The sequence below is a fragment of the Ligilactobacillus agilis genome, assembly GCF_025311475.1.
GTDB classification, from domain to species: Bacteria; Bacillota; Bacilli; order Lactobacillales; family Lactobacillaceae; genus Ligilactobacillus; species Ligilactobacillus agilis.
Window position 1 is genome coordinate 353,626 of sequence record NZ_CP104397.1, and the last position, 51,375, is coordinate 405,000.

42 protein-coding genes, 1 tRNA gene, 2 rRNA genes and 1 other annotated feature (1 of these 46 only partly in view) are annotated in these 51,375 nt (G+C 43.1%); of the genes, 33 read left to right on the plus strand and 12 right to left on the minus strand.

Annotated elements, in window-relative coordinates; translation table 11 throughout:
- The first annotated feature begins 41 nt into the window (after positions 1–41).
- Positions 42–2,117, plus strand: coding sequence for a DNA topoisomerase III (locus N4597_RS01655; protein WP_260904293.1), 2,076 nt, complete (start codon positions 42–44; stop codon positions 2,115–2,117).
- Between the two features lie 87 nt (positions 2,118–2,204).
- Here the strand turns inward: N4597_RS01655 and N4597_RS01660 are convergent, their stop codons facing one another.
- Complete coding sequence (locus N4597_RS01660; RefSeq protein WP_260904294.1) at positions 2,205–3,065, minus strand: helix-turn-helix domain-containing protein; 861 nt, start codon at positions 3,063–3,065, stop codon at positions 2,205–2,207.
- A 166-nt stretch (positions 3,066–3,231) separates the two neighbouring features.
- Here N4597_RS01660 and N4597_RS01665 point away from each other — a divergent pair, with 166 nt between their 5' ends.
- Positions 3,232–3,975, plus strand: a complete 744-nt coding sequence (locus N4597_RS01665) for an ABC transporter ATP-binding protein (protein WP_260904295.1) — start codon at positions 3,232–3,234, stop codon at positions 3,973–3,975.
- 1 nt (position 3,976) lies between these two features.
- On the plus strand, positions 3,977–5,920 hold the full coding sequence (locus N4597_RS01670; protein ID WP_260904296.1) for an FtsX-like permease family protein: 1,944 nt from the start codon (positions 3,977–3,979) through the stop codon (positions 5,918–5,920).
- Positions 5,921–5,986: 66 nt separating this feature from the next.
- Here the strand turns inward: N4597_RS01670 and N4597_RS01675 are convergent, their stop codons facing one another.
- Positions 5,987–6,289 (minus strand): DUF454 family protein, encoded by a 303-nt coding sequence (locus N4597_RS01675; RefSeq protein WP_050611017.1) that lies wholly within the window; start codon positions 6,287–6,289, stop codon positions 5,987–5,989.
- Between the two features lie 124 nt (positions 6,290–6,413).
- On the opposite strand from N4597_RS01675, the gene N4597_RS01680 reads away from it, so the two are divergent.
- The 3 genes from N4597_RS01680 (at position 6,414) to N4597_RS01690 (ending at position 10,864) form a co-directional block, all read left to right on the plus strand.
- Positions 6,414–8,564, plus strand: a complete 2,151-nt coding sequence (locus tag N4597_RS01680; RefSeq protein ID WP_260904297.1) for an AAA family ATPase — start codon at positions 6,414–6,416, stop codon at positions 8,562–8,564.
- Between the two features lie 118 nt (positions 8,565–8,682).
- The gene (locus tag N4597_RS01685) at positions 8,683–9,861 is read left to right on the plus strand and encodes an SAM-dependent methyltransferase (RefSeq protein WP_191996080.1); all 1,179 of its coding nucleotides are present in this window, start codon (positions 8,683–8,685) and stop codon (positions 9,859–9,861) included.
- Between the two features lie 151 nt (positions 9,862–10,012).
- Entirely contained in the window at positions 10,013–10,864 is an 852-nt protein-coding gene (locus tag N4597_RS01690) for an undecaprenyl-diphosphate phosphatase (RefSeq protein ID WP_056975775.1), read from the plus strand.
- Positions 10,865–10,911: 47 nt separating this feature from the next.
- On the opposite strand, the gene N4597_RS01695 is transcribed toward N4597_RS01690, so the two are convergent.
- From N4597_RS01695 to N4597_RS01705, 3 genes are all read right to left on the minus strand, one after another.
- Positions 10,912–13,800, minus strand: a complete 2,889-nt coding sequence (locus N4597_RS01695) for a YfhO family protein (protein ID WP_260904298.1) — start codon at positions 13,798–13,800, stop codon at positions 10,912–10,914.
- Between the two features lie 89 nt (positions 13,801–13,889).
- On the minus strand, positions 13,890–14,297 hold the full coding sequence (locus tag N4597_RS01700) for a GtrA family protein (RefSeq protein ID WP_056975778.1): 408 nt from the start codon (positions 14,295–14,297) through the stop codon (positions 13,890–13,892).
- A 3-nt stretch (positions 14,298–14,300) separates the two neighbouring features.
- Entirely contained in the window at positions 14,301–14,753 is a 453-nt protein-coding gene (locus N4597_RS01705) for a flavodoxin (RefSeq protein ID WP_050611022.1), read from the minus strand.
- A 129-nt stretch (positions 14,754–14,882) separates the two neighbouring features.
- Between N4597_RS01705 and map the strand changes: the two genes are divergently transcribed.
- Both map and galU read left to right on the plus strand, forming a co-directional pair.
- The gene (gene map, locus N4597_RS01710) at positions 14,883–15,671 is read left to right on the plus strand and encodes a type I methionyl aminopeptidase (RefSeq protein ID WP_050611023.1); all 789 of its coding nucleotides are present in this window, start codon (positions 14,883–14,885) and stop codon (positions 15,669–15,671) included.
- Positions 15,672–15,799: 128 nt separating this feature from the next.
- Positions 15,800–16,672: a UTP--glucose-1-phosphate uridylyltransferase GalU gene (gene galU, locus N4597_RS01715; protein WP_050611024.1), complete on the plus strand. Its 873-nt coding sequence runs from the start codon at positions 15,800–15,802 to the stop codon at positions 16,670–16,672.
- A 58-nt stretch (positions 16,673–16,730) separates the two neighbouring features.
- Here galU and N4597_RS01720 read toward each other — a convergent pair whose 3' ends face one another.
- The 4 genes from N4597_RS01720 to N4597_RS01735 form a co-directional block, all read right to left on the minus strand.
- Positions 16,731–19,313, minus strand: a complete 2,583-nt coding sequence (locus tag N4597_RS01720; RefSeq protein WP_260904299.1) for an ABC transporter permease — start codon at positions 19,311–19,313, stop codon at positions 16,731–16,733.
- Between the two features lie 9 nt (positions 19,314–19,322).
- A complete protein-coding gene (locus N4597_RS01725; RefSeq protein WP_260904300.1) occupies positions 19,323–20,024 on the minus strand; it encodes an ABC transporter ATP-binding protein in 702 nt (233 codons plus the stop codon).
- A gap of 92 nt (positions 20,025–20,116) precedes the next feature.
- The gene (locus N4597_RS01730) at positions 20,117–20,251 is read right to left on the minus strand and encodes a hypothetical protein (RefSeq protein ID WP_257791222.1); all 135 of its coding nucleotides are present in this window, start codon (positions 20,249–20,251) and stop codon (positions 20,117–20,119) included.
- Positions 20,252–20,343: 92 nt separating this feature from the next.
- The gene (locus N4597_RS01735; RefSeq protein ID WP_260904301.1) at positions 20,344–21,189 is read right to left on the minus strand and encodes an alpha/beta hydrolase; all 846 of its coding nucleotides are present in this window, start codon (positions 21,187–21,189) and stop codon (positions 20,344–20,346) included.
- A gap of 116 nt (positions 21,190–21,305) precedes the next feature.
- On the opposite strand from N4597_RS01735, the gene N4597_RS01740 reads away from it, so the two are divergent.
- From N4597_RS01740 to N4597_RS01785, 10 genes are all read left to right on the plus strand, one after another.
- Positions 21,306–21,692 (plus strand): GNAT family N-acetyltransferase, encoded by a 387-nt coding sequence (locus N4597_RS01740; RefSeq protein ID WP_094131277.1) that lies wholly within the window; start codon positions 21,306–21,308, stop codon positions 21,690–21,692.
- A 297-nt stretch (positions 21,693–21,989) separates the two neighbouring features.
- Positions 21,990–22,544, plus strand: coding sequence for a LemA family protein (locus tag N4597_RS01745; protein ID WP_050611028.1), 555 nt, complete (start codon positions 21,990–21,992; stop codon positions 22,542–22,544).
- A gap of 20 nt (positions 22,545–22,564) precedes the next feature.
- Positions 22,565–23,458 (plus strand): zinc metalloprotease HtpX, encoded by an 894-nt coding sequence (gene htpX / locus N4597_RS01750; protein WP_050611029.1) that lies wholly within the window; start codon positions 22,565–22,567, stop codon positions 23,456–23,458.
- Between the two features lie 154 nt (positions 23,459–23,612).
- Positions 23,613–24,983 (plus strand): UDP-N-acetylmuramoyl-tripeptide--D-alanyl-D-alanine ligase, encoded by a 1,371-nt coding sequence (locus N4597_RS01755; protein WP_202021759.1) that lies wholly within the window; start codon positions 23,613–23,615, stop codon positions 24,981–24,983.
- A gap of 168 nt (positions 24,984–25,151) precedes the next feature.
- Positions 25,152–26,639: a DEAD/DEAH box helicase gene (locus N4597_RS01760; protein ID WP_172573311.1), complete on the plus strand. Its 1,488-nt coding sequence runs from the start codon at positions 25,152–25,154 to the stop codon at positions 26,637–26,639.
- Positions 26,640–26,770: 131 nt separating this feature from the next.
- Positions 26,771–27,166, plus strand: a complete 396-nt coding sequence (acpS, locus tag N4597_RS01765; RefSeq protein ID WP_050611032.1) for a holo-ACP synthase — start codon at positions 26,771–26,773, stop codon at positions 27,164–27,166.
- 24 nt (positions 27,167–27,190) lie between these two features.
- A complete protein-coding gene (gene alr / locus N4597_RS01770; protein WP_260904302.1) occupies positions 27,191–28,312 on the plus strand; it encodes an alanine racemase in 1,122 nt (373 codons plus the stop codon).
- A gap of 72 nt (positions 28,313–28,384) precedes the next feature.
- Positions 28,385–28,621: a hypothetical protein gene (locus N4597_RS01775; RefSeq protein WP_260904303.1), complete on the plus strand. Its 237-nt coding sequence runs from the start codon at positions 28,385–28,387 to the stop codon at positions 28,619–28,621.
- A gap of 17 nt (positions 28,622–28,638) precedes the next feature.
- A complete protein-coding gene (locus N4597_RS01780) occupies positions 28,639–29,001 on the plus strand; it encodes a type II toxin-antitoxin system PemK/MazF family toxin (RefSeq protein ID WP_050611035.1) in 363 nt (120 codons plus the stop codon).
- A 136-nt stretch (positions 29,002–29,137) separates the two neighbouring features.
- On the plus strand, positions 29,138–29,668 hold the full coding sequence (locus N4597_RS01785) for a YgjV family protein (RefSeq protein WP_260904307.1): 531 nt from the start codon (positions 29,138–29,140) through the stop codon (positions 29,666–29,668).
- A 66-nt stretch (positions 29,669–29,734) separates the two neighbouring features.
- Here N4597_RS01785 and brnQ read toward each other — a convergent pair whose 3' ends face one another.
- The 3 genes from brnQ to N4597_RS01800 form a co-directional block, all read right to left on the minus strand.
- Positions 29,735–31,123 (minus strand): branched-chain amino acid transport system II carrier protein, encoded by a 1,389-nt coding sequence (gene brnQ, locus N4597_RS01790; protein ID WP_170091674.1) that lies wholly within the window; start codon positions 31,121–31,123, stop codon positions 29,735–29,737.
- A 114-nt stretch (positions 31,124–31,237) separates the two neighbouring features.
- Positions 31,238–31,486 (minus strand) — a binding site (T-box leader).
- A 68-nt stretch (positions 31,487–31,554) separates the two neighbouring features.
- On the minus strand, positions 31,555–32,190 hold the full coding sequence (gene cbpA, locus N4597_RS01795; RefSeq protein ID WP_094127526.1) for a cyclic di-AMP binding protein CbpA: 636 nt from the start codon (positions 32,188–32,190) through the stop codon (positions 31,555–31,557).
- A 113-nt stretch (positions 32,191–32,303) separates the two neighbouring features.
- Complete coding sequence (locus N4597_RS01800; protein ID WP_050611040.1) at positions 32,304–33,272, minus strand: L-lactate dehydrogenase; 969 nt, start codon at positions 33,270–33,272, stop codon at positions 32,304–32,306.
- Positions 33,273–33,575: 303 nt separating this feature from the next.
- On the opposite strand from N4597_RS01800, the gene pth reads away from it, so the two are divergent.
- From pth to N4597_RS01875, 15 genes are all read left to right on the plus strand, one after another.
- A complete protein-coding gene (pth, locus tag N4597_RS01805) occupies positions 33,576–34,139 on the plus strand; it encodes an aminoacyl-tRNA hydrolase (protein WP_056975803.1) in 564 nt (187 codons plus the stop codon).
- 9 nt (positions 34,140–34,148) lie between these two features.
- Positions 34,149–37,673 carry a transcription-repair coupling factor gene (gene mfd / locus N4597_RS01810; RefSeq protein ID WP_260904309.1) on the plus strand — a complete coding sequence of 1,175 codons (3,525 nt, stop codon included), beginning with the start codon at positions 34,149–34,151 and terminating at the stop codon, positions 37,671–37,673.
- 3 nt (positions 37,674–37,676) lie between these two features.
- Positions 37,677–39,272, plus strand: coding sequence for a putative polysaccharide biosynthesis protein (locus tag N4597_RS01815; RefSeq protein ID WP_172579159.1), 1,596 nt, complete (start codon positions 37,677–37,679; stop codon positions 39,270–39,272).
- A gap of 1 nt (position 39,273) precedes the next feature.
- The gene (locus tag N4597_RS01820) at positions 39,274–39,543 is read left to right on the plus strand and encodes an RNA-binding S4 domain-containing protein (RefSeq protein ID WP_172577566.1); all 270 of its coding nucleotides are present in this window, start codon (positions 39,274–39,276) and stop codon (positions 39,541–39,543) included.
- 24 nt (positions 39,544–39,567) lie between these two features.
- Positions 39,568–39,954, plus strand: a complete 387-nt coding sequence (locus tag N4597_RS01825) for an FtsB family cell division protein (RefSeq protein ID WP_172579158.1) — start codon at positions 39,568–39,570, stop codon at positions 39,952–39,954.
- A gap of 94 nt (positions 39,955–40,048) precedes the next feature.
- Positions 40,049–40,543, plus strand: coding sequence for a S1 domain-containing RNA-binding protein (locus tag N4597_RS01830; protein WP_056975813.1), 495 nt, complete (start codon positions 40,049–40,051; stop codon positions 40,541–40,543).
- Between the two features lie 57 nt (positions 40,544–40,600).
- Complete coding sequence (gene tilS / locus N4597_RS01835; RefSeq protein WP_260904316.1) at positions 40,601–41,944, plus strand: tRNA lysidine(34) synthetase TilS; 1,344 nt, start codon at positions 40,601–40,603, stop codon at positions 41,942–41,944.
- 19 nt (positions 41,945–41,963) lie between these two features.
- Positions 41,964–42,509: a hypoxanthine phosphoribosyltransferase gene (hpt, locus tag N4597_RS01840; RefSeq protein WP_089144954.1), complete on the plus strand. Its 546-nt coding sequence runs from the start codon at positions 41,964–41,966 to the stop codon at positions 42,507–42,509.
- Between the two features lie 79 nt (positions 42,510–42,588).
- Positions 42,589–44,715 carry an ATP-dependent zinc metalloprotease FtsH gene (ftsH, locus tag N4597_RS01845; protein ID WP_056975819.1) on the plus strand — a complete coding sequence of 709 codons (2,127 nt, stop codon included), beginning with the start codon at positions 42,589–42,591 and terminating at the stop codon, positions 44,713–44,715.
- An 80-nt stretch (positions 44,716–44,795) separates the two neighbouring features.
- Positions 44,796–45,680, plus strand: a complete 885-nt coding sequence (gene hslO, locus N4597_RS01850; protein WP_172576452.1) for an Hsp33 family molecular chaperone HslO — start codon at positions 44,796–44,798, stop codon at positions 45,678–45,680.
- An 88-nt stretch (positions 45,681–45,768) separates the two neighbouring features.
- Positions 45,769–46,761, plus strand: a complete 993-nt coding sequence (dusB, locus tag N4597_RS01855) for a tRNA dihydrouridine synthase DusB (RefSeq protein WP_050611051.1) — start codon at positions 45,769–45,771, stop codon at positions 46,759–46,761.
- A 78-nt stretch (positions 46,762–46,839) separates the two neighbouring features.
- Entirely contained in the window at positions 46,840–48,327 is a 1,488-nt protein-coding gene (gene lysS, locus N4597_RS01860) for a lysine--tRNA ligase (RefSeq protein WP_050611052.1), read from the plus strand.
- 413 nt (positions 48,328–48,740) lie between these two features.
- Positions 48,741–50,303, plus strand: a 16S ribosomal RNA gene (locus tag N4597_RS01865).
- Positions 50,304–50,372: 69 nt separating this feature from the next.
- A tRNA-Ala gene (locus N4597_RS01870) sits at positions 50,373–50,445 on the plus strand.
- A gap of 151 nt (positions 50,446–50,596) precedes the next feature.
- Positions 50,597–51,375: ribosomal RNA gene (locus tag N4597_RS01875) — 23S ribosomal RNA — on the plus strand; it runs 2,139 nt beyond the window's last position.
- Together the 16S and 23S rRNA genes with 1 tRNA gene alongside form the textbook arrangement of a ribosomal RNA operon.

Here is a 51,375-nt window from a genome sequence, read left to right on the forward strand (position 1 = left end):
TGTTAAAATTTAGAGTATAAGAAAAAGGAAGGAACGTTGATGTGAAACAATTAATTTTAGCAGAAAAGCCGAGTGTAGCCCGAGATTTAGCCCAAATCTTAGGTGCCAATCAGAAAAATAAGCATTACTTTGAAGGCCCTAAGGTGGTGGTGACCTGGGCGTTAGGACACCTAATGACCCTTAAGATGCCCGAAGATTTGGACAAGAAGTGGCAAAAGTGGGAGTTAGAAACCCTACCCATGATTCCTAAGTACATTGGCACTAAGCCCCTACCTAAGACCCGGCCCCAACTAAAGGCAATCGGCCAGTTAGTTAAAAGAAAGGATATCGCAGAAGCGGTCATTGCTACCGACGCCGGCCGGGAAGGTGAGTTAGTTGCCCGCTGGATTTTAGAGTACGTCCGCTTCAACAAGCCGGTTAAACGGCTATGGATTTCATCGCAAACAACCAAGGCGGTCAAGGAAGGCTTTGCTAACCTCAAGCCGGCTAAGCAGTACGATAACCTCTATTATTCAGCCCTAGCCCGGGCTAAGGCCGATTGGTTAGTAGGGCTAAACGTAACCCGGGCGCTAACAGTGAAATATCAAGATAATTTATCCGCTGGCCGGGTACAGACTCCTACTCTAGCTTTAGTCGGGAAAAAGGAAGCCGCCATTAGTAGCTTTATTCCCCAAAAGTACTACCAAATTAGCCTGGAGCTTAATGGAATCAAGGCCAAGCTGGTTCAAAAAAATCCCCAGGCACTAAAGACTAGCGAACAAGCCCAAGAATTAGTCGCTAAGTTAAGAAAAACACCTGGTAAAGTCAGTGAAATTAAGACTAAAGTCAAAGTTGAACCGGCTCCATTACCTTACGATTTAACCGAATTGCAACGGGAGGCTAACAGTCGCTACGGTTATTCGGCTAAGAAGACCTTAAGTCTAGTGCAAAGTCTATACGAAACCCACAAGGTGGTGTCTTACCCCCGGACCGATAGTAAGTATCTGAGTTCTGACATCAAAGCTAGCCTAAAGGAACGCTTGCAAGCGATCAGCGAAATGTTTCCTGAAGCTAAAGACTATGCCAAAGGTCAAGTTAAGGTTGTGCAAGGTAAAGTCTTTAACGATAGTAAGGTAACAGATCACTACGCTTTAATTCCAACCGAGCAACGGCCTAACTACGCTAAGTTTTCTAACGATGAACACCGGATTTACGGCTTAATCGTTGAAAGGTTCTTAGGCTTATTTGCTCCGGTCCACAAGGTTGAACAAGCAAAAATTACCGTTAAATTCGGGCAGGCCTTGTTTAATTTCAAAGAGGAGCGGGTAATTGAAGCAGGCTGGAAGAAGCAAGGGCAAACTAAGCAAGTAACCACTAACCTCAAAGCAGGGCAGGCAGTTGCCCCTAATTTTAAGGTGGAAGCAGCCCTTACTAGTCCGCCAAGTCCTTTAACCGAAGGGACCTTGTTAGCCCAAATGGAAAAATATGGTCTCGGGACCCCGGCAACGCGAGCTGAGATTATCGAAAAGCTAGTCAAAACTGAGCTGATGGAACGTAGTGGTAACCACCTGCGGGTAACGCCTAAGGGCAAGCAGCTCTTAAAACTAGTTAACCCAGAGCTAGTCAGCCCTGAATTGACCGCTAAGTGGGAAAGTCAGCTAGAAGCGATTGCCAAGGGCAAGTATGCAAGTAAGCAGTTCTTAAAGGAAATCGAAGCCGACACCAAACGCTTAGTGTCAGAGGTCAAAAACAGTCAGGCTAAGTACCAAGACTTCAGCCTCACCCAAAAGAAGTGTCCTGAGTGTGGTAGCTTCTTGCGGGAACGCAATGGTCGGGATGGTAAAGTATTAATTTGTACCAACCCCGAATGTTCCTACCGGCGCCGGGCTGAAGCCAAAGTATCTAACCACCGCTGCCCGCAATGTCACCGTAAAATGTTAATTGTGGCCGGGAAAAATGGGGATTACTTCCGGTGCAAATACGATGGCACCACCGAAAAAATAGGTGGTGGTAAGCGTGGTTCTAAGAAAATGACCAAGCGTGAAGAGCGCCGCTTGCTCCAAAAGGTCAACCAAAAAGACGAAGACCAAGAAAGTGCCTTAGCCCAAGCGCTTAAAGCTGCTTTAGGGCAAGAATAACAATAATAAGCACGAATGGAATCAAAAATTCTATTCGTGCTTATTATTTATATGTAATTTTAATCATGTACGTTTTAAGTTATAGACTTACTTGCTAATTGCAAGTTTAATATCTTTGATAGCGGCTTCAAAAGATGCCTGTAATGTAGGTAAGTTTAGAATCTTAATGACAGCAAGACAGTCATCAAAATAGGATTGGTAGACTTGAGCATCCTTTTTTAAAATGGCTAATTTAAAACCAGTGAATAGTTTTAAAAATAGTTTTTCATAAATGAAATCGTCACGTAATTGATATTGTTCTAATATTTCAATGAAGTAGAGAGCGTTTTTATAATCGTGATGAAAAATTAATGAAGTAATAGCGTTGCTGATTAAACGAAAACTTTCGAGTCCATAGGGATTTAACTTATCTAGTTTAGATACGGTAGTAATTGCTCTTTTTAAAATAGTGACTACTGTTTCTGGTGGCCAAAAAATAAGTGAGTCAGAAAATAAGACTAGTTCATACCTAGTCCATGTTTCGGTACGGATTAGGTACTTATATAAAGGATTGTCTGAAACATCAATCTCCTTATGGTCTAATCGGGCGATTAAAATATCTATTAATCCTAACATATGGTCGTAGAAAGAATTATGACTCCCTAATTTCTGTTTGCAAGTTGTTTTCAAGTATGACAAATAATCAATATCTTGGTTGGTAAAACTAAGCATAATTTTGGTCATGAATTCTTTTTCTTCATTGTTACTGTAGTTATTAGCGATGAATTCTAACTCAGGTAAGGTGATATGAAGGCGATTAAGAATTTCGATGAAACTTTGGCTATGTAAGTCTGTAGTACCAGTTATATATCTGCCAAAGGTAGAAGTTGAAATAATATCTTGGGTTAACTCACTGATGCTGAGCCCTTTATGTTTACGAATATCAGAAATAGTTGAGGCTAAATCCATGTCGTTTCCTCCTTATTGCATAAATGAATTGTGAATCCCATTTATGGGTTGTATAGTCATGTTGTTTGATAATAGTATTATACTATATAAAAAGCAGGTTAAAGATATTTGATTTTTTTAATAGTAATAGCTTTAATACTGCCAATAAATTATAGGGGATGTTAACGTGGATGTTTTAAGTGTAAAACAAGTGACTAAAGATTATGGTCAAACGAAGGTTTTAAAGGAGGTTAGCTTTTCAGTTGCTGATGGCGAATTTGTGGCTATTATGGGGACATCGGGCTCAGGAAAGACAACCTTATTAAATTCAATTGCAACTTTAGATAAGATAAATTCAGGGGAAATCTTAATTAATAATCAAAATATTGCTAATTTGAATAAAGAACAGGCGGCTAAATTCAGAAAGGAAAAGTTAGGCTTTGTCTTTCAAGATTATAAGTTGTTGTCAAGTTTAACGGCAAGAAGAAACGTTGCCCTTTCTTTAACGCTCTTGGGTAACGAAAAGGCACAGACAATAGACGATAGAATTGATGCTTTGGGAGAAATGTTTGAATTAACAAATGTATTGGAAAATTATCCGCATGAACTTTCTGGGGGCCAAAAACAACGGGTTGCTATTATGCGTGCGATAATAAAAAAGCCTCAATTGTTATTAGCTGATGAACCGACTGGGGCATTAGATTCAAATTCGACTAATATTATAATGAAAAAGTTAGCGGAGATTAATAAAAAGCTAGCGACAACGATTTTGATGGTTACACACGATGCATTTGCAGCTAGTTTTGCAGACCGAGTCTTTTTTCTAAAAGATGGAGAAATTAATACTTATCTAGAACGGAGTAAATATAAGACACAAGGAGCATATCAAAAGGGTATCTCTGATGTAATGTTAGACTTGGAGGAACTTTAAAATGTTAATGGACTTAAGTTTAGCTGATTTGAAACAAAAAAGTAAGTTGTACTTGGTATACGTTTGCTCGCAAATACTGATTTTCAGCCTCTTTTTTGCAATTCAATGTTTTGGAAATGATAGTGTGATTGTAACTAGGTTGGCTGATAATGCTAATATAAAAGAGATGGCTAGATTAATTAGTGTCTTCTACACCATTTTTGTTTTGTTTTATTTTATTTACTTCAATAACTTTTTTATGAGACAAAAATCTGAAGAACTAGGAATATATTCCATTCTAGGTTTTAGCGATAGAAAACTGATTAACTTATTTTGGTTAGAAAATACAATCTTGATTTTAATTGGTGTAATCTTAGCTGTTCCTTTAGGATTGGGGATATATGCGTTAATAAGAACTTGGTTAATAAAATTCCTGGGTCTAGATATTGCGGTGTGGCCAATTGCTATTGGACTAAAGGCCTACTTTTCTTTAGGAAGCTTAGGAATAATTACGGTTATTATTACCTATCTCGAATTAGTTTGGATTTTAAAGAAAAATCTAGTAGAAATTGTCAATTTACAAGTGATCCAAGATAAAAAAATTAAAAAGAGACCAGTTATTGCTTGGGTAGGGATAACCACTTTATTAATAGCATATGGCCTGCTAATAGACTTATCTCAGCGTCCCAATGATATTTGGGATAAAGTTGGTTTTATGCCAATTGCAGCGTTAACCGCAATTCTATTGATTGGTGGGACGGTTTTAACGATTAATTATTCGTTACCACAATTAATAGATTATTTACTGAAAAATAAGCAGGTAAGTTATGGTCAAAAGAACAATGTTGTTTTGCCACGGATGCAACATCGAATTAGAAATAAATCACAGCTAATAACTGTAATCGGCCTCTTGTTTTCATTATCTGTAGTTACCCTAGGAATTACGGCAATAACGTTAAGCTATCCCAAGGAAGCCATGAAGCGGGTAATGCCGGCTACATTAGAGACAATATTAGCTAAGAAAAAAGCTCTCTCGCCTAGCCAAACTGAGAGTATTAAGAAGCATTTTCCAGCAGCAACTGTGACAGATGTAGAGATTGTCAGAGTTCCAATTAAAGAGCAGTTAGCAATCACCAACAAGTTGATATATCAGCACTTAGATGCAATTTCGTTAACTGAGTATAATAGCTTGGCAATAGCTGAGGGAAAAACTAAACTTAAGCAAGTTCCCGTTGGACAAGGGGTGTTGGTTAATTATTATGCAAGTCTAAATCATCGGGTTGACAAAAGGGTTAATTCCACGAAAGGTGATCAAATTTACTTGAAAAATAGCACTAACAATAATGTGATTGCCTTTGGTAATAGCGTAGCAATAGTAGTGCTTAATGATGGTTTATTTACAAACCTTCAAAAAAAGTATGCTGATTCTAATTTTTATTTGACTAGTATTAATGGCAAAAATATGCGGGATAACATGGCTATTCCTAAATACTTTGACCATTTACAACTTAAATATTTGAGTTCAGCTAAGCGTAATAAAGAAATAGTTACGGCTAATAGCCCAACGTTCTTGCTAATTTCAATAGCAACCGTCCTATTTTTCATTAGTATTAGTACCATATTGTATTTTACTGCTAAGTTAGAGGTTGCACCTGTTTTGTCTGAATATCAAACCTTAATTCAGTTAGGTTATGGTAAGAGAGAAATCATTAAGGTAGTAATGTTAGAAATCTCTTGGTTATTTGTTCCTACATTAGTTTTAGGTTTAATAAGTGGCTTCCTAGGGATATATGGTGCTAGCTACATGATTATGGATACTGTCACTAAAAGTAATTGGCAGATAATTTTTGGAACCATGCGCTTTGTATTATACGTAACAATACCTGTATATTTATGTGTATACTTGTTGGCATGTCGCTCAGTTTTTGGTGATATTCGTAGGTTTGTTGGCAAGGTGCTGATTTAAGCTTAACTTGTCTTGAAATAAAAATGGCTCCTAGAAAAGCTATGCAACTTTTCTAGGAGCCTATTGTTATTTCTCGATTTCACCTTGGAAAAAGAAGGTGAGGATCCGGGCCTTAATTGAGCCTTCCTTTTCCTTTAAATTATCTGCCTGGGAGTGGAGTTTTCTTTTGAAGCCCAAAAAGTATTTTTGGTATAATTTGGTCTGTTGCAACCAACTATGAAACCGGGGAGAAAACTTAGACAGACTAAAGAGACAGAGGATGAAAAACGGAATTTGGGGAATAACGGGTAGCAATAACCCGACAATCCCGCCGACAAAACTGACAATGGCTAAGACTAACCATAAGAAACGAACGAAACTTTTAACCACAGGCATCTCCCCTTAATTTTAATTACGAACTTATTTTAAGTTAGCATAATTATAACATGATTTCGCAGTTGAATGCACTTACAAAAACTCTAAGAATTAGTAAAGTAACTTAAGAAGGTGCAAAATGGACGCAAAGTATCAACAAGCTCGCCAGTTGCTAGCGGCGGGGAAGGTTAAAGCGGCGCAGACTATTTTCCGGGAAATATTTGCGCTGAATCCCAAATATAAGTCGGTCTGCTATTTTTTAGGCAAGTGTGCTTATTTGCAGGGGAAAAATAAGGAAGTAAAGCACTATCTGAAATTGCATTTAGACGGGCGGGCGCGTAAAAATATTGGCCCGGCCTTTAAATACCTGTGCTTACTAGCTTGTAAAGAAAAGCAGTATTTAAAAGCTCAACACTATTTAGCCCAGGCTGAAAAGTATGGTTTAAAGGCGACTAGTCTAGCGAAACTACAAAAGCAGTTGACACAAGCAGCTTCCGAGCCGACGACCATGGCCTTTACTTACCAAAAATTGAGTAAAAAGGGGACGCCAATTGCTAGTTGTAAACAAGCCGGGTTTAAAGGAGCTAAGTTTTTTATTCACGGACTGCCCCCTAAGTTGTTAGCCCGCTTCCAGGAGTTGAAAACGCTCCAACTAACCGTCACCTACCCCCAGAAAACGGACATTCCGGGCTATCTAACTTGCAGGCTAACGGACGGCCGGACCCTATATAAGGACTACTTACCCTATTTGCCCAGTCTGTATTATCGCTCAGCCTTTAATGATTACCTAGAAGACGACAAGTACTTCAAATTTAAGTGGGAGAAGTCGCGGGTGTTTTCCCTGTTGCTGGTTTCCGGTTTTTCGCTGGAAATAGTGGCTAAGTACCTAGAGGCAAATGACTTACTTGACCGGGTCGCGGTTGAACACTTGCAGAGCTGCCAAGGGCTAGTTAGCCTAAAAGAGGCGGGAGAAACTTTACCCGTAAGCGCTAAGGAACAGTTAAGTGATTTAGATTTGCTAAAAGAATTTGGCTTTATCTGTGCTAAGGAATGTGGTAAGACCATCCACCTTGCAAGCAAGTGCCGCTTTGAACGCCAGCTCAGACGGGCACTCAAAGCAAAAAGTAAGGTGGCTTTTCCCTACAGGAAGCTCCAGGAGCAATTTCGGCCTAGCCAAGAACAGGCGCGCTTTATTAACTGGTTAAAGAAAAATGACCAGCAGGTGATTTCGCTATTAGGGGTAGGTGGCAGTGGCAAAACCTATACCCTCAGCAAGTTACTGGACCCTAACGCTGTTTTGGCGCTAGCACCTACCCACAAAGCCCGGTTGAATTTGGTGGACCATGGCTTTAGTCAAAATGATACTGTCCAACACCTCTTGTTTAAACTGGAAGCCGAGCCCGAGCTGGTCTTAACCGGAATCAAAGTAATTTTAATTGATGAAATTTCAATGGTAACTACCCAAATGTTAGCGCAGTTGTTTGACAAATTAGGGCCGGGCTACCGCTATTTACTCGCCGGAGATGATCAGCAACTGCCACCAGTCAGCCAGGATTTAGATGCCCTCAATGTTTGTGGTGATTTGATGAGGTTAATAAAGCAGGAAGGTAGTTATTACGAATTTAAAACCAACCTCCGGTGCCAAAATAAGCAGACAGCTGCTTTAATCGCAGCGATTCGGGCGAAAAACTTACAGCTGGTGACTAAGAAAGCCGGTAAGTTTACAGGCGCTAAGCGGGATATGCTTAACTATAAGTATTTTCACCCGGCCTTAGAGGACTGCATGATTTTGGCACACCGGAATTTGACGGTGGGCAAAATTAACCAGCAGTACTACCGGGTTTTAACCAAAGATGGGCGGGCCAAGACCCCGTTTTTCTTTAAGAATGACTATGGACACGGAGGCTTTTTTGAGGGAGCGCAGGTGGTCTTTTACCAAAATGACGATGAAAAGCAACGGTATGGTTATACCAACAGTGAGTTTGGGATTGTAACCGAGCTGCACTTGGAAGATAAGGAGCCTAAAATTAAAGTCAAAACGGCAAGTAACGAGTATGAACTACCCTTGTACGTTGCTAACCGGGACTTATTTTTAGCCTACGCTTTGACGATTCACAAGGCCCAAGGCAGCGGCTCTAGGCGGGTTTACGTACTGGAGGCCGCTAACGATAGCTTGCTATATACGGCGGTTTCTCGCTCGCGGGGAGAGTTATTTTTTGTAGACTTAGACGCTAGCCAGGTAGTGGAAGCCTTAAGCCAACCAGTAGCTAAGAAAAGAAATGTTTATTGAACCGGTTCTATTTTGAAATATCTAAATTTTTTTATAAAAAATAAGCTTATTGCTTACGGGCGCTGAGGAAAAGTGCTAAAATAAGGGTATTTATTGTTAGTTAGAGAGGATGAGAAGAATGGTGTTAGATAATATGCTTTTTAAACAACTACTGAAACATTCTTTTAATATTCCGGTTGAGGTGACATACCCTAACGGAAAAGTTGAGCAGTACGGTGGGTTAAAACCAGAGGTGAAAATTAAGATTAACGAGAAAATCTCATTAAAAGCCTTGACCGAAAATGCGTCAATCGCCTTGGGTGAGGCTTATATGGATGGCAAGATTGAAGTTGAAGGTTCGCTTCAAAAATTAATTACCTCGGCTTATGCTAACGCGGACAGCTTTCTAAACAATAATAAATTTAAGAAGTTTTTACCAAAGCAATCACACACTAAGAGTCACAGTAAAGAAGATGTTCAAAGTCACTATGATTTGGGCAATGATTTCTATTCACTGTGGCTAGATAAAACGATGACATATTCTTGTGCCTACTTCGAAAATGAAACTGATAGTTTGGAGCAAGCCCAAAGAAATAAGGTCGAACATATCTTGAAAAAATTAGACCCTAAGCCAGGCAAGAGCTTGCTAGATATTGGCTGTGGTTGGGGAACGTTAATGCTGACTGCTGCTAAGAAGTATAATCTAAAGGTAGTCGGGATTACTTTAAGTGAAGAACAGGCTAAGTTTGTCAGGGCCCGGATTAAAGAACTCGGACTTGAACAACAAGCCGAAGTTATCTTGGAAGATTACCGGGAGATTCAGCATGAGCCCTTTGATTATATTACCAGCGTGGGGATGTTTGAACACGTTGGTCAAGAAAATTTAGGCGAATATTTCCAAACAATTGCTAAGTACCTAGCTAATGACGGGGTGGCTTTAATCCACGGAATTACCCGGCAACAAGGTGGGGCTTACAATGGCTGGATTGATAAGTATATCTTCCCAGGTGGTTATATTCCAGGTTTGTTAGAAAACTTAGGTCACATTGTTGATGCCGGGATGCAGGTGGCTGATTTAGAAACCTTACGCCGGCATTACCAAAAAACTTTGGAAATTTGGGACCAAAACTTTAACCAGGTCTTACCTGCGGTTAGAAAAATGCACGACGAGCGCTTTATTAGGATGTGGGACCTGTACCTGCAAGCCTGTGCGGCTTCGTTTGAATCAGGTAATATTGACTGTATCCAGTACCTAATTTCTAAGGGACCAAGCGGTAAGAATTTACCGAAAACGAGGGCGTATATGTACCAAGCATAGAAGTTTGAAGTCAGCTGGTGAGGCTGGCTTTTTTATTGAAATTTTATTAAGAAGCCGCGTGTCCTTAAAAGCATCTTGCTTGCAAGGTCTAAGATAGCCTATAATGAGTAGGTTAGTAAATTATAGCTAGAGAAAGGATTTACATAGACTCATGGTAGAACTATTTAAGGCCTTTTTATTCGGGATTGTTGAAGGAATTACAGAGTGGCTTCCAATCTCAAGTACAGGGCACATGATTTTACTTGATGAATTCGTCAAGTTAGATGTTAGCAAAGATTTTTATAGTATGTTTGAAGTGGTAATCCAACTCGGGGCGATTATGGCCGTAGTGGTAATCTATTGGCACAGGATCTGGCCGTTTAGGCTAGCCAAGGCAAATGGAATCGGTGCCCCCCAAGGGTTATGGCGCTTTATTGATAAAGAAACCTTCATCATGTGGGTGAAAATCTTTATCGCCTGCTTGCCAGCCGGAATTATTGGGGTTAAGTTTAACGATACCTTTGAAAAGTTGTTTTATAATCCTGTCTGCGTTGCCTTAGCTTTGATTATCTTCGGGGTGGCCTTCATTTGGATTGAAACAATTCACAAGGGGAGTCGGCCTAAGATTAACTCGATTGCAGAATTATCGTATTATACCGTCTTAATGATTGGCTTCTTCCAATTGATTGCGGCAGTATTTCCCGGGACATCTCGTTCAGGGGCAACTATTTTAGGGGCCTTACTTTTAGGGGTTTCTCGGACGGTAGCGGCTGAATTTACCTTCTTCTTAGCTATTCCGGTTATGTTTGGGGCCGCAGTTTTCAAATTGGCTAAGTTTGGGCTTGTCTTTAGCTCAATGGAAATGTGGATTATGGTGGTTGGTTTAATTACAGCCTTCGTATCCTCAATCGTTGTAATCAAGTTCTTGATGCAGTATATCAAGAAGCACGACTTTAAGATCTTCGGTTGGTATCGCATCATCTTAGGGATTTTAGTTTTAGCATATTTTTGGTTACTTAAATAGTTAATAAAAATAAGACCGCTGAGCTCGTTTGAACTCAGCGGCCTTATTTAGTTATGCCTAATGCGTCCTTTAATTAGGCTGATAGCGAGGCTTAACCCAAGTAGGATTAATCCAATTAAACTAAGCTTCTTACCTAAAGCTAGACCAGGAATTTGGTAAGTGAAGGTAATTTGGTGGTGCCCTTTAGGTAATTTGAGTCCTAGAAAGGCGGTATTCGTTCGGATGACCTTGGCTTTATGACCATCAACCTTGGCAGACCAACCCTTAGAGTATGGGATGCTGGAAGTTAAAATCCCGGTTTGCTTGGTAGTGATTTGGCCTTTAAAGCCGGTAGTGGTAAAGGTTAAGTTTTGCAGACCATGTTTTTGAATACGGCTGACCTCTTTTAGGTACTGACCTTGTAGTGGTAAGGCGACTACCTTCAATTTAAAGTGGTAGTGGCCCAATTTAGAGGGTGTTAAAGTTAGACTAGTCGGTAACTTGGTGAAGTAACCGACGTTTACCGTCCCATTTTTAACCACCTTGTAGAAAGAAGTAGCTGCTTGGGTTGGTTGGCTAATTTTTTCGGTACCTAAATTCGAAGTGATATTGAGGGCGAAGCTTTCATCGGGTGACCCCTTCAAGATGTGGTAACGGAAGTACTTGTACTTGGTTAAAGCCGAGTTAGTCCCAATTATTCCCCGGGTTAAGTCGTTATTATTGTTGCGTTGTTCTAACTTAACTTGTTCTTTGAGGCTAAAGGGTTGATAAGAAATATCGGTGATTTCTAAGTGGAGCTCACTGTTAGCATAAAGTTGATCCAACTTTTTTTGGACCTGCTTATCAGCCGACTGAATGTTTAACACCAGTTGGTAACTCTCATTAGCATCTTGTTTGAGGAGGTCTTGGCTGGAGACGAGGTTACCCCGACTAGAAATCAACTGGTAAGGTACTTCTAACACCTGGCTGGATAGTTGCTTAGTCGAAGCTGACTTTAAGCCGGCCAGGTGTGAGTTGGCAACGACGACTCCACTGGCAAGGGCACGTTCTTTTTGACTGGGACTAAATTGCCGGTATTGCTTGAGGCTAAAGGCTTGATCTTGCCAGTAAACCAGAGGAAAGTTGTTATTGGTCACGTAACGTCTAGCCTGGGTATCATTTTTACTATTGTGATTAGGATCCGTAACCTTGGGGGTCAGCTTATCCAATTGATAGCCGGCTGGCAGCTTGTTGGCGTTAGGCTGATTAATTTGGCTAAAGAGGTAGCGGACCCCGAAGAAGTTATTTAACACGGTCCGGTCGGCCACTTGCCCGATTGGTCTAGTAGCCTCGTACTGAGTATTTTGGAGGTCGTTCATAAAATTTCCCAGGTAATTATTTTGCAGGGAGTAATATGAATTAAGGAGGGCTAACCTACCGTTTAAGGCGTTGTATAAATCAAAATTACTGCCAAAGAAGTAATTATTGCTGATGGTTGAGACCCGGTAGGTTAGAGGGTCCTTTAAATCTTGGTCCAGGCCAAAGTAACTATTTGCTTGCACCTTTTGGTAGGCGTTTTTAGGCAGGAGCTCATTAGAATAGTTACCCGCATAAGGCGCTTCGAAATAAAGAGCGTTGACTAAGACGTTAAGTAAGATTAGCCCACTGAGAAGCTGCTGTGAAAACCGGGCTGGTTTAAAGTAAAACCAACTGATGATCCCTAGGCTGGCGTACAAGAACAGTAGCGGGAAGAAAATCCGTTTATCACTATCAAAGAAGTAATACCCACCTAGGTAGATGCTGTAAATAAGGGTGGCCCATACAAACCGCTTTAGGAGCCGGTAGTCTAACTTAGGCAAAGCTTCTAATAAGAAGCAGACCGCTAAGGCCATCGGCAGGCACAGCATTAGTGACCAGCGGTTGGATGGGGACATCCCGCCGTTAAATAAGGCTCCCACGGCTGGAATTAGAAACATGATAAAGCCCAGGCTAAAGCTAGCTGCTAAGACTGGGTATTTTTTGCGGTAGCTAAAGACGTAAACGAGGGCATAAAAACTGATGCTAGCAAAGCCTAGGGCAGACCAAAAGTAAAAGTCACGGTTGGCTCCATTAATTAGTTGACCCGGTAAGGTTAGATAATAATATAGGGGGTAAATTTTAAGCCCGTTGGCAAAGGCACTGCCGGCCCGGGTGGAGCTAGTAACCGCAAAAAATTCAGGTAATAAAAGTGCCGCCGCTAGTAAAAGGCTAATCAAGCTTGCCCAGGCTAATTTGCCGAAAGTTTTTAGATAATTAAGCTTGTTTTTATAGGTAAAGGCTAGGCGCAAGAGGAGGTAGATAATGGCGCCAATTCCTAGCATAAAGGCAAAGTAAAAGTTATTGGCTAACATCCAGGTAAAGCTAAGTAGTAGTGGCCAGGCGCTTTTTTGCATTAACACCCGTTCTAGGGCCCAAATCACCAAAGGAAAGATGATAAAGGGCATAATGAAGAAGGGGTGGGCTACGTTAGCATATAGCAAAAAGGCGTTGAAAAGGTAGACCGCCGCGCCGGCGACAATTGTGCTATTTTTAAAGTTAAAGTGGCTAGCAAAAAAACAAAAGGCTAAGCCGGCACAATACATTCGTAAAATAATCAGCACTTGGTAGGCTAAGACCACTTTGCTAGCAGGCACTAACAAGGTTAGGTAGTCAAAAATATCGCCGATTACATAATATGAGTAAACAGAAAAAGTGTCCGCACCTAGTCCCATTTTGGGAGACCAAGTTGGAAAGCCCGCACTCGGGTGGTGAATAAAGTCAAGTAGCGTTTGGCGGTAACTTTCTAAAATTGGTAGGTGTTGGTTAGCCGCGTCAATGTACCAAACCAGTTGGTGGCCGGTAATTAAGTACAGGCCGTAAATGAGTGAAGCTAACCCCCAAAAGGCCAAACTATAGCTTAAATATAGGCGCGGATTTTTCCGCTTAAATGAAAATTGCACAAAAAAACCTCCCTCACAGATTTGCACAAAGATTATTTTACCCTAAAATCAATCTTTGTGCTTACTTAGGGAGGTTATTTAATATTAACCTAACGTTTCTTAAAAATTAAGAACTTACTAAAGAAGTAGTTTAATAAGACAATCACCACTTGGTCGACTAACTTGGTTAACAGGCCGTTAGCATGAAGTAGGGAGATCCCGATAAACATGATGCCGGCATCAAAGCCTAGAGAGATGATGCGGTAGAAGAAGAACCACCACATTTCAATCAAGAAAGACTTGACGGTGGTAAACTTTGATTCAAACACCCATAACTTGTTGGTAATAAAGGCAAAAAGTACTGACAGTAACCAAGCCAAGAAGTTAGCTAGCTGGTAGTACATGCCCAAGTTTACGGAACAAACCTGGAAAACGACGATGTTGATGATTGTGGTCAAGCCCCCAAAAAAGAGGTAGGCGATGACGGCTTTATACTTAAGCAATAACTCTTTAATCACAGACTACTCCCCTAAAGCCTTAACTAATTGGTCGGCAAATTCTTCTAAGCGGGCGATATCTTCATCTTCGTCAGGGGCGAGATTAATCTTAACGTTGTCGGCCCCTTTGCTAGCGCCGGCCTTGGCTAAGGCTTCCCCGAACAGGTCAACGGCGGTACAGAAGTATTCACCATAGAAGGTGTCGCCAGACCCTGCGACCCCATAGACTTTACCGCTAAGGTCGACGTCGGCTAATTCATCGTAGAAGTCCATCCCCTCGTCAGGAAGTGAGCCTTCGTCGTAGGTGTAAGGGCAGATGACGCAAAGGTCAACGGCTTCTAACTCAGCAGGGTCAGCCTGAGAAATTTCTTCGACTTCGACGTCTAGACCCTTATTTTCTAATTCTTCTGCAATAATATCAGCGATATCTTCGTTGTTACCAGTAATGGTTGCAAAAATAACTTTGGCAGTTGCCATAAAATAACCTTCTTTCAAAAAGTCTTTCTGCCTCATTATAGCAGATTTAGCAGGCTGAAAACATAATTACAGCAAGAATTAGTTTCCGTGCTATAATGGGTAGGTAAAATTTTTTTGGAGGCATTAATTATGATTACCATTAAGTCACCACGAGAAATCGAAGATATGGCTAAATCAGGGGCAATCTTAGCCGGAATGCATGTTGCCCTAAGAGATATTATTAAACCAGGAATTTCTAGCTGGAAGATTGAAGAATTTTGTAAAAACTATATTGAAAGCCACGGCGCGATTCCAGAACAAATTGGCTTTGAAGGCTATAAATACGCAACCTGTGTCAGCGTCAATGATGAAATTTGCCACGGTTTTCCCCGCAAGGATCTGATTTTAAAGGACGGCGACTTGGTTAAGGTCGATACGGTGGTTAACTACAAAGGGGCAATGAGTGACTCTTGTTGGTCATACGTTGTTGGTAAATCAACCCCAGAAATTGATAAGTTGATGGCTGTAACTAAGAAAGCCTTGTACTTAGGAATTGACCAAGCCCGGGTTGGCAACCGGATTGGCGATATTGGGGCAGCAATCCAACACTATACTGAAGATGAGATGGGTTACGGCGACGTACGTGAATTTATCGGTCATGGGATTGGACCAACGATGCACGAAAGTCCTAACGTTCCTCACTATGGTGAAGCAGGTCATGGCCTACGCTTGCGTGAAGGGATGACGATTACCATCGAACCAATGATTAATATGGGGACTTGGGAGGCTGAAATGGACGACCCTAACGGCTGGACGGCCCGGACTGCTGACGGCAGCCTTTCTTGCCAATTTGAACACACCATCGCTATTACTAAGGATGGTCCTAAGATTTTGACTTCCCAAGACCCAGAAATGGACGCCCCTTACCTATTAAAGTAGGATTTGGTTTTAAGGGAAAATCGGTAAATCCTTAAAGAGCTTGTAAAATTGCTTAGGACTGTTATAATTAACCCTAGATGTTAGTTGCTAACGCTACCATTACTTAGTAACAGTAAGGAGTTTTTTAAATGAAAGTAAGAAAAGCTGTTATTCCTGCGGCGGGACTTGGAACCCGGTTTCTACCAGCAACCAAGGCCTTAGCTAAGGAAATGTTTCCAATTATTGATAAACCAACTATTCAATACATTATTGAAGAAGCTAAGAAGTCTGGAATTGAAGACATCTTAGTGGTAACCGGGAAGGGAAAGCGGCCGATTGAAGACCACTTCGATTCCGTCCCAGAGTTGGAACAAAATTTAAAGGAAAAGGGTAAAAAGGACCTCTTACAATTAGTTGAACAAACGACTGATATTAATCTTTACTTTATCCGCCAATCACACCCACGTGGTTTAGGGGACGCCGTTTTAATGGCTAAGGATTTCGTTGGTGACGAACCGTTTGTAGTTATGCTTGGCGACGATATTATGGAAGATAAAGAACCATTGACAAGACAATTAATGGATCGTTACGAACAAACCCACGCCTCAACTTTGGCGGTAATGAAAGTTCCTCATGAAGAGGTTAACAAGTATGGGGTGATTGACCCAGCCGCTCAAACCATGCCAGGTTTATACGATGTTAAGCGGTTTGTGGAAAAGCCAGCCGTTGAAAAGGCTCCTTCTGACTTGGCTATCATTGGTCGTTACCTCTTGACCCCAGAAATTTTTGAAATGCTCGAAACCCAAAAACCAGGGGCAGGTAACGAAATCCAACTTACAGATGCAATTGACCGCCTCAATAAGATTCAACGCGTATTTGCTCACGAATTTAAGGGCGACCGCTATGATGTGGGTTACAAGTTTGGCTACCTTAAGACTTCAATTGAATTTGGGCTTAAGCACCCCGAAGTTAAAGGTGAATTGACAAGTTATATCAAGGACTTAGCAAAGAAATTAAAATAAGCACTAAAAAAGGTATTTTGTGAACGCGACTTGCTTTTACAAAATACCTTTTTATTAGCTAATCAACTGATTTCAAAGCAGCTAACATGTCAACGGCCTTAATCTTGTAGTGCATGATGAAGGCTAAAACCAAGGTGATGCCTCCAGGAATCAAAGCAGAGATTAAAAAGTTGGTTAGTCTTAAATTAGGGTCAAACATAGCGTTAGCAGGCGGTAAGCTGGTGATAATAAAGTGGTGAAGGTAAGCCCCTAACAGGTAGCCAAAGCCAATCCCGATTAGGGAGAGAATAATGGTCTCACGATAAATATACATCGTAGTTTCACGGTCGTAAAAGCCTAGCACCTTGATGGTTGATAGCTCCCGCACCCGTTCAGAAACATTGATGTTGGTTAGGTTGTAAATGACCACCAAGGCTAAGGTGGTTGCCATCCCAATCAAGATAAAAATGACGTTGCCTAACCCTGCAATAACATTAGCGATGGTTCGGCGATTATTAGTGTTTTGGACAACGGTTGTTAAAGCGCCAGTATCCATGAATTTCCTAGCTTGGCGGTTAACATTTTGATAACCGGAGTCCTTAAGTTTAACAAGGTAGGCGTTATTGGTCCAAGCTTTTTTAAAGGCCGTTTGATAAGCTTTTTTGCCGACAAAGAGGTAGTGGCCCGTGTACATTTCGGTAATGCCGGTAACCTTGAAGGTCCGCACCTGGTCAGAAGTATCCTTTAAACTGATAGTTGTGCCGACTTTGGCCTTGAGTAGATTGGCTAACTTCTCAGAAATAATCACGCTGTCAGCCCTTAAAGTCAGTTGTTGTTGGTTAGTCCGGTTACGTAAAGTTACCAGTGAACTTAATTTTTTGGAATGAGGGGCAATCATGCTAATTGATTGGACACTTTGATCAGCGCCTGCTTTTTTAGTCAGTAACTGGTAGTTAACGGCCGCGGATTGGCTTACAGCCGAGCCGTCCAATTTGGCAGCCAGTTTTTGCTTAGCACTGTGTGTCGGATAATCTTTTTGACTTAAGACTAAATCATATTTAATTAAGTCATGGAACTGAATGTTAGTGATTCCCCTAAGTGAATCCCTAATTCCTAAGCCCATAACCAGCAGGCCAGTGCAACCTGCCACCCCGAAGATGGTCATAAACATCCGGCTCTTATAGCGAAAGAGATTGCGGGCGGTAACCTTTTGCGTAAACGACATGTGTCTCCAAAGAAATTTAAAGCGTTCCAGTAAGATTTTAGCGCCTTTTTTAGGAGGTTTAGGTAAGAGTAGTTGAGCTGGCTTTTCAGATAGAGTCTTACGCAGTGCAACTAATGCAGCCACCGTAGTGCAAGAGATAGCTACTAGTAAAGTCACCAAGAGGTAAGTCCAAGAAAAGAGCAGCTTGGTCTGACTCAAAGTTAGGTTAGTGGTATAGGCCTTAAAAATGAGTTGAGGCAGTAGTCTAAAACCAAGACTGGCCCCCAAGGCGACACCTGAGCCGCTAGCTACCAAGCTGTAGAGGAGAAACTTCTTACTTACATCAAGGTTACTATAACCAAGGGCCTTTAAAGTGCCAATGTTAATCCGTTCTTCTTCGACAAAGCGCATCATGGTTGTCAGGCTAACCAGGGCCGCGATGGCAAATAAGAGCAGGGGGAAAATATTGGCTAAAATATCGACTCGTTCTGAGTTTGAGCGAAAGAGGGTGTAGCCTGGGTTATATTCCCGTTCATGGAGGGTATAGGTAGGAAGCCCTAGCTTAGTTAAAGCTTGTTTCTGGTTGATTAACCTTGCTTGGGCCCCTTCAAGTTGGGCTTGAACTAGCTTAGCTTGGGTTGGATTTACCATTTGCAACTGTTGAACCTGGTCCTGCTTTTGTGCTAGCTGGGTTTGTGAGTCAGCCAGTTGGTTTTTAAGGACTTGGTATTTTTCTTGCCCGTTATTAGTCAGGCGCTTCTTTAAGCGCCGTTGATAAAGGGCCACCTTATCTGCGTACTGCTTACTGTAAGGCGATAGGTTGGCCGTTTGTTTGTAGTTGACCCGTGCAATCGTATAAGGATTGGCTTTAAAGGCAGATTTAGCAACGATTCCATACCCCGCAAGTGAGCCTGAGCCAACCGTGGTTTGACCGAAGTCATTTTTATCTAAGTACTCACTGGAGCGGACAAAGCCCACTAGCCGAAAGTGGCGGTACTTGAGTTGACCCTTTTGTTTAACTGTTATTTCTTGGCCTAAGTGATATTTACCTACTAGTAAGTAATCAAGCGCTAATTCATTGTCTTTATGAGGGAGTTTGCCAGTAACTAGTTCATAGGTTGATAGTTTAGCTGGCTTTGAGAATAAGCGGATTGCTTGATTGTGCTTAGTTAGGACTGCATCTTGAAAATAACCAAGCTCATAGCTGTTAATATCGGAGTCAGCTTTTAAAACCTGTTCGTCGCTGTTATCGAGCCCGTAATTAGAGGTAAGGCTAGTATCGGCAAGCTGATGTCGTTGATAAAAATCACTAGCGGCTTGGCGCATATCGGGGCCGGTCATTTTAAGGCCAATTAGTGTAAAAGCGCTTAAAGCCATCAGCAAGAAAATGGCAACGAAGCGTCCTAAAGAATGTGTAATAGCCTGAAAGGCGTCCTGCCAAAGAGTTTTCTTGGACATAAAACTCACCTACCATTCAATGTCAGCAATCGGTGCTGGCTGGCGGTTATGTTCGATTTTTTTAACCTGGCCGTCGTGGATATGGATGACTTGATTAGCAATCGGTGCCAAAGCCGCATTATGAGTTACAATTAAGACGGTCGAGCCGTGTTGTTGGCTCATATCTTGTAAGATTTGCAAAACCTGCTTACCGGTGTGATAGTCTAAAGCACCGGTCGGTTCGTCACATAAAAGTAGCTTGGGCTTTTTAGCCAGGGCGCGGGCAATCGCGACCCGTTGTTGTTCCCCACCAGATAACTGGGCAGGAAAATTATCCTGCCTGCTAGCTAGCCCAACTGCTTTTAAGGCTTGGCTGGCATCCAGGGCATCACTAACAATTTCACTAGCCAGTTCCACGTTTTCCTTGGCAGTGAGGTTAGGAACCAGATTGTAGAATTGGAAAACGAAGCCGACGTCATTTCGCCTATAAGTTGTAAGCTGGCGGCGGTTGTAGTCTGAAATGTCTTGCCCATCAATGATGACCCGGCCGCTAGTGTTGGTATCCATGCCGCCCAAAATGTTGAGCAGGGTGGACTTGCCCGCACCGGAGGCGCCTAAGATGACGACTAGCTCCCCCTTGTTGATGCTAAAACTAATGTCCTTATTGGCATGGATGGTTGAGTTAGCGAGTTGATAGGTTTTGGTATTATTTTTAACTTCAATGTAAGCCATAAGCTCACCTCATTTCCGTGTAAGCGCTATCTTGAAAAGCTAAAAAAATAGGGGTTGGAAAAATCCAGCTCCTAATCTGCGGCCTGCGTTAATTAACGTAGGTTTTTGGCATCAGCATCAAGCTTAGCGAAACCAGAGCCAGCAGCTGGCTTAGGTTGTTTTGCACGCTTTTCCATCGCCTTGCGGGCCATAGCTTTGCGTTCTTCTTTACTTAATTTTTGTGCCATAATCCTTCGCCTCTTTCCGCAAAGTTCCACATCTAGTGTGGATAACTCCACAAGTTCATTATAGGTCGCTTTTTTCAAAAGTGCAAAAATTTTTATTTGAATAAGAAATTATCCACAGCGTGGTTAACCTGGTCATTATTATGAAGCCTAGAGTGTTGGGCGGAAGGCCCGGTAATGGTGATTTCTTGGTAGGAAGCAACCTGGCCTTTCACTAGGGAACCTAGGGATCTAGCAGACACGTTGGTGACTAAGGAATCGGAATTGCTACCATCGGCTAGGTTACCGTAGATGTTTAGGACCTGGGTGTTTTTCGGGAAAGCCTGCCGCTGGCGGTAGTAATTTTTAAAGGCGGCGTTTTGGTAAGCGGGTAAGCCGTCTGCTTGGAAATAATTTTGGTTAGGAACATCATCGATGTGGATAACCCCATCAAAGGGACCAGCGATGGCGACAAATTTATTGAACTGTGGATAAGTAGGACGGTAGGAAGTAATGGCCCAATAAAAGGTAGCCGGTCCCGCCATCGAATGGGTAACAATGTTGAAACTTTGAATGTGGTAGTTAGTTTGAAGATAGGTAACGACTTTGTCAATCCAGTGGGCTTGTTGGGGGATTTCAGCCTGGTTATTGGCAAAAAGCACTTGGATTAGCGGGTACTTTACATTGTCCTGCCAGGAGCCATTAATAGCTAGCTGCCTACTTTCAGTGACCGTAATCGTAAGCACTTTTTTAACCTGGGGCAAGGCAGCCGCTGCCGCAATTAAATGGTTAGTTGAGTTAGCACTACCAGCCCAGCCGTGAAAATATAAGGTGGGCTGAGCTAGGAGTTGCTTGTGTAAATGATTGCGGGTGGTTAGGGGGAAAGTGAGACAGAGACTAGTTAGCAAAAGCAGGCTGGTAGCTAGAGTCAAAAATAGTTTGTAAGTAAATTTCTTTATCATTATAATAATCTCCAGTAAAATAGCATTAAGTTAATTATAGGCAGGAAGTGAAGACTTTGGAAATAGAAATTAAGGCAACTAAGGACTTAGCTAGTCAGATTTACCAAGACGCGCTCATGATTAGAAAGGAAGTCTTTGTAAAAGAACAAGGAGTCGACATGGCCCTGGAGCTTGATGGTGAGTTGGGGCCAACGCATTATGTCCTCTATTACAAGGGTAAACCGGCAGCAACTGCCCGCACTAGTTTTGAACAGGCAGGCTGGCACATTCAGCGGGTGGCTACCTTGAAGTCTTACCGCAAGTTAGGCCTAGCTAAGCGCCTGTTAAGTAAGATTGAAGAGGATGCCCGCCAAAGTAAGGTAGCGTATTTAACCTTAGGGGCTCAAGATAGTGCACAAGGTTTTTATACTAAATTAGGTTACCAAGTCGTAGGTGCGGGCTTTTTAGATGCAGGGATTGCACATCACCGGATGGATAAGTCCTTGCAAATCAAGGAAAACTAGCCTATAATAAGTGGCATGCGATGAGTCGAGGAAAACCAGGCAATCATTGATTGTTCCGCTAAAGCGGCTAGTGGTAAGAATCGAAAGGGGACACAGATGCTACCGGATTGTAGCGTGTCTGGCTGTTAGTATTGTGGAGTACGGCAGCCCATTTGAATAAATGCCCAGAGGGAACCTAGGTAAAACTGGGTTCCTTTTTTAATTTAAGTTTAAATTAAAGGTGAACCAGCTGATAAATTAATAACTGAAAGTAAAACTTTGGTATAATGAAAGTAAAGCTTTTGAGGAGGAAATTTAATGACACTACTGATTGTAATTGTTGTCTTAGTAATCTTGGCTTTGATCTACATCTCAATGTACAACGGTTTGCAAAAAGCCAAGGTTAACACTGAAGAATCATGGAGTCAAATTGACGTGCAATTAAAACGCCGGAATGATTTGATTCCTAACTTAGTCGAAACTACTAAGGGTTACGCTAAACACGAAAAAGAAACCCTCGCTCAGGTAATTAACCTTAGAAATCAACTAACCGAATTACCAGCTGATGCACACGCGCAAAAGATGGAAGTCTCAAACCAATTAACAGACACCTTAAAATCAATCTTTGCCTTGGCAGAAGCTTACCCAGATTTGAAGGCTAACCAAGAATTTACCAAGTTGATGGAAGAACTAACCAATACTGAAAATAAGATTGCTTACTCACGGCAACTGTTCAACAGTTCTGCAGCTAACTTCAATCAACGCCTACTAACCTTCCCATCAAATATGGTTGCTAAGATTCACCACTTTACTAAGGTCGACTACCTTGAAGTACCAACCGAAGAAAAGGAAGCTCCTAAGGTATCCTTTTAATGGTAAGTGAGGTTTTGTAAATGTTATATCAACAAATTGCCAAAAATAAGCGGATGACCGTGGTGGTAATGGTTGGCTTCATGCTCTTGGTGGCTTTAATCGGTTCGGCCGTGGGCTACGTCTTCTTTAATAGTTCGACCGCCGGTTTGATTATGGCCATCGTGATTGGGCTGGTTTACATGTTATTAATGCTTTCCCAGTCGACCGATGTGGTGATGAGCATGAATAATGCCCACGAAATCACTAGCCCAGACCAAGCGCCCGAATTATGGCACGTGGTTGAAGATATGGCGCTGGTTGGGCAAATTCCTATGCCCCGGGTTTTTATCATCGACGACCCTAGCCCTAACGCCTTTGCGACTGGTCCTAATCCAGAACACGCTGCGGTAGCTGCTACCAGCGGAATTTTAACTAGGTTAAACCGGGAGGAACTCGAAGGGGTTATGGCCCACGAAGTTTCGCACATTAGAAATTACGATATTAGGTTACAAACTACGGCCTTAGCTTTAGCAGCGGCTATTTCGATGCTGGTCAACTTTGCCAGCCACTCCTTTTTCTGGGGTGGTGGCCGGAGGGATGATGACCGCGAAGGATCAAGTGCCCTAGACCTCATCATGATGGTGGTCTCAATTTTGGCAATTATCCTCGGCCCGTTGGCTGCTAGCATGGCCCAAATGGCTTTATCACGTAACCGTGAATACTTGGCGGACGCTTCTGCCGTAGAATTAACGCGTAACCCGCTCGGCTTGATTTCGGCCTTGCAAAAGATTAGTTCAAGCGAACCAATGCAAGCAGCCGACCCAAGTAGTGCTTCAATGTACATTGCCAATCCCTTTAAGGACGGATCGTGGACGCATCTTTTTGACACCCACCCTCCAATTGAAAAGCGGATTGAACGTTTGAGAAATATGTAAGACTAAAGGGAACCGTACTTAGCTAACCGGTAACGAGGCTAGGTGCGGTTCTTTTATTTATCTAAGCTAGGACTTTTAAAAATAGAAAGTCAGACAAGTATGGTACAATGGGTGAGAGTGAAATTTTACAGAGCAGGAAAGGAAGAAATATTTCATGAAAATGCAGTTGGCAGAAATCGCCCGGGCTTTAGGGGCTGAAGTGAAGGCGGGCTATGAAGATATCTGTATAACCAGTGTCAGCTTTGACAGTCGTACGTTAGAAGCTGGCGCCCTATTTATTCCTCTAGTAGCTGGTAATGACGGCCATAATTTTATTCAAAGTGCAATAGAGCACGGGGCAGTGGCTACTTTGTGGCAGGCTGATCATGATTTGGGGCAAGTGGACTTACCTCAATTGGTGGTAGCCGATACCTTGGAGGCCTTGCAAACTTTAGGTAGATATTACTTGGATAAGATTAACCCTAAGGTAGTGGCTATTACAGGAAGCAATGGTAAAACTACTACTAAAGACATGGTGGCCGCTATTTTGGGGAGCCAGTTTAACGTACAAAAAACCCATGCAAACTTCAACAATCAAATCGGGGTACCGATGACGATTTTGGGGATGGAACCTAACACGGAAATTTTAGTTGTTGAAATGGGGATGGACCACTTTGGTGAATTAGACCACCTAAGTCGCCTGGCTGCGCCTGATGTGGCTGTGATTACGATGATTGGGGAAGCCCACATTGAATTTTTCGGAAGCAGGGACAAGATTGCGGACGCTAAAATGGAGATTACCCACGGGCTCAAAGAGGATGGAACCCTGGTCTACAATGGCGATGAACCATTGTTGCGGACACGGGCAGAGGATTTAAAGCAGTTAACGGTAACCTTTGGTCGCAATGACAACAATGATTTACAAGCGACTAATATTGTGAGTGATGATACCCAAACTGGTTTTAGGGTAGTGTCCTGGCCTGAAGAAAACTTCACGATTCCAATGATTGGAGCTTACAACGTTAATAATGCCTTAGCCGCGCTTGCGGTTGGTAATTTATTCCATGTCCCCGTAGAAGCGATGAGAAAGGCTTTGGCCGCCTTTGATTTAACTGCCAACAGGACAGAGTGGGTTAAAGGTGCAAAGGGTGAACGGATTTTAAGTGACGTTTATAACTCTAACCCAACGGCCGTCAAACAGGTGCTCCAAGCCTTTACTAAGGTAGAAACTGCTGGCAAGCGGATTGCGGTCCTAGGGGATATGCTAGAGTTGGGCGACCAGGCTGAGATTATGCACACGGGCTTAGCTGCTGAAATTCAGCCAGAAGAAATTGCGGAAGTCTATCTTTGCGGCCCAATCATGGCGAAGTTAGCCCAAGTATTAGATGAAAAGTATCCTGCTGATAAGGTCCATCACTATGATACGGATGCAAAAGCACAGTTAGTAGCCGACCTAAAGGCAAGTATCCAACCGGAAGATATCGTGGTAATCAAGGGCAGTCACGGGATTCATCTTGAAGAGGTTTTAGCCGCATTGCAAAAGTAATTTGCTTAATTTAAGAATTAATGCTATTCTTGATAAGTTACTTAATATTTTTAAGTTAGTCGGATTGCAAGACAGTCAGAAAAATTTTTCAGCCTGCCTTGCGAGTACAGTGGATGTTACACATATGCGCTAATAGCGTAAGCTAGGCACATTAGGAGGAAAAATTTTTTGAAATTTAGTGAACTTGGTCTGGAAAAAGATTTATTAACAGCGATTGAACGAAGTGGCTTTGAGGAAGCAACCCCCATTCAAGAAGCAACAATTCCCTTGGTATTAGCAGGGGTAGACGTGATTGGGCAGGCACAAACAGGGACCGGGAAGACAGCGGCGTTTGGGTTGCCAGTGTTACAACACGTCAATCCCAAGAAAAATATTATCCAGGCCGTAATTATTTCACCAACCCGTGAGTTAGCAATTCAAACGCAAGAAGAATTGTACCGCTTGGGTAAGGATAAGAAGGCAAAGGTATTAGCCGTTTATGGTGGGGCCGATATTCGGCGGCAAATTCACCAGTTAAAGCATAATACCCCTCAAATTTTGGTTGGAACGCCAGGACGCCTACTAGACCACATTAACCGTAAAACCGTTGACCTTAGTTTGGTTAATAGCTTGATTTTAGACGAAGCCGATGAAATGTTAGATATGGGCTTCTTAGATGATATCGAGTCAATTATTGAATCAATTCCGCCTAACCGGCAAACGCTCTTGTTCTCAGCAACGATGCCTAAGGCTATCTTAAACATCGGCGAAAAGTTCATGATGGAACCACAGGTTGTCAAAATCAAGGCCAAGGAATTAACGACTGATTTAGTCGATCAATACTTTGTCCGGGCTAAGGATTTTGAAAAGTTTGACATCATGACTAGGATTATGGACGTGCAAGCCCCAGAGTTGACGATTGTCTTTGGTCGGACTAAGCGCCGGGTAGATGAGTTGTCTAAGGGCTTAGAAGCAAGGGGCTATAATGCCGCCGGGATCCATGGGGATTTGACGCAACAACGGCGGATGAACATCTTACGGAAATTTAAGGCGGGCCAACTTGATATCTTAGTGGCAACCGACGTGGCAGCCCGGGGGCTAGATATTTCTGGGGTAACCCACGTTTATAATTACGATATCCCCCAAGATCCAGAAAGCTATGTCCACCGTATTGGTCGGACTGGCCGGGCGGGCCACCATGGAACATCTGTAACCTTTGTAACTCCAAATGAAATGGACTATTTACGGGTTATTGAGAAATTGACTAAGAAGCGGATGGAACCAATGAAGCCACCAACAGAAGCGGAAGCCTTTGAGGGGCAAATTTCTTCTGCTTTAGTCGACATCAAAGAATTAGTTGCTAAGACAACGACTGCCAAATACGAAGCTCAAGCCAAAGAATTATTAGAGCAATACGATGCGGTTGACTTAGTAGCCGCTTTGCTTAACAACATGACTAAGGATGATGCCAGTCAAGTTCCAGTTAAGATTACGCCAGAACGGCCGTTACCACGACGCAAGAAGGGGAACCATACCGGTAACTTCCGGCGGAGCAATAAGAATTGGCGTCCGAAAAATAAGCGCTATGATGAACGGAGAAGGTCAGAGCGTGACCGGGACCGTGATCAATTTAAGCACCGGACTAAAAAGCGGAAGTTTACCATCCGCCAAAAATAAACGTTAAAAAAGATCTGTCTTTCTCGAGGGAGAAGGCAGATTTTTTTGCACTGTAGCTTGTAAACATTTTTTAAACTTGCTGATTTATTGGCGGTTCTTTGCTAAAATGAGAGAGAAAGTGAGGATGGGTAATGATATATGGTCAGGGAATAGACATTGCTAGTCTAAAAAGAATTAAGGCTGCTTACCAAAAGAATCCTAAGTTTGCAGCTAAGGTGCTTACCAAGGGTGAATTGGCTGTTTTTGAGACCCTAAGTCCTAAACGGCAGATTGAGTTTTTAGCGGGCCGTTTTTCGACAAAGGAAGCCTATTCTAAAGCCGTCGGAAGTGGGATTGGCTCCCAGGTTGGTTTTAGCGACTTAGAGATATTGAATAATAAGCAGGGCCGACCAGTGATTGTAAAACACCCACTTCAAAATAAGCTGAGGGCCCATTTATCAATTACACATGATAATGAAGTGGTGGTTACGAGCGTAATCCTTGAAAAACTTAGGGGCTTTGAACGCTTGAAAAGCTACTTTAAATAGACTTTGATGAGAGAAGATGGAAAGATGGTTGTGGGAAAACACCGCAATACAAAGGTCATTGTTGACTTAGGTGCAATTAAGGAAAATGTTGCTCAAGAAAAGCAACAATTAGAAGCAAACCAAAAATTATTTGCCGTGGTTAAGGCTAATGCTTACGGGCACGGGTTAGTTGAGGTAGCTCAGGCGGCCAGTCAAGCCGGGGCCGATGGCTTTTGTGTGGCCGTAATTGATGAGGGGGTGGCCTTGCGCCAAGCTGGTTTTGAGCAGGAACCAATCTTAATTTTGGGGGTCAATCCAGCTAGTGAGGCTACTTATATGGCTAGTTATAATTTGTCCGTAGCCGTTAGCAGCCTGGACTTTTTACAAGCTGCCCAGCCCGAATTACTTAAGGCTAAGCTTAAATTAAGGGTCCACCTCGCACTTGATACCGGGATGGGGCGGATTGGTTTTAAAGATGTAGCCACCCTAAAGGAGGCGGTCGCTTATCTAAAAGCTAACCCCCAAGCCTTTGTTTTTGAGGGAATTTTCACCCACTTTGCTCAAGCTGACAGCAAAGACACCAGCTATTATCACCAGCAGTTAGCTAAATTTAAGGAACTCACTGGTAGCTTGGAGCAACTTCCTCCTTATGTCCACGTTGCTAATTCGGCCGCGGCTTTATGGCATCATGATTGCGGGGGCAACGTAATTCGTTATGGCATCAGTATGTACGGTTTAAATCCGTCTGGCCGTGAGCTAGAATTACCCCGGCCTTTAAAGCCAGCACTAAGCTTGGTTAGTGAGTTGGTCCATGTTAAACAAGTAGCCAAGGGTGAATCGATTGGCTATGGTTCGACCTATACTGCTAGTGAAGATGAATGGATTGGCACGGTGCCACTGGGATACGCTGACGGTTGGTTAAGACGGATGCAGGGCTTTGCGGTTCTAATCGCAGGTCAATACTGTCCCATCGTGGGCCGGGTTTGCATGGATCAATTCATGGTCAAATTACCTGCTAACTTAGCCTTAGGAACGAAGGTAACTTTGATTGGAAAAGACGGGTCTGAAGAAATTACCGCCCAAGACGTGGCCGACTATGCCCACACTATTCACTATGAAATTACCTGTTGCTTGGGTGAGCGTCTTCCTAGGATTTATCGCGAGTAAAGCTAGGGCTTACAAAAATGACTTAATATGGTATATTTGTTGTAATAGTAGGAAAGTAAAGGGGCGCTTATGATGGAGCAGGTACAAAGTAGACGGCTATTTGACGATGCTAAGCTATCAGAATATTGTGAATTCTATGGGATTAGTGCGCAATCGCTAGATGATAAGGCCTTGAAATATATTGAGTCACGTTATGAAATATTGGACTTACTAATCACAGGTTATGGTGAAATGGCCAAGTTAAACCAAGAAATTTGTACTGAATTTTTAAGTTGTGATTGTGATGAATTAGACGAAATAGTTAGGTAATAGAAAAGAGGAATCTAATGGCAGCTGAGGTCAAGCGTGGTGATATTTTTTTTGCTGACCTATCGCCAGTAGTAGGATCAGAACAAGGTGGGATGAGGCCGGTATTGATTATTCAAAATAATATCGGCAACCATTTCAGCCCGACGGTGATTGTTTCTGCAATTACTTCCAGGATTTCCAAACCAAAAATGCCGACGCATGTGGGGCTAAAGGCGCAAAAAAATGGCTTAGAAAAAGATTCTGTCATCCTATTGGAACAGGTAAGAACGATAGATAAGCAACGGTTACGAGAAAAAATCGCACATACAGATCAAGAAACAATGAAAAAAGTCAATGAGGCCTTAAGAATTAGTTTTGGCCTAATTGCGATACATAAATAATTAAGGTTATCAGGCTCTACTTGGTAGCCTTTTTGTTTGCAAGGTAGTCATAATTTGAGGGGAAAATACCTAAAGATTTGCTTTTGGTTGTTGGGGTATAATTAAAATCTAGAAAGTTAGCTCAGGAGTAGTTGTTGTGGTACATTTTATTTTAGTTCAAGCGGTCTGCTTTTTAGGGACGATTATCTTCTTTTTATCCTACCAATGTCGCAGTAACCGCAACCTTTTTCGGATGCAGTTAGCATCTTATTGTTGTTACATGATCCATATGTTTTTACTAGGGGCTTTGACCGGGGGAACAAGTTACATTTTAAACGTGGTCCGCTCCTATTGTTTAAGTAGTCGGAGCCGGTTTTTACATAGCTGGCAAATGTGTGGGGTGATTTGCTGCTTGCAACTGGTGACCCTGTACTTGACTTGGAGTAACTGGTGGTCACTTTTACCAATAGTCGCTAACATCGCCACTACCATCGGAGAATATACTTATAATTCTCAAAAGATTAGGTTAGTTGGATTAGCAATTAATTCCCCCCTAAAGATTAGTTACGACTTCCTAGTGGGGTCGTGGGCCGGAATTTTTGACGAGCTAGTGACGCTAGCCTCGGTAATTATTTCTATCTGGCGTTATGGCTGGAAAAATTTAGACCGGGTCGAAGAGATTGGTTAAACAGCAAAAAAGCTTTGCAGCTGGCAAGTAAGGCCAAGCTGCAAAGCTTTTTTACTAATCCAATTGTTAGTCCATTTCACTAGCTTGCGTTTTGACAAAGACTTCCTTGTAGAAGTGAACAGCTAACCCAAGGGCTAGGCCGACCAAGGCAGGGACTAACCAGGAAAGGCTGTAATCAGCTAGAGGTAAGTAGTGGTGTTGGAAGGCATAGACTGCTTTACCAAAATTGCTTTGGCTGATAACGGCTGGGAAAGTGGCTACCATGTCAAAGAAAGCAGGGACTACTGTAAATAAAACTACGAAGAAGTAAACGTAACTATCGCGTTTAAAGAGTGGTGAGAAAACGGATAGTAAGATTAAGACCATTGCTAATGGGTAAAGGAACATCAAGAATGGTAATGACCAAGCTAGAATTGTTTCTAAGCCGAAGTTAGCAAAGAAGAATGAGGAAGCACATGATAAGACTAACCAAGTGTGGTAGCTAACCTTTGGGAAGTGTTTGTGGAAGTCTTGGGCAAAGGCGGCTACTAACCCGATAGCGGTTGTTAAACAAGTAACGGTGATTAAGGCGGCTAAGATAGCTTGACCAGCGACACCGGCATATTGATTAACGATTTGTGAAAAGGCTACCCCACCATCGGCGGAAAGCTTGAATTTACCTAATGATTGTACCCCGAGTAAAGTTAGGAGTAAGTAAATCAAAGCAACGGCCCCCATACCAAAGACCCCAGCTTTAGCGGTAACGACAGCTACATTAGTTTCGCGCTTAACTCCCATAGAACGGATAGCGGTAACGACGGTCACCCCGAAGGCTAAGCCGGCTAAAGCATCCATAGTGTTATAGCCTTCTAGAAAACCATTGATGAAAGAAGTCTGGCCTAAGTATTCCTTAGTAGGAGTAGCAGTGCTTAAAGAACCGAGTGGATGTAAGAAGGCTACGAAGAAAACCAAAGCTAACAATGCCAAGAAGACCGGGTTCAAAAGTTTACCAACGTTAGAAACAATCTTGTTTTCTTTGCGTGAGAATAAGTAGGCTACTAGAAAGAAGCAAGCTGAGAAAACAAATAATGCAACCTTAGTAGAACCTGCGGGTAATAAGGGCGCTAAACCAACCGCAAAGGAAACAGTAGCAGTTCTAGGGGTACCGAAGAAAGGACCGATAGTTGCGTGAATTAAGACCATAAAGACTAAGGCAAACGCAGGTCCTAAGGGACGACCAATATCATACACACCTTCTGAGCGGGTGATAGAAATTGCAAGAACGGATAGTAATGGTAATAAGACCCCGGTAACCAGGAAGCCTAAGACAGCTGGGCCCCAGTTATGGCCGGCTAGTTGGCCCAAGTGGAGGGGAAAAATTAGGTTTCCGGCCCCAAAGAAGAGCCCAAATAGCAAGGAACTGACAACGAAATAATCTTTTTTAGTTAATTTCTTCTCTTTCAACTTATTAAGCATGATTAAAAACCCACCTTAAATTTTAATCTTAGTATTACAGAATAAATATCAGCTCCCACACGTCCCGGGATTGTGTGGAAAAGAAAAAGGCGCCCTCAAACTAGAATGCTCTAGTTCAAGGGCGCCAGTGCGCGGTACCACCTTGGTTTTACAATTACATCGCTGCAATTGCCTTTCACGTGCGGCCCCAGCCTTAGTGGGGCGATACGCTAACACGATAATGGGTGTTCCCAGTGTACCTACTAATAATTGTTGGGTACAGCGCTCGAAAGGGATTTTCGCTTTTAAAGTACCTATTCCCTCACACCAACCGGAATTCGCTTGAGGCCTTTAAAAGTTACTCTTCTTTCTCATTGCGTTCTTTAATATTTAATCTATACTCAGTAATTTACAATCAAAAACTCATTTTGTCAAGAGCTTTTTTGAAAAAATTATGCTTGCAAATCTTCGATTTCAGAAACGCGGAAATTCTTCCGTTCCAAACTAGCAACAATTCGTTCCAATTTTTCGTGGCTAACATCGGCAGGGAGGGTAAATAATGTCCGGTGCACTAGCTCGCCTTGTTGAACGTCCAAGGTAATGCAGCTGGCAATAGAGGTATACTTAGTGATAACCTTAGCCATGTCAACGAGATCTCCCCGTTCTCCAGCGGAAACAACCGTTAAGACATAACTACCAACGTTGAAGTTCCAAGATTGGGAAAGCATTTCTAAGAGGCGGTTATGGGTTAAAATTCCGTAGAAGTAGTTGTTTTCGTCAAGAACCGCGATGAAAGGTAGGTCGCGGATGGAGAAGAAGACATTAAAGAAAGCTGAGTTAACAGTGATGAACTTAGTGGCATTTTTTAATAAATGAGTGACGGGTAAGTTCATATCACCGCCACGTGACTTGTGACGGTAAATGTGCATCTTATAGATGTTACCCCGGAAAATTTTGCCGGTGGTATCAAGGACCGGTACACAGCGGTAGCCGGAGGTTTCTAAGGTTTCAAGCGCCTCAGCCAAAGTAACATCCTCGCGAACTGTTGTTAAGACTTGTTTGGGTTTAACCAAGGTTTTAAGTAACATAGCAATAACTCCTTAAGCTAAATATTTTCTAAGTAATTCTTAATTCATTTTAGCATTTTCGCGGGTAAAGAAAAACCCCCCACGGAAATTCCGTAGGGGGAAAAGAAGTTAAATTACTTACCTTCTTCTAAAGTCTTCAAACCGTTTGTAAGAACTTCTTTCAAAGTCTTAGCAGAAGCGGTCATCTTAGCGTGTTCTTCTTCGTTAAGAGGAACTTCTAAGATTGAAGCAAGACCGGAGCCGTTAACAACGGCAGGAGTACCAATGTAGATGTCATTTAAGCCGTATTGACCTTCCATGTATGCTGATACAGGTAAAACAGCATCTTCGTCACGTAAGATAGCGCGAGAGATACGAGCTAAGGCTGTAGCAACACCGTAGAAAGTAGCGCCTTTCTTGTTGATGATAGTGTAAGCTTTGTTACGAACGTCATCTTCAAGTTTAGCTAATTGTTCCTTAGTAACACCGTTCTTTTCTGCCCAATCTAAGACAGGAAGACCACCGATAGTTGCAGCTGAGTAAGCAGCAAATTCTGAGTCACCGTGTTCACCCATGATGTAAGCGTGAACTGAACGTGGGTCGCGGATACCAACTAATTCACCTAAAGCAACACGTAAACGTGAAGTATCTAGGGAAGTACCAGAACCGATAACCTTGTTCTTAGGGAAGCCAGATAACTTCCAAGTAGCGTAAGTCAAGATATCAACTGGGTTAGCAGCAACTAAGAAGATGCCGTCGAAACCAGATTCAACGATTGGCTTAACGATTGAAGAAAGGATCTTCAAGTTCTTGTTAACAAGGTCAAGACGAGTTTCGCCTGGCTTTTGTGGGGCACCAGCTGTAATAACAACTAAGTCTGCATCCTTGCAGTCTGAGTATTCAGCTGAGTAAATCTTCTTTGGATATGTTAAAGCAGTAGCATCAGCTAAGTCTAATGCGTCACCTTCTGTGCGATCCTTAACAACATCCACGATACCGAATTCTTCGGCAATCCCTTGTAAAGCCATTGCGTATGCATAGCTAGAACCAACAGCGCCGTCGCCGACTAAAATAACTTTTTGATGATTTTGTGTTTTTGACACAGTCATTCATCCTTTCATAAGAAACTTATTGATACAAATATATTATACCATGCTTTTTAAAAATGTTGTATGAGTTTTCACTAATTTTACATCTATGAAAACCTTTACTTTCTAATCTTTTATCCGCTAAATGCGGAATTAGTCACAAACTAAAAGAAAGGTTTTTTTCAGAAAGTATGGTATACTAATGGAAAAATACTAGCGTTGAGATGGCGCTGTTAGTTAAAGAGGATTAGGTAGCTTACCTTATCCTCTAATTTGCCATGCTTAAGTTAAATGGGACATGAAAGGATATTTAAAAATATGAAAATGATTGTCGGACTAGGGAATATTGGAAGAAAATATGATGAAACACGTCACAATGTAGGCTTTATGGTCTTAGACCAGTTTGCCAAAGAACACCAAGTTAGCTTTGATAAGGAGGATTTTAACGCTTTAATCGCCAGTGTTTTTATTAATGGTGAAAAAGTTCTGTTAGTTAAACCTACTACTTATATGAATGAATCCGGCCGGGCGGTGGGGCCGTTAGCAACTTATTATAATATTGCTAGCGAAGACATCGCAGTCATCCATGATGATATGGACCTAGAGGTTGGCAAGTTACGCTTGCGCCAAAAGGGTTCCGCTGGGGGCCATAACGGAATCAAGAGTTTAATTCACCACTTACGCACGCAAGAATTTAAGCGGGTCCGGGTGGGGATTGGCCATCCGCAAAAAATGGCTGTAGTTGACTGGGTCTTGTCTAAGTTTACTGCTGAACAAAGACAAACAATCGATGTAACCGCCAATGAGGTGGTGGCAGCCTTAGACTATTGGTTAGCTAGCGACGACTTTATGAAGACTATGAACAAGTATAACCATAAATAGGGGGCAGTAATGGACTTAAGTGAAATTCTTCTTGAAGAAACCAAGGTTACAGACTGGTTAAAGCAGTTAAATGAAAACAAGCGCCGTAATTTAGTGACGGGCCTGGTTGGTTCAGCCAAGACGCTATTTTTGCAGACGCTTTTTCAAGAGCTAAAGCGGCCGCTGTTAATAGTAACTAGCGACCTGTACAGGATGCAGGAACTAGAAGATGACCTTAAAAACCAGGTGGAGCCAGGAACTTTATACACTTTTCCGGTTGAAGAGGTATTAGCGGCTGAAATGGCAACCAGCTCCCCTGAATTTAAAAGTCAACGGGTTCAAGCTTTAAACGCCCTGGCTAGTGGACAAGCCAAGCTGATTTTGACTTCTGTCAGTGGCTTAAGACGAAAGCTACCTGGAGTCGATTATTGGCGGAGTTTGCAATTGAAATTAACGGTGGGAATCCAACTTGACTTAGATGCCTTGGGACAAAAGTTAACGGCCATGGGTTACCGGCGGCAAAAATTAGTGGAACGGCCGGGGGATTTTGCCATTCGGGGTGAAATTGTCGACGTTTACCCGGTTGCTGGCTTAGAGGCAGTCCGCATTGATTTTTTTGACACGGAGATAGATTCGCTGCGAACCTTTGATGTGGCGAGCCAAAGAAGTATTGCTAACCTAGAGGAAGTTAGCTTGGCGCCGGCTAGTGACTTCTTGGTAGCTAAAGATGACCTAAAGGCTGCCGGAGTTAAGTTGGTGGCGGATTTTGAAAGGCTAGGCCCGGAACTAAGTGATGCTAAGCAACGGCAGGCCCTTCAAGCAACGGTTGCTCAAAAAGCCACTGCCTGGCAGGCCGGGGCTTTGACGGAAACAGACTTACCCTGGGGCGCTTACCTTTATCCTGAGGCGGTCACCCTCTTAGATTACTTAAGATCAGACGGCCTAGTGATTGTTGATGATTACAGTCGCATTGTAGACAAGAACCAAAAACTAATTAACGACGACCAAAATTGGCAAGTTACAAAGTTAGCAAGTGGTGAACTGCTACCCAACTTGCAGCTAGGCTTTGATAGTGCCGAGTTATTAAAGAATAATCAGCGGACGGGTAGTATTTTCTTAGCCCCATTTGCTAAGGGGATGGGGGGCTTACGCTTTAGTAATAAGCTCGCCATAAAAAGTCGGGCGGTCCAACAATTCTTTGGCCAGATGCCGCTTTTGAAAACGGAAAGTGAGCGCTGGCGTAAGCAAAAGCAAACGGTGGTAATTTTGGTCACGAGTAATGAGCGTTTGCACAAGGTTGAACAAACGTTGACAGACTTCGATATCCAAGTCTTACTTAGTGAGCCCAGTCAGCTTCAAAAGGGTAACCTGCAACTGGTTTTAGGCGGCTTTAGGTCGGGTTTTGAGCTGACAGAAGCCAACCTAATCGTTTTGACCGAACATGAGTTGTTTGCCAAGGTTAACCGCCACCAAGCTCGGCGGCAGACTATGTCTAACGAGCAACGCTTAAAGAGTTACACGGACCTCAAAGTTGGTGATTTCGTCGTACACGTTAATCACGGGATTGGTAAGTATTTGGGAATGGAGACCATTGAAGTTAGTGGCCGCCACCAGGATTACATGACCTTGCTTTATAAGGATGATGCCAAATTATTTATCCCCGTTAGCCAAATTGACCGGATTCAAAAGTACGTTTCCTCGGAGGCCAAGCAACCGCAAATTGCCAGCTTAACTTCTGATAAGTGGCGTAAAACTAAGAGTCGGGTGGCAAGAAAGATTGAGGACATTGCGGATGAGTTGGTAGAACTATATGCTAAGCGTGAATCTGAGCAAGGCTATGCCTTTAGTAAGGATGACAGTTACCAAAAGGAATTTGAGGATGCCTTTCCGTATACGGAAACTCCCGACCAGCTCCGCAGTAGCCAAGAAATAAAACGCGACATGGAAATGACTAAGCCGATGGACCGGTTACTAATTGGGGACGTAGGCTTTGGCAAAACGGAGGTCGCCTTACGGGCTGCTTTTAAGGCGATTCAAGATGGTAAGCAGGTCGCCTTTTTAGCGCCGACAACGGTCTTAGTCCAACAGCACTATGAAACGATTCTTAACCGTTTTGATGGTTTTCCTGTTAGCGTTGGTATTTTATCACGTTTTAGTAGCCCAACCGAAGTTAAGCAAACCCTCCAGGACTTGCGGCTAGGGTTAATTGATATTATTGTTGGCACCCACCGGCTCTTATCAAAGGACGTGAAGTTTGCCGATTTAGGCCTGCTGATTATCGACGAAGAACAACGTTTTGGGGTCAAACACAAGGAGCGCTTAAAGGAACTCAAGGCTAGCGTGGACGTCTTGACCCTAACGGCAACGCCAATCCCACGGACCTTAAACTTATCGATGTTAGGCGTGCGGGACTTATCCGTGATAGAAACAGCGCCGCTCAACCGTTACCCAATTCAAACCTACGTCTTGGAACAAAATTTTGGGGTGATTATCGACGGGATTAAACGCGAATTAGCCCGGGGGGGCCAGGTCTTTTACCTCCATAACCGGGTAGAAGATATTGAAAGTGTGGCTAATGAAATCCGGGCGCTAGTTGCAGATGCCCGGGTGGCCTACATTCACGGCCAAATGACTGAGAGCCAACTAGAGCGGGTGTTAATGGACTTTATTGCGGGTGAATATGATGTTTTAGTAACTACGACCATCATTGAAACCGGGGTTGATATTCCTAATGCCAATACCTTATTTGTTGAAAATGCAGACAAGATGGGGCTGGCTCAGCTATATCAGTTACGCGGTCGCGTGGGACGGTCTAACAGGATTGCTTATGCTTACTTTATGTACCAACCGGATAAGGTTTTGACCGAAACCGGTGAAAAAAGACTAGAGGCTATTAAAGATTTCACGGAGCTTGGTTCAGGTTTTAAGATTGCGATGCGAGACTTAGCCATTCGTGGTGCCGGCAATATTTTAGGTAAGCAACAACATGGCTTTATTGACTCAGTCGGTTATGACCTTTATACTCAAATGTTAAATACGGCGATTGCTAAGAAGCAGGGGAAAAAGGTGCAGGCTAAAACCGATGCGGAAATTAACCTAGAAATCGAGGCCTACCTGCCAACAGAGTATATTGAAGATGCCCGCCAAAAGATTGAAATCTATAAACGCATTGGCCAGTTTGAAAATCTCGAGCAGTACCGGGAGGTTCAGACTGATTTAATTGACCGTTTCGGGGATTATCCACAAGAAGTAGCTAACCTCCTAGAGATTGGCCTTTTAAAGATGTATGCCGATTTAGCCTTAATTGAAAAAATCAAGCAGACGGGCAATAAAGTGACCGTGCTCTTAGCAGAAAAATTCGTAAAGCAAGTACCGGCTCAAGCCCTCTTGAAGGTGCTAGCCCAAACTAAGTTGGTGACAAAGTTAGTGCCTAAAAAAGAGCAAGTGCAAATTGAGTGGGTCTTACAACCAACGATGGATACCGCCCAAGAGTTAAGCCAGCTAAAGGAGTTGGCCCAGCTATTAGGAAAAGAATTACAGGCTAAGAAAGGATAAGGAATGCAGACAAAAAATGCGACCAAAACCCTCTTAAAGGGGGCGTTGATTTTATCACTGGCTTCGTTAATCGCGAAGATCCTCAGTGCCTTTTACCGGGTGCCCTTTGAAAATATTGTTGGCAATACGGGTTTTTATGTTTACCAACAAGTCTACCCCTTATATGGGATTGGGATGACCTTTGCCTTAAGTGGGTTTCCGGTCTTTATCTCTAAGTTAATTGCGGAGCAAGAAGGGCAGCTAGCCAAAGTTAATTTAGCCCGCCGCCTCTTTGTTATCTTGAGTTTTTTTGCTGGGGGAATATTTATTTTTCTCCAACTGACTAGCGGGTTAATTGCTAATTCGATGGGGGATGGGCAATTAGAGTTGCTTATTAAAAGCGTCAGCTTCATGTTTTTATTCATGCCGCTTTTGGCGGTAGGACGGGGCTATTATCAAGGGACCTTTAATATGGTTCCTACGGCTATCTCCCAAGTTAGTGAGCAGTTAGTCCGGGTGGCGGTGATTTTGTTAGCCGCCTACCTGTTTACCAAGCGGGGCTGGACCTACTATGAGATGGGGGCCTGGGCGATGGCAGGTGCCACTATCGGGGCCCTTTGTGCTAGCTTAAGCTTTAGCAAATTTTACTTAGGTTCCTTTTTAAGCCAACCATTTTCTACTAGTAAGCTGAGCATGCAGACTTTAATCAGACGCCTGCTAAGCGAAGGGTTGATTATCTGTCTTTTTGCTTCGTTGATGGTGTTATTACAGTTGGTAGATTCATTTACCGTTAAACAGGCCTTAGAAGTCAAGGGCTTTAGCTCAGAGTTAGCCAAGGAAATTAAGGGAACCTATGACCGCTCGCAACCCTTAGTTCAACTAGGAATTGTGGTTGCCGTCAGTTTTTCATCGACCTTACTGCCCTCGCTGACTGAAGCCTTGCAAAAGCGGCATTTAAATGAATTTCGCAAGACAGCCAAGGCGCTGTTAAGAATCAGTGTTGGCTTGGGAGCAGCAGCTACGGTAGGATTGATTGCTTTAATGCCTGAGATTAACACGGTTTTATTTGGGGATGCTAGCTTAAGTAAAACAATCAGTATTTACGTGGTAAGCGTCTTTATGATGACCTTGATTAGTAATTACAATTCGCTATTACAGAGTTTAAACCAATATCAAATGACGGTAATAGCCTTGCTGGCCGCAATTGTGGTGAAAGCTTTAATCAACAGTTATTTAATTGAGCGCCTGGGAATTGCGGGGGCAAGTATAGCGACCGTCCTTGCGTTAATAGTTGCTCAAGCTTTAATTGCTGGCAGCCTGCCTGCCCTCTTAAAGGGGCTGTTAAGTGGTGATAATTACCTTTTAAAACTAGGGCTTGTAACTGGGATTATGGGAGTAGTTGCCGCTGTGGTGGCTAAGGTTGGTACCTTCTTACTTCCTGGTGGGCGGTTGGCCTTGTTGTTAGTAGCTTTGATTAGCGTTGGGATTGGGGTGCTTGTTTTTATTGGACTAGCCTTGTGGTTAAGGTTGTTTAGTATTCGTGAATGGCTGGCAATTCCCGGGGGAAAGAAATTATTACGCTTGACTAATAAATTTACAAATAGAAAGGGTTTAAGTTAAAATGAGACTAGACAAGTTTTTGAAAGTGTCGCGGGTGATTAAGCGGCGGACAGTGGCTAAAGAAATTGCAGATCAAGGTCGAATTTTGATTAATGATAAGGTGGCTAAATCTTCAAGCACTATCAGTGTAGGTGATGTGTTGACCATTAAATTTGGAAACAAAACCAGCAAGATTAAGGTGCTAGAGTTAAAGGAAACAACTAAGAAAAATGAAGCTGCCGGCATGTATGAATTAGTCAGCGAGGAATATAAAGAAGATTATCGTCTGTAAATAATGAGATGAGGGATAAGTAAAATGGAGCCCAAAAGAAAGCAGATTAGAGTTTTAAATAATGAATATTTTCAAGCTAAGCAAAAAGAAGCCCGGTTGCAAGCCAAGCGTCAAAAGCGGCAACAGCAACGTAGCCTTTTGCATCTTATCTGCATGGCGATAATGGGGCTGCTATTTACTTATGGCGTAATTAGGGTGGCCCAAGCCTACCTGCAAATTAAGGCGCTTAAGCAAGAAACGGTAGTGGCTAAGCGTGAACTCAAGCGGACGCAGGCTAAAAACGACCGGCTCAAACGAGAAGTAGAGCGGTTAAAGGATGCTGATTACGTGCAAAAGATTATTCGGTCTCAATATTTTTACTCCAAAGATGGTGAAACGATTTACATCTTACCCGATGATGCTAAGGACTAAAAAAATTTAGGCTAACGGTAGTTCTTAGTATAATTCTTTAATTGGTCGTGTTATACTGTTTTTGTAGACAATTTTGAGGAGGAAAAACTTTTTTATGTCAGTAGAAGTAGGAACTAAGGTTACTGGAAAGATCTCTGGGATTACTAATTTTGGAGCATTTGTTGATCTAGGAGATAAACAAACCGGATTAGTTCATATTAGTGAGGTTTCTGACGGTTTTGTAAAAGACATTCATGATGTTTTAGCCGTGGGTGATGAGGTGCAAGTTAAGATTCTTTCAGTTGGTGATGATGGTAAGATTGCTTTATCAATTAGAAAAGCAATGGCTAAAAAACCAAGTGCAAAGGAACATAAGCCTTATAAGAAGCATGAAGGCGATAATAACAATGGCCGCTTCCACCATGAACATAATCGAAATCGCGATGACAAGCGGCACTCATTTAACAATTCCAAACGTAATAATGATGGTAAGAAAAAAGATTTTGACTCCTTATTAGCTGGCTTCTTAAAGGAAAGTGAAGATCGCCTTACTTCTTTAAAACGTAATACCGAAGGTAAACGTGGTGGTCGTGGTGGCCGCCGTAGTTAAATAGAATTGACAGGGGAACTGGAGTAATCTGGTTCCTTTTTGATTAGGATGATGATGATGTTAAGAAAATTTCAAGCTCAACTAGCTAAATTAGGCTTGGCTGGGAAAAAGGTACTAGTGGCGGTTTCTACCGGTTGTGATTCGATGGTCTTGCTAGATTTATTGCTCAAAAGTCAAAGACGGTTTGACTTGGAAATATACGTGGCTTACGTGGACCACCAATTACGCCCGGCAAGCAAAGTTGAAACGGCCTTTATTAAGGACTATTGTCATGAAAAACGGCTGCCCCTAAGAACTTATACCTGGCCTCTAGGTGAGCATCCGGCTAAGGGGGTAGAGGCTGCTGCTAGAAAGATGCGCTATGACTTTTTTAAGCGGGTGATGGCAACCGAGCAGCTAGCAACCTTACTGACCGCCCATCATGCAGACGACCAGGCGGAAACCTTTTTGATGAAGCTGATTAGGGGGGGACAACTAGCACAGTTAACCGCAATTGCGCCTCAGCGTGACTTTGGAGCGGGGAAAGAATTAGTTCGCCCGCTACTAGGATTTACCAAGCAGGAACTGGCAGACTATGCGCAGGCTAATAATTTGACCTACTTTGAAGACGAGACTAACGCTAGCGATGACTACCAACGCAATCGAATCCGCCACCACCTCTTGCCCTTGCTGAAGGCGGAAAACCCGCAAGTCCTAGACCACATCGCAGCTTACCGGACCCAGCTAAGCGATTTGCTGGCATTGGGGGATGAACTAGCGGCCGCTAATATTGCCAAGATGAAAGCAGCCGATGGTAGTTATAACCTAAAGGTCTTTCAAACTTACTCGCCCAAGTTACAAGTGCTATGCTTACAGCATTTACTAATGGAACAAGGCGTCGAGTTAAGAACCCAGTTGCCAGAAGAATTGCGGGCCGGCTTACTCGATGACCGAAAGCCTAATTTAAAAATTAAGTTGAATAAGGAGTATTACCTCCTAAAAAGTTATGAGCGGTTTGGTTTTGAAAGTGTTTGCCCCGAAAGTCAAGCGCGTGCGGTGAGTTATAACTTGGAGCCTAATGAGTGGATTGACCTCGGGGCAGCAGGAAAGGTGGGGTTAGTTAGCTTTGAGGATTACCAGGCTAGACCCGGGGATGATTACTTAGAGCTAAGCGAACTACCTGCGGGTGGCCTAGTTTTACGGCACCGGCTTAGTGGGGATAAATTGGTGACTACACATGGTCGCCAAAAAGTTAAGAAAATAATGATTGATAACAAAGTGCCGCTAGCCCAAAGAAAGACTAGCTGGTTGGTGGCTGATCAGGGCCAAAATGTTTATTGGGTTTTAGGTTTAAAAAAATCTGATTTGTCACGGGGCGCTGTAAATGCTAAAATTCAATACATAGTAGTACATAGAAGTTAATTCAGAAAGAGGATGCATTATGAATAACGATATCAAAGAAGTGTTATATAGCCAAGAAGACATCAAGGCTGTCGCAGAAAAGTTGGGGCAAGAAATCACGAAGGATTACGAAGGTAAAAATCCCATCGTAATTTGTGTTTTAAAGGGCGCCATTTTATTTATGGCAGACATTGCCCGTGAAATTAAGACCTACTGTGAATTGGATTTCATGGATGTTTCTAGTTACGGTGATGCGACTGTGTCATCAGGTGAAGTTAAAATTATTAAGGACCTAGATACATCTGTTAAAGACCGTCACGTTTTGATTATTGAAGACATTATTGATACTGGGCGGACTTTGGAAAGATTGGTTGACCTATTAGAACACCGTAATGCTGCTTCTGTTAAGATTTGTACTTTACTTGATAAACCAGAACGCCGGGTAAAAGGGGTTAGTCCTGATTACGTTGGTTTTGAAGTTCCAAATGAATTCGTAGTGGGGTATGGTCTTGATTACATGGGTAAGTACCGTAACCTACCATACGTGGGCATTTTAAAACCAGCAGTTTATGAAAATAATGATTAAGAAGCTGGCTAATTATTGGTCAATAAAAGTCAAATATGCTATGATTACTTACAGTAACTATTAGGTTAGGAGGAAACTTATGAACAATAAGAAAAATGGGCTATTAAGAAATAGTCTATTTTACATCGTGATTTTCCTTGGGTTTATGGGGATGCTTTACTACTTCTTTGGCAGTAAGGAAAGCACTAATTCCCAACAAATTCAATCGAGTCAGTTCGTAACTGAGCTGCGCAAAGATAACGTTAAGGATTTCACGATTCAACCTTCTGGCAGTACCTACAAAATCACAGGTACCTATCGCAAAGCTAAGAAGGCTAAGGCACCAGCCGGGTTAGCAGGCTTATCTGCTCCAAGTGCTAAGGTGACTACCTTCACAACAAATGTTTTAACGAATGATACTGTCATTAAGACGATTGAAAATTATGCTGCCAAGAATAACGTTAAAAATAACACCAAAGAAGAAGAATCCAGTAGCGTGTGGATTCAACTGCTAATTTCACTGTTGCCCTTGGTCTTTATCGTAATCTTCTTCTATATTATGATGGGCCAAGCTGGTCAAGGCGGTGGCAATGGTCGGGTGATGAACTTTGGTAAGTCGAAGGCTAAGCCGGTCGACAAGAAGAATAACAAGGTTCGCTTCTCTGACGTTGCTGGTGCCGAAGAAGAAAAGCAAGAGTTAGTGGAAGTCGTTGAATTCTTACGTGATCCACGGAAATTCTTAGCTTTGGGGGCACGGATTCCATCTGGGGTCTTACTTGAAGGCCCTCCCGGAACTGGTAAAACCTTGCTCGCTAAGGCCGTAGCCGGTGAAGCCGGGGTACCGTTCTTCTCAATTTCTGGGTCCGACTTTGTTGAAATGTTCGTCGGGGTCGGGGCCAGCCGGGTTCGTGACTTGTTTGAAAATGCTAAGAAAAACGCGCCATCAATCATCTTTATCGATGAAATTGATGCCGTTGGTCGCCGGCGTGGTAACGGTATGGGGGGCGGTCACGATGAACGTGAACAAACCTTAAACCAAATGCTGGTTGAAATGGACGGGTTCGAAGGTGATGAAGGAGTCATCGTTATGGCTGCTACTAACCGGTCTGATGTCTTGGACCCAGCCTTGCTTCGGCCGGGCCGGTTTGACCGTAAGATTTTAGTTGGTCGTCCTGACGTTAAGGGCAGAGAAGCAATCTTGAAGGTCCACGCTAGAAATAAGCCGTTAGCTGGCGACGTTGATTTGAAGATGATTGCCAAGCAAACGCCTGGTTTTGTGGGGGCCGACTTGGAAAACTTGCTTAATGAAGCGGCCTTACTAGCAGCTCGGCGTGACAAGAAGAAAATTGACGCGTCTGATATCGACGAAGCTGAAGACCGGGTAATTGCTGGGCCAGCTAAGCGCGATCGGGTCATCTCTAAGCAAGAACGTGAAACGGTTGCTTACCACGAAGCTGGGCACACCATCGTTGGCTTAGTCTTAAACGATGCCCGGGTTGTTCACAAGGTAACGATTGTTCCGCGGGGTCGTGCTGGTGGTTACGCAATTATGCTGCCAAAAGAAGACCAAATGCTTCTTTCTAAGAAGAACATGGAAGATCAAATTGCTGGGCTGATGGGGGGCCGTGCTGCAGAAGAAATTATCTTCGGGCAAAAGTCTTCCGGGGCTTCTAACGACTTCCAACAAGCTACTCAGTTAGCCCGGGCAATGGTTACCCAATATGGGATGAGTTCTAAGTTAGGACCCGTTCAATATGAAGGTAGTGCCAACATCATGCCTGGTGAAATGGGTGGTGCCGCTCCTTACTCAGGACAAACTTCAAATCTGATTGACCAAGAGGTTAAGCGGATTTCTGAAGAAGGGATGCAAAAGGCTAAGGAAATCATCGAAGCACATAGAAAAGAACACAAGATTATTGCGCAAGCCTTGTTAGAATACGAAACACTTGATGAAAAGCAAATCTTAAGTTTATACAAGACGGGTAAGATGCCGGTCAAAGCAAGTGATGAATTTCCAAGTGAAAAGGCTGCGACCTTCGAAGAATCTAAGGAAGCCTTAGAGCGAAAAGAAGCTTTGAAGAAACAAGCCTTAGCTGATAAAGACACAAAGGATACAGCTGAGCTTTATCCAAGTGAAAAGGCGGCTGAGGACGACAGTCTTAAGACGACGGTTTACTATCCTAAGTCAAAGACTAGTGAGTCGGATTCAGAGGATAAACAAAAATAAGAGCTACTAAGTGGGACAGAAAAAGGCAGTCCGTTGATTGCGATTTTCTCGTCTCACTTTTTTTGGAAAGGAAGATCTAAATGACAGATTACATGGTGAAATCATTAGTATATAAAGGGGCATTGCGGGCTTATGCGGTTGATGCAACCGAAGTTGTGCGCGAGGCCCAAAAACGACATGACACTTGGAGTGCCGCTTCTGCTGCCTTAGGGAGAAGTTTGGTGGGAACGTTGCTTTTAGCCGCCGCCTCAATGAAAGGCGACGAAAAGATGACCGTCAAAATTAACGGCAATGGGCCGGTGGGCGGAATCGTGATTGATGCTAATTCAAAGGGGGAAGTCAAAGGCTACCTGCAACACCCACATGTCCACTTGCCTTTAAATTCTAACCATAAAATTGACGTTAAGGGTGCGGTTGGAACGGAGGGGTTCTTAGCTGTGACTAAGGATCTAGGCTTAAAGGAACCTTTTACCGGCCAAGTTCCTTTGATTTCAGGGGAATTGGGTGAAGACTTTACGTATTACCTGGCTAAGTCAGAACAAATTCCTTCGGCAGTCGGCTTGTCTGTTTTTGTTAATGACGATAACAGTATCGAGACTGCAGGTGGGTTTATGATTCAAGTCCTTCCAGGGGCAAGTGATGAGATTTTAACCAAGCTTGAACAACGCTTAGCAAAGCTCCCACTAGTTTCTGAGATGATGCGACAAGGCAAGACGCCAGAAGCAATTTTAGAAACCATTTTCCCTGATACCGAAGTTGAATTTTTAGAAAGACAACCCGTAGCCTTTAAGTGTGATTGTTCTAAGGAACGGTTTGCGGAAGCTTTGGCTAGCTTACCCCAAGCGGATATTGACGACATGATTGCTAAGGACCATGGAGCCCAAGCGGTTTGCCATTTTTGTGGGGCTGAGTATGATTACAGCGAAGCCGACTTGAAGCGAATTATGAAAGAAGCCCGGGCATAACGGTTTTCATTTTCAGAAAAAAATGGTATCATGCAACGAGTAAGCAAAAGTCAGACTTAGTAATATTTAGTATGAGGTGAAAATGAAAATGGAATGGAAGATAGGTGACATTGTTATCCCTAACCAGGTAGTAGTTGCACCAATGGCAGGGGTAACCAACGTTGCGTTCCGGTTGATTTGTAAGGAATTTGGCGCTGGCTTAGTGGTATGTGAAATGATTTCCGATAAGGGGATTCAATTTAGAAATAAAAAGACCCTGGGGATGTTATTCGTTGATCCAACTGAACACCCGGTCAGTGTTCAAATTTTTGGGGGTAGCAAGGAAACCTTAGTGGAAGCCGCTAAATTTGTGGCAGAAAATACCAGCACAGACATTATCGACATCAACATGGGTTGCCCTGTACCTAAGGTAACTAAGACTGATGCCGGGGCTCACTGGCTATTAGACCCTGATAAGGTCTACGAAATGGTTAAGGCTGTAACTTCTAGCATCGATAAGCCGGTTACGGTTAAGATGCGGACCGGTTGGGATGAAGACCATATCTTGGCGGTAGAAAACGCGCTGGCAGCTCAAGAAGGTGGTGCGGCCGCCTTAGCAATGCATGGTCGGACTAGAAAGCAACTTTACAGTGGCCATGCCGACTGGGACTTACTCCACAAGGTGGCTAACAGCCTAACTGAGATTCCGTTCATTGGTAATGGTGATGTCACCACCCCTGAAGAAGCTAAGAAAATGCTTGATGAAGTCGGGGCAGATGCGGTTATGATTGGTCGGGCTGCTTTAGGTAACCCGTGGATTGTAAAACAAACGGTTAACTACTTAGAAAATGGGGAAATTATTGCGGAACCAAGTCCAGCCGAAAAGATTACGGTGGCTAAGGAACACTTACACCGCTTAGTGAAGGTTAAGGGCGAAAAGATGGGGCCAAGGGAATTTAGGTCACAAGCCGCTTACTACCTAAAGGGAATTCCGCGCTCAGCCCGGACTAAGGCCGCTTTAAATTCTGCTGAAACCGAAGCGGAAATGGTGGAAATTTTTGACAACTTTTTAGCGGACACACTAGCAAGACAAGCACGCTAAAATCTTTATAAGATTAGGCTTTAATTTGTGCTATACTGAAGAATGTATGAAAATTTTGAAAGTGAGGTTAAGCATTCAATGGCAAATCAACAATCCATGAATGACCAATTACGGGTCAGAAGAGAAAAGATGCAAGAATTGCGTGAGCTAGGCATCGATCCTTTTGGACACCGCTTTGAACGTGACCATACTAATGCACAATTACATGAAAAGTTTGGTAACGAATCAAAAGATGAATTAAATGATCAACATATCGAAGTAACAATCGCAGGCCGGATGGTTGCAAAACGGGGTAAGGGTAAAGTTGGTTTTGCCGACTTACAAGACCGGACAGGCCGGATGCAACTTTACATTCGCAAGGATGAAGTTGGCGAAGAAATGTACCACATCTTTAAGCGTTCCGACTTAGGGGACCACTTAGGGATTACTGGGGAAATCATTAAGACTGACATGGGGGAATTAACCGTTAAAGTATCTAAGTTAACTTTCCTTTCCAAGGCCTTACGTCCACTACCAGACAAATTCCACGGACTCCAAAACGTTGAACAAATTTACCGTCAACGCTACTTAGACTTAATTACTAACCGCGAAAGTTACCAACGCTTCGTTAACCGGAGTAAAATTGTTTCTGCGGTGCGGTCTTATTTAGATGGCCAAGGTTTCTTAGAAGTTGAAACCCCAGTTTTACATAACCAAGCTGGTGGTGCAGCTGCCCGGCCATTTATTACCCACCACAATGCCTTAGATATTCAACTTTACCTACGAATTGCGTTAGAGTTACACCTCAAGCGTTTAATTGTTGGGGGTATGGAACGGGTTTATGAAATCGGGCGGGTTTTCCGGAATGAAGGGATTGACACTAAGCACAACCCTGAATTTACGATGTTGGAAACCTATGCTGCCTACTTCGATTTCAAGGACGTTATGGATGAAACGGAAGGCATCTTTAAGGCGGCTGCTAAGGTTGTAACTACTGACGGTAAGATTAACTACCAAGGAACAGAAGTTGACTTCAACAAGGAATTCAAGCGGGTCCACATGGTTGATTTGATTAAGGAAAAGACCGGGGTAGATTTCTGGCAAGAAATGACCCTTGAAGAAGCCCGTAAACTAGCCGATGAACATAAGGTACACTATGAATCATACTGGCAAGTTGGCCATATCATCAATGAATTCTTTGAACAATTCTGCGAAGATACGATTGTTGACCCAACCTTTGTTTACGGCCACCCAGTAGAAATTTCACCTTTGGCTAAGAAGAATGCTGATGACCCTCGCTTTACAGACCGGTTTGAACTCTTTATTTTAGGTAATGAGTATGCTAATGCCTTTACTGAATTAAATGACCCAATTGATCAACGGCAACGGTTCGAAGCGCAAGTGGCTGAACGTCAGGCTGGTAATGATGAAGCCGAAGGAATCGATGAAGATTACATTGAAGCGATGGAATATGGGATGCCTCCAACTGGTGGGCTTGGTATCGGAATTGACCGCCTAGTAATGTTATTAACTGACGCACCGTCAATTCGTGACGTCCTCTTATTCCCTACTTTGCGTCCAGAATAAAGGTTAACTAAATAAAGCTAAATGAGCACGTTGTAGCACTAACTACGACGTGCTTATTTTTTGTGGAAAATAATTCAAAAAAAGTATTGACGATAAAATATTAGCTTGGTATACTATAAAAGTTGTCGCCGTTAAGTACGGTGGTAACGAAATAAAAAACTTGTTGACACTAATTAATAAGTTTGGTATTATGTAAAAGTTGCTGTTAGTCAGTTGCTTCTTAGTTAATAAAAAATAATTCTTGACATTAAGAATTATTTAAGCTAAACTAAAGTAGTTGCTGATAAGCAACTTGAGTAGATCTTTGAAAACTGAACAAAGTTTTAGACAAACCAAATGTGTAGGGTCAGTTGGAAACAACTGCAAAACATTTGCGAAGTCAATTCGCTAGTATAAAAATGAGTCGCAAATTCTAAAATGAGAGTTTGATCCTGGCTCAGGACGAACGCTGGCGGCGTGCCTAATACATGCAAGTCGAACGCTTTTTTCAATCATCGTAGCTTGCTACACCGATTGAAAATTGAGTGGCGAACGGGTGAGTAACACGTGGGTAACCTGCCCAAAAGAGGGGGATAACACTTGGAAACAGGTGCTAATACCGCATAACCATGATGACCGCATGGTCATTATGTAAAAGATGGTTTCGGCTATCACTTTTGGATGGACCCGCGGCGTATTAACTTGTTGGTAGGGTAACGGCCTACCAAGGTAATGATACGTAGCCGAACTGAGAGGTTGATCGGCCACATTGGGACTGAGACACGGCCCAAACTCCTACGGGAGGCAGCAGTAGGGAATCTTCCACAATGGGCGCAAGCCTGATGGAGCAACGCCGCGTGAGTGAAGAAGGTCTTCGGATCGTAAAACTCTGTTGTTAGAGAAGAACATGCGAGAGAGTAACTGTTCTTGTATTGACGGTATCTAACCAGAAAGCCACGGCTAACTACGTGCCAGCAGCCGCGGTAATACGTAGGTGGCAAGCGTTGTCCGGATTTATTGGGCGTAAAGGGAACGCAGGCGGTCCTTTAAGTCTGATGTGAAAGCCTTCGGCTTAACCGAAGAATTGCATTGGAAACTGGAGGACTTGAGTGCAGAAGAGGAGAGTGGAACTCCATGTGTAGCGGTGAAATGCGTAGATATATGGAAGAACACCAGTGGCGAAAGCGGCTCTCTGGTCTGTAACTGACGCTGAGGTTCGAAAGTGTGGGTAGCAAACAGGATTAGATACCCTGGTAGTCCACACCGTAAACGATGAATGCTAAGTGTTGGAGGGTTTCCGCCCTTCAGTGCTGCAGCTAACGCAATAAGCATTCCGCCTGGGGAGTACGACCGCAAGGTTGAAACTCAAAGGAATTGACGGGGGCCCGCACAAGCGGTGGAGCATGTGGTTTAATTCGAAGCAACGCGAAGAACCTTACCAGGTCTTGACATCTTTTGACCATCTTAGAGATAAGATTTTCCCTTCGGGGACAAAATGACAGGTGGTGCATGGCTGTCGTCAGCTCGTGTCGTGAGATGTTGGGTTAAGTCCCGCAACGAGCGCAACCCTTGTTGTCAGTTGCCAGCATTAAGTTGGGCACTCTGGCGAGACTGCCGGTGACAAACCGGAGGAAGGTGGGGACGACGTCAAGTCATCATGCCCCTTATGACCTGGGCTACACACGTGCTACAATGGACGGTACAACGAGTCGCAAACTCGCGAGGGCAAGCTAATCTCTTAAAGCCGTTCTCAGTTCGGATTGTAGGCTGCAACTCGCCTACATGAAGTCGGAATCGCTAGTAATCGCGAATCAGCATGTCGCGGTGAATACGTTCCCGGGCCTTGTACACACCGCCCGTCACACCATGAGAGTTTGTAACACCCAAAGCCGGTGGGGTAACCTTTTAGGAGCTAGCCGTCTAAGGTGGGACAGATGATTGGGGTGAAGTCGTAACAAGGTAGCCGTAGGAGAACCTGCGGCTGGATCACCTCCTTTCTAAGGATATTACGGAAACCTACACAGCGTTTAAAACTTTGTTTAGTTTTGAGAGTTCTACTCTTGAATGGGGCTTTAGCTCAGTTGGGAGAGCGCCTGCTTTGCAAGCAGGAGGTCATCGGTTCGATCCCGTTAAGCTCCATTGATAGCGTAAGTTATCGAACTTGTTCTTTGAAAACTAGATATTTATTCTATTTCTTATTTAATAAAAAACCGAGAAAACACCGCGTTTTAAAGAGTTAAAACAAGAATTAGTTCTTAATCGCAAACTCATAGCTTAAGTTTTTAAGCGAGGTTAAGTTATTAAGGGCGCATGGTGGATGCCTTGGCACTAGGAGCCGATGAAGGACGTGACTAACTGCGATATGCTTCGGGGAGTTGTAAGTAAACTGTGAACCGGAGATTTCCGAATGGGGCAACCCAGCAGGCCTAACGGCCTGTTATCGCTAAGTGAATTCATAGCTTAGTTGAAGGTAGACGTGGGGAACTGAAACATCTAAGTACCCATAGGAAGAGAAAGAAATTCGATTCCCCCAGTAGCGGCGAGCGAAGAGGGAAGAGCCCAAACCGAGAAGCTTGCTTCTCGGGGTTGTAGGACTGGACTTTAGAGTTACCAAGAGATTTGATAGTTGAATGATTTGGGAAAATCAGCCAGAGAAGGTGAGAGCCCTGTAAACGAAATTGAGTCTCCTCTGTCCAGGATCCTGAGTACGGCGGAACACGTGAAACTCCGTCGGAATCCGGGAGGACCATCTCCCAAGGCTAAATACTACCTAGTGACCGATAGTGAACCAGTACCGTGAGGGAAAGGTGAAAAGCACCCCGGGAGGGGAGTGAAAGAGTTCCTGAAACCATGTGCCTACAAGTAGTTAGAGCCCGTTAATGGGTGATAGCGTGCCTTTTGTAGAATGAACCGGCGAGTTACGTTAGCATGCGAGGTTAAGGGGGAAAGCCCGGAGCCAAAGCGAAAGCGAGTCTGAATAGGGCGTTTTAGTATGTTGACGTAAACCCGAAACCAGGTGACCTACCCATGTCCAGGTTGAAGGTGCGGTAAAACGCACTGGAGGACCGA

Coding starts and splice junctions, on each gene's coding strand:
- N4597_RS01680 (WP_260904297.1), top strand. CDS start 6,414: ATGGACGCAAAGTATCAACAAGCTCGCCAGTTGCTAGCGGCGGGGAAG.
- htpX (WP_050611029.1), top strand. CDS start 22,565: ATGTTATATCAACAAATTGCCAAAAATAAGCGGATGACCGTGGTGGTA.
- cbpA (WP_094127526.1), bottom strand. CDS start 32,190: ATGTTACTTAAAACCTTGGTTAAACCCAAACAAGTCTTAACAACAGTT.
- N4597_RS01735 (WP_260904301.1), bottom strand. CDS start 21,189: ATGATAAAGAAATTTACTTACAAACTATTTTTGACTCTAGCTACCAGC.
- N4597_RS01815 (WP_172579159.1), top strand. CDS start 37,677: ATGCAGACAAAAAATGCGACCAAAACCCTCTTAAAGGGGGCGTTGATT.
- alr (WP_260904302.1), top strand. CDS start 27,191: ATGGTTGTGGGAAAACACCGCAATACAAAGGTCATTGTTGACTTAGGT.
- N4597_RS01660 (WP_260904294.1), bottom strand. CDS start 3,065: ATGGATTTAGCCTCAACTATTTCTGATATTCGTAAACATAAAGGGCTC.
- N4597_RS01730 (WP_257791222.1), bottom strand. CDS start 20,251: ATGGCACAAAAATTAAGTAAAGAAGAACGCAAAGCTATGGCCCGCAAG.
- N4597_RS01690 (WP_056975775.1), top strand. CDS start 10,013: ATGGTAGAACTATTTAAGGCCTTTTTATTCGGGATTGTTGAAGGAATT.
- N4597_RS01670 (WP_260904296.1), top strand. CDS start 3,977: ATGTTAATGGACTTAAGTTTAGCTGATTTGAAACAAAAAAGTAAGTTG.
- tilS (WP_260904316.1), top strand. CDS start 40,601: ATGTTAAGAAAATTTCAAGCTCAACTAGCTAAATTAGGCTTGGCTGGG.
- N4597_RS01705 (WP_050611022.1), bottom strand. CDS start 14,753: ATGGCAACTGCCAAAGTTATTTTTGCAACCATTACTGGTAACAACGAA.
- brnQ (WP_170091674.1), bottom strand. CDS start 31,123: ATGCTTAATAAGTTGAAAGAGAAGAAATTAACTAAAAAAGATTATTTC.
- N4597_RS01775 (WP_260904303.1), top strand. CDS start 28,385: ATGGAGCAGGTACAAAGTAGACGGCTATTTGACGATGCTAAGCTATCA.
- N4597_RS01820 (WP_172577566.1), top strand. CDS start 39,274: ATGAGACTAGACAAGTTTTTGAAAGTGTCGCGGGTGATTAAGCGGCGG.
- acpS (WP_050611032.1), top strand. CDS start 26,771: ATGATATATGGTCAGGGAATAGACATTGCTAGTCTAAAAAGAATTAAG.
- N4597_RS01745 (WP_050611028.1), top strand. CDS start 21,990: ATGACACTACTGATTGTAATTGTTGTCTTAGTAATCTTGGCTTTGATC.
- dusB (WP_050611051.1), top strand. CDS start 45,769: ATGGAATGGAAGATAGGTGACATTGTTATCCCTAACCAGGTAGTAGTT.
- N4597_RS01720 (WP_260904299.1), bottom strand. CDS start 19,313: ATGTCCAAGAAAACTCTTTGGCAGGACGCCTTTCAGGCTATTACACAT.
- N4597_RS01830 (WP_056975813.1), top strand. CDS start 40,049: ATGTCAGTAGAAGTAGGAACTAAGGTTACTGGAAAGATCTCTGGGATT.
- ftsH (WP_056975819.1), top strand. CDS start 42,589: ATGAACAATAAGAAAAATGGGCTATTAAGAAATAGTCTATTTTACATC.
- mfd (WP_260904309.1), top strand. CDS start 34,149: ATGGACTTAAGTGAAATTCTTCTTGAAGAAACCAAGGTTACAGACTGG.
- N4597_RS01740 (WP_094131277.1), top strand. CDS start 21,306: ATGATTAGAAAGGAAGTCTTTGTAAAAGAACAAGGAGTCGACATGGCC.
- galU (WP_050611024.1), top strand. CDS start 15,800: ATGAAAGTAAGAAAAGCTGTTATTCCTGCGGCGGGACTTGGAACCCGG.
- lysS (WP_050611052.1), top strand. CDS start 46,840: ATGGCAAATCAACAATCCATGAATGACCAATTACGGGTCAGAAGAGAA.
- pth (WP_056975803.1), top strand. CDS start 33,576: ATGAAAATGATTGTCGGACTAGGGAATATTGGAAGAAAATATGATGAA.
- N4597_RS01725 (WP_260904300.1), bottom strand. CDS start 20,024: ATGGCTTACATTGAAGTTAAAAATAATACCAAAACCTATCAACTCGCT.
- N4597_RS01755 (WP_202021759.1), top strand. CDS start 23,613: ATGAAAATGCAGTTGGCAGAAATCGCCCGGGCTTTAGGGGCTGAAGTG.
- N4597_RS01780 (WP_050611035.1), top strand. CDS start 28,639: ATGGCAGCTGAGGTCAAGCGTGGTGATATTTTTTTTGCTGACCTATCG.
- hslO (WP_172576452.1), top strand. CDS start 44,796: ATGACAGATTACATGGTGAAATCATTAGTATATAAAGGGGCATTGCGG.
- N4597_RS01825 (WP_172579158.1), top strand. CDS start 39,568: ATGGAGCCCAAAAGAAAGCAGATTAGAGTTTTAAATAATGAATATTTT.
- N4597_RS01685 (WP_191996080.1), top strand. CDS start 8,683: ATGGTGTTAGATAATATGCTTTTTAAACAACTACTGAAACATTCTTTT.
- map (WP_050611023.1), top strand. CDS start 14,883: ATGATTACCATTAAGTCACCACGAGAAATCGAAGATATGGCTAAATCA.
- hpt (WP_089144954.1), top strand. CDS start 41,964: ATGAATAACGATATCAAAGAAGTGTTATATAGCCAAGAAGACATCAAG.